Raw genomic sequence first — 54,342 nt, 5'->3', positions numbered from 1 at the left:
CGCGGCGGAGGACGCCGCGGCGGCTGACGGGGACGGTGCGGCCGTGCGGGAGGCGCACGTAGCGGGTGAGCAGGATGACGGACGGTCTCTCGTAGCTGCCGGAGATGCTCCACACGGGGTGGGCGCCGTCGCTGGCGAGCACGGTCGCCTTCTGATTCAGGACCAGGACGATGGCGCGCTTGTAGGAGACGACCGCGAGGGGTTCGTAGCCGGCGTTCAGGACGAGAGTCTTCATCTGCGACCTTCCGGGAAGACGAGAGGCGAAGGGGTGAGCGGAACCGCAGGGCAAACAAAAAGGGCACTGTCCGTGCGGACAGCGCCCAATGAAGGAACGGCATGGTGGTGGTGACGCACCACGTGATGGTGGAGGCAGTGCTCCACGTGGTGACGGCACAGCAGGAAATCGCGTTGACGCTCGGCCGCCAGAAGGCCGTGCTTCGCCCGTCGGGTCACTCGCGGCGACCTGACTCCGGGCACATCGTCCACCGGAAGAAGCGGCATCAGGGGATCAGAGTAACGCAGAAACGGCGCGCCTCCTATTCGAGGCGCGCCGTTTCACAGCCGGGCCGGGAGGAGTTCACCGGCCGGACACGAATCAGATACCGAGACGGACGATGTAGAAGTCGCTCGTCCAGATGGGACGCACCGAGATGGACCGGCCGACCTCGGGCGCATCCATGATGTTGCCGTTGCCGGCGTAGAAGCCGTCGTGGCCCGACATGATGACGATGTCACCGGGGCGGGCGTCCTCGATGGAGATGCGCTTGCCGGCCGCAGCCTGACCCGACACGGAGTGCGGGAGGGAGACGCCGAACTGGGCGTACACGAACTGCACGTACCCGGAGCAGTCGAAACCGGCGGGCGATGCGCCACCGAAGACGTACGGGGTGCCGATGTACTGCTGGGCCACCGAGAAGACGGAGTCGAGGCTGAAGTTCGGGTAGGGCGGGTTGGCCAGGAAGTCGGAGACGGAGGGGCCGGAGTAGCTGTTCGCGTAGTTCGTCAGCGTGACGGCGGCCCGCTGGCGAGCGGCCTCGGCGGCTGCAGCGGCCTTCTGCGTGGCGAGCTGCTCCTCGGTGGTGGCCGAGGCGGCATCGCGCGCGACGGCAGCGGAGGCGACCGTGGTGCCGACCTCGACGGTCTGCGACTGGGCCTTCTTCATGCTGTCGGCAGCGGACGGGCCGAAGGCCGAGCCCTCGGCGTTGTCCGGGTTGAAGGCGAAGGCGGGGAGCGACATGGTGGCGATGATGCCGGTCGCGACGGTCATGACGGCGACGTTGATGGCCCAGCCGCCCTTGCGCTTCTTAGCGGGGGTCTTCTTCACGACGGCGGAGGAGCCGGTGGAGGCGGAACCGCCGGACGACGCGGATGCGGCGGGCTTCGCCGGAGCGGCGGCACGGGCGGCGGTGCTCGTGCGCTGCGGGGCGGCAGCCTGCGCGGTCCGCTCAGCGCGGAGCGAGCGGCGGGAGACCAGTGCGGAGTCGGCGGGGGTGCCGGTCGCGGCGGTCGTCGGTGTGGCTTCGGTGCTCGTGCGGTCCTGGGCAGGGCCGGGCGTACTCGAGTTGGCCAAGTGCATCCTCCTGCGCTCCGGCAGCCCTAGGGTGGCTGCCCCCGCCCGATGCGAATTGGCTTCGGCTTCACGAACCGGGAGACGGGTTCAGGGGGTGTGGAGCGTCCCGGTTCGGGTCCTGGTGGGCCGGTTGTGGCCCGTTCGGACTCGTAAGAGACTACGGGACGGTTACCCGTTTGTCACATCTTTTCGGAGCTTTTTTAACGAACTGGTAACGGAACTCAGGCCTCGACGAAGATGTGGGCGGCGAGCTCGTTGGGCAGCTCCAGGCCGGTCTCGAAGCCCTCGATCTGCACGCCGACGTACGAACCGGCGGCAGAGAAAGTGCCGGTCGAGCCGGGGAACACGCCGGCCTGCTTGAGCTGCAGCAGCAACTCGGGGTCGACCTGCGCGGGCTCGCCGAGGCGACGGATCCTGGCAGTCACCCCGGAGTCGGAGCCGCGGACGACATCGACGAGGTTCACGAGGTTCTGCGTGGCGGCGTCGGTGGTGCCGAGGTCGCCCAGGTCGCCGAGGCCCGGGATGGGGTTGCCGTAGGGCGACTCCGTCGGGTGGCCGAGCATGGTCAGGAGCTTGCGCTCGACCTGCTCGCTCATGACGTGCTCCCAGCGGCAGGCCTCTTCGTGGACGTACTCCCACTCGAGCTCGATCACGTCGCTGAGCAGGCGCTCCGCGAGGCGGTGCTTGCGCATGACGTTGACGGCCTTGCGGCGGCCCTCCTCGGTGAGCTCGAGGTGGCGGTCGCCGGAGACGACGACGAGGCCGTCGCGCTCCATGCGTCCGACGGTCTGCGAGACCGTGGGCCCGGAGTGCCCGAGGCGCTCGGAGATGCGCGCGCGCAGGGGGACGATGTTGTCCTCCTCGAGCTCCAAGATGGTGCGAAGGTACATCTCGGTCGTGTCGATCAGATCGGTCATGAACCCCTCCACTTGCAGGCACGCGAATGTCGCACTAGAGCCTACTTGCTGCCGATGACAGAAACGTGCAGGCGCGTCGATGGGGCCCGTGCGGCCCTCCGCGCTATCCAACAGCCAATACACTCTCTTTATGCCGGATGTGACCATTCCCACTGACCTCCTGCCCGCCGACGGCCGCTTCGGTTGCGGCCCGTCCAAGGTCCGCCCCGAGCAGCTCGCCTACCTGGCCGGCCCGGGCGCGGCGCTGCTGGGCACCTCCCACCGCCAGGCACCGGTCAAGAACCTCGTCGGCAGCGTCCGCCAGGGCCTCTCCGACCTGTTCCGCCTGCCGGAGGGCTACGAGGTCGTCATCGGCAACGGCGGCTCCACCGCCTTCTGGGACGCCGCGGCGTTCTCCCTCATCGAGAAGCGCAGCCAGAACCTCGTCTTCGGCGAGTTCGGCGGCAAGTTCGCCAAGGCCGCGGCCGCGCCGTGGCTGGAGGCGCCGCACGTGATCGAGGCAGCCGCCGGATCCCGCAGCGCCGCCGAGGTCGTGGAGGGCGTCGACGTCTACGCCTGGCCGCACAACGAGACCTCGACCGGCGTGATGGCGCCCGTCACCCGCGTGAACGGCGACGCCGGCGCGCTCACGGTCATCGACGCGACGAGCGCTGCGGGAGGCGTCGACATCGACGCGTCGCAGGCCGACGTCTACTACTTCGCGCCGCAGAAGAACTTCGCGTCGGACGGCGGCCTCTGGCTCGCCCTCTTCTCCCCCGCCGCGATCGAGCGCGTCGAGCGCATCGCCGCGAGCGGCCGCTACATCCCCGAGTTCCTCAGCATCAAGAACGCGATCGACAACTCGCGCCTCAACCAGACGCTGAACACCCCGGCCGTCGCGACCCTCGCCCTCCTCGACAACCAGATCGAGTGGATGAACGGCAACGGCGGTCTCGCCTGGGCCGACGCCCGCACCCGCGAGTCGTCCGACGCCCTCTACACGTGGGCCGCCGGCGTGGACTACGCGACCCCGTTCGTCGCCGACCCCGAGCACCGCTCGCAGGTCGTCGTGACGATCGACTTCGACGACAGCATCGACGCCGCCGCGGTGGCAAAGACGCTCCGCGCCAACGGCGTGGTCGACACCGAGCCCTACCGCAAGCTCGGCCGCAACCAGCTGCGCATCGCGACGTTCACGGCCATCGAGCCGTCGGACGTCCGCGCGCTCATCGGCTGCGTCGAGTACGTGGTGGAGCGGCTGGGCTGAGCACCGCCATGCGGCTCTGGCTCCGAGACGACGAGAGACGGCCCGATCCGACACCCGCGAAGACGGATGATCGGCGGGCCGTCCTGGTCGGTCTCGCGCTGTGGGTCCTAGCGTTCGTCCCCGTGCTGCTCTTCGCCCCGGACGTCTGGATCTGGACCGTCGTCGTCGGCCTCGCCCTCGGCGTCGCCGGACTCGCCTACCTCACCGTCACCCGGCGCAAGCGCGGCTGACTCGGCCTCGGCCAGCGGCGTCGGCTCCTCGAGCGCGGCGGCCTCCTCGGCCGGGAGATCGAGATCGGCATCCACATCGGCGTCGTCGTCGGCGTCGGAATCGTCGGAGTCGTCGTCCGCGTCCTCGTCGTCCGCATCCGCGTCCTCGGCGTGGAGGCTGTCGATGTCCACGCCGTCGAGGTCGTCGTCGCCGTGCAGGTCGTGCACGTCGCGATCGTCGTCCTCGTCGTCGTCCTCATCGGACTCGTCGTCGAAGTCGTCGTCGTCATCCTCGTCGGAGGCGTCGTCATCCGACTCGGCGTCGTCGTCCTCGTCGGACTCGTCCTCGTCGGACTCGTCGTCCTCACCCTCACCCGCTGCGGCGGCCTCGGCCGCGAGAGCCTCCTGCGCCGCCTGGTAGTCGGCGAGACGCTCGGACCACGGCACCCAGTCGGGCGCGAGCAGCGCGCCGTCGGCCGGCATCAGCTCGGCCTCCAGCACTGTGGGCGCGGCGTCCTCGTCGGCACGGCCGACGGTGACGGTCCAGCGCCATCCCGGGTAGCCGGCTAGATTGCTCTCGAACAGCAGCGAGACGACGCCTTCGCCCTCGACGACGTGGCCGGCGACAGCGCCGACCGTCGACTCGGGGGTGATCTCCGCGAGCGCGCGGCGGGCGAGCGGCTCGGCCGCCAGCAGATCCTCGATGCCGGTGTCAGGCATCCAGGTCGTCCGCAACGCGCCGCAGCACAGCGGCGATCTTCGCGCCGTGCTGCTTGTCGGGGTACTTGCCGCGACGCAGGTTGGAGCCGATGCCGTCGAGGAGCTTCACCAGATCCTCCACGATGATCGCCATGTCGTCGGCCGACTTGCGCTTCATCTTCACGAGGCTCGGGGGCGTCTCGAGGACGCGGACCGACAGCGCCTGCGCACCGCGCTTGCCGTCGGCGATGCCGAACTCGAGGCGCGATCCCGCCTTGACGACGGCGCCGGCGGGCAGCGCGGAGGCGTGCAGGAAGACCTCCTGACCGTCGTCGGCGCTGATGAAGCCGAAGCCTTTCTCATCGTCGTAGAACTTGACCTTGCCGGTTGGCATGGGAACCTCACTTCACATGGGGGATCGAATGACCAACCTCAATTATCCTTGATTTCGTGACCCAGCAGACCCCAGCGCCCGCATCTCGTGTGCAGCGCGTCCTCTCGTACATCATCGCGGCACTCGTGATCGTCTCTCTGGTCTGCATCGCGGCCATCCTGATCGGCACCGCTGTGGGCGGTTTCGCGCAGCAGGGATCGGGAGAGGGGCTGTGGCCGGCGGTGTTCGTCTTCCCGCTGATCGCCCTCCCGATCGCCTTCGTGCTCATCATCGCGCTGATCATCGTGGTGGGCCGCCAGCGCAGCAAGGCGGCGAAGGCCGCCAAGGCCCTGGACCCCAAGGGCCGGCGCTAGCCGAGCGACCGCGGACCGCCGCGATGACGACGACGCTCGCTCTGGCGGCGCGTCTGCGAGCGCTCGGAGACGACGCGCTCATCTCCTCCCTGCACCGCCGCAGCATCCGGCGGGCGGGGGTCTCCGACTTCTTCGACCTGGCCGAGGCGCTGCTGGACGCCGAATCGGTGCAGCGGGCACTGGTCGGCCTCGACCGCACCCGGCTCGCCGTGCTGATCGCGCTGGGGCGCGCGGAGGCACCGCTCACGGCGGAGGCCATCGCCGCGCAACTCGCCGCAGAGCCGGCCACCGCGGGTCTGACCGTGCCGGCGGTGGAGTCGGCGTTGGAGGCGCTGGGCGGCCCGCTGCTCGCACAGCCCGCGGCCTCCGAGGGCGCAGAGGACGAAGTCCAGGAGGCGACGCCTCGCGGCTTCACCGGCTACGACGCCGTCTACGCGCGACTGACGGCGTGGACGGAGGCGGGCCTCCCGTCGCCCGATGACCTCCTGCACACCGCTCCCCCGCCCGCGCTCGCGCCCGTGCCGGACACCGAGCGCCGCTTCACCGACCGGCTCGCGGCCGACCGCGCGTTCGACGCGGTCGTCGCGGTCTCCGAGTTGCTGGCCGAGCTGTCACGGGAGGGTGCGCGCGAGCTGCAGCGCGGCGGGCTCGCCCTGCCTGCGGTCAAGCGGATCGCCGAGGCCCTGGCCGTCGACGCGTCCGTCGTCCCCACCGCCCTCTCGGTCGCCTCCCGCGCGGGCCTCGCAGCCGTGGAGGACAGCGTCTGGCTGCCCGCCGAACCCGCGGCCGAGTGGCTCCACGCCTCCACGCCCGAACGCTGGCGCGCCCTCGTCGCGGCCTGGCTCGACGCACTGCCGGACGACCTGCGCGCGCTCGTGGCCGCCCGCAGCCGCGCGTCCTGGGGCGACAGCCTGCGCGAGCACGTCGCCTGGCTGTATCCGGCCGCGCCCGAGCAGGCGCAGCAGCGGGTGGATGCGCACCTGCGTGACGCCGAGTGGCTGGGCGTCACGGCCTCCGGTGCCCCCTCCAGCGCCGGGACCGAGCTGGTGGAGAACGGGCCTGAGGCCGCGGCGACTCTGCTGACGCCCGCCTTCCCCGCCCAAGTGCGCGGGGTCTACCTGCAGCACGACCTCACCGTCATCTCCCCCGGCCCCCTCGCGCCGGATCTGGAGGCGCGGCTGCGCGGGATGGCCGATCTCGAGAGCCGCGCGCTGGCGTCGACGTTCCGCTTCTCGCCCGCCACCCTCGACCGGGCGATCACCGCAGGCGAGTCGGCCGCGAGCATCCGGGACTTCCTGGCCGGGATCTCGCTCACCGGCCTCCCGCAGCCGCTGGACTACCTGATCACCGACGTGACCGAACGGCACGGCCGCGTGCGGGTGCGGACGGTCGACGACGGGGATGCCCGGAGCGCCATCCACTCGGCCGACACCACGCTGCTGCGCACGATCCAGGTCGACCAGTCGCTGTCGTCGCTGCGACTGACGCCGGCGCACGCGGACGAGCTGCACAGCCGTTTCCCGCGGGATGTCGTGTTCTGGGCGCTCTCGGACGCGCGCTACCCGGTGGTCGCCGAGAACGACGACGGAGTACCGGTGGCCTTGCGGCGGCAGCGGTACGCGCATCCGCATCCCGTCGCCTCCCGCGACCAGGACCGCGAGATGGTCGAGCGGCTGCGGGCGGTCGACGAGGCGGCGACGGACGACACCGGCGAGCAGTGGCTCGCGCGCCAGCTGGAGCAGGCCGTGCGCGCCCGCCAGACGGTGATCGTGGAGGTCGCGATGCCCGACGGGCGCACGGTGGACTACCTGCTCGAGCCGACCGGGGTCGGCGGCGGGCGCCTGCGCGGGCGGGATCGGGCGGCCGACATCGAGCGGACGCTGCCGCTGTCGAGCGTGAAGGGCGTGCGCCCGGCGTGACGTGCGTGCGTCCGGCGTGACGGGCGGGCGTCCGGCGTGACGGGCGGGCGTCCAGCAAGATGGCCAGCCGCGCGGCGTAGACTCAGCGGTTATGTCCGATGGCCCCCTGATCGTCCAGAGCGACCGCACCGTCCTGCTGGAGGTCGCCCACCCCGATGCCGAGGACGCCCGCCACGATCTCGCCGTCTTCGCCGAGCTGGAGCGCGCCCCCGAGCACATCCACACCTACCGGATCACCCGGCTCGGGCTCTGGAACGCGCGCGCCGCGGGCCACACGGCCGAGGACATGCTGGGCACGCTCGAGCGGTACTCGAAGTTCCCCATCCCGCAGACCGTGTCGGTGGATGTGGCCGAGACCGTCGGCCGCTACGGCCGCCTCGCGATCGCGCGCGACGACGAGGGCGAGCTGGTGCTGCGGTCGGACGACCTGGCCGTGCTCACCGAGGTGGCGAGCGCCAAGCGCATCGCGCCGCTGCTGCTCGAGCGCCGCGGCGACACGACGTTCGCCGTGCAGGCGTGGGCGCGCGGGCAGCTCAAGCAGGAGCTGGTGAAGCTCGGCTGGCCCGCCGAGGACCTCGCCGGCTACACCCCCGGCACCCCGCACGACATCGGACTGATCGAGGACGGCTGGGCGCTGCGCGACTACCAGCGCAAGGCGGTCACGAACTTCTTCGACGGCGGCTCGGGCGTCGTCGTGCTGCCCTGCGGCGCGGGCAAGACGCTCGTCGGCGCGGGGGCGATGGCGACCTCCAAGACCACGACGCTCATCCTCGTCACCAACACCGTCTCTGCGCGACAGTGGCGCGACGAGCTGCTCAAGCGCACGACGCTCACCGCGGACGAGATCGGCGAGTACTCCGGGCAGGTGAAGGAGGTCAAGCCGGTCACGATCGCGACCTACCAGATCCTCACGGCCAAGCGGAAGGGCGAGTACGCCCACCTGGCGCTGCTCGACGCGCTCGACTGGGGGCTCGTGGTCTATGACGAGGTGCACCTCCTGCCCGCGCCGGTGTTCAAGCTGACCGCCGAACTGCAGGCCCGCCGCCGCCTCGGCCTCACCGCGACGCTCGTGCGCGAGGACGGTCGCGAGGGCGACGTCTTCAGCCTCATCGGACCCAAGCGGTTCGACGCGCCGTGGAAGGAGATCGAGGCGCAGGGCTTCATCTCCCCCGCCGCCTGCTACGAGGTGCGCATCGACCTCCCCGCCTCCGAGCGGCTCAGCTACGCGGCCGCCGCGGACGACGAGCGCTACCGCCTCGCGGCGACGGCCCCGGCCAAGCTGGACGTCGTGCGGCAGCTCGTCGACCGGCACGCGGGCGAGCGCATCCTCGTGATCGGCCAGTACCTCGACCAGATCGACGAGCTCGCCGAGGCGCTGGGCGCGCCGCAGCTCACGGGCGCGACGCCGGTGGACGAGCGCGAGCGGCTGTACCAGGAGTTCCGGGAGGGGCGCACGCAGGTGCTGGTCGTCAGCAAGGTCGCGAACTTCTCGGTCGACCTCCCGGAGGCGACGGTCGCCATCCAGGTCTCCGGCTCGTACGGCTCGCGGCAGGAGGAGGCGCAGCGTCTCGGCCGCCTCCTGCGCCCGAAGGAGTCGGGACTGTCGGCGAACTTCTACACACTGGTCTCGCGGGACACCGTCGACCAGGACTTCGCGCAGAACCGGCAGCGGTTCCTGGCCGAGCAGGGGTACTCGTACACGATCCTGGACGCACACACGCTGCAGGCGGCGTAGAGGCGTCGCCGGGCGCGCGCAGGGCGTGGCTGCCGGAGGAGATCGGGGCTCATGTTGGCCCGCTTCTCCTCCCTTCCCTGCCGACACGCCGTCGCTTCGCGCCGACTCCCTCCGTTAGCCACGGCCGTCGGTAACGGAGGGGATCCGCGGCCGCGGGTGGCGGAAACGCAGGTTCGGGAGGAGATTTCGGGGGCGAGGGGGTGAATCTCCTCCGGTAGCGACATCTTGCCGCGACCATCAGGTGGCCGGGTCGGGTCAGGACAGGTCAGGCCGGGTCGGCGAGGAGGCGGCGCAGGGTGGTGCGGGAGCCGGGGTCGGCGGGGCGGTCGCGGAGGGTGATGGCGGCCTTCCAGAGGGCCCAGCCGCGGGCGCGCGCCCAGGTGGCGTCGTCGAGCGCGACGGCGGCGCGGAACGCGGTGCGCGCGGGGTCGTCGAACATCGTCCAGGCGGGGACGAGGTCGCAGGCGGGGTCGCCGACGCCCGAGGTGCCGAAGTCGATGACGGCGCTCAGGCGACCGGAGTCGACGAGGAGGTTGCCCTCGGCGACGTCCCCGTGGAACCAGACCGGCGCGGCCTCCCAGTGCGACGCGGTCGCCCGTTCCCAGATGTCGCGCGCGGCCGGCTCGTCGTCGCCGAGCAGCGCGATCGCCGCGAGCGCCTCCTCGCCGTAGATGTCGGGCGGGGCACCCCGGAAGAAGTTGTGCGTGCCGGGCGCGGGGCCGTCGGTCGCATCCACTCCGCGGAGGGCGACGAGGAACGCGCCGATGTCCCGGGCGAGCGTCACGGCCTCCACCTCGTCCGCCTCCTCCCGGGCGAGCGCGAGCGGCCGGCCGGGGAGCCAGCGGTACACCGACCACGGGAACGGGTACCCCTCGCCGGGCGCGCCCGCGGCGACCGGCTGCGGGATGGGCAACGGCAGCCGGGAGGCGAGCCGCGGCAGCCACTCGTGCTCCTTCGCCACCTGGCCGGTGTACCCCGCGGCGCTCGGGAGGCGCACGCTCAGCTCGCTCCCGAGCCGGAAGGTGCGGTTGTCCCAGCCGTCGTGCTCGACGGGGGTGATCGGGAGGTCGCGCCACTGCGGGAACTGCGCGTCGACGAGCCGTCGCACGAGCGCCGTGTCGATCACGGGCGGCGCGTCCGGCGCTTCGAGGTCAGGGCCGGACATACCGCAGCAGCAGGGTGCTCTCGCTCCGGAGCACGTGCGCCAGCCGCAAGTCGGGCGGCACGTCGGGAGTCGCTCCCGTCGCGATCCGGGATGCGGTGCCCGCGACGAGGGTCGGGCTGACGGTCAGGCAGAGCTCGTCGACGGCGCCGGCGGCGATCACGTCGCCGAAGAGGTGCGGGCCTCCCTCGCAGTGGATGCGGCCCAGACCGCGTTCCGCGAGCGCCGCGACCATCGCGGCGGGGTCGACCCGGTCGACGCCGCAGACGAGCACGTCGGCCACCGCGGCGAGGGCGTCGCGCTTCTCGGAGGGCGCGGTCTCGGCGGTGATCACGATCGGCCGCACCGGGGCGTCGGTGAAGATCGGGCTGGCGGGGTCGAGGTCGAGTCCGGCTGAGACCAGGGCGAAGACGGGCTGCTCGGTCAGACCGGCCGCGACCCGGGCGTGCTGGGAGGCGCGGTCGACGCGCATCGGTCCGTAGCCTTCCGCGCGCACGGTGCCCGCGCCGACCACGACGACGTCGCAGAGCCGCCGCAGGAGGTCGAAGACGCGGTGGTCGGCGTCGCCGCCGAGCCCGGCGGACAGCCCCTGCACGGTGGCGGCGCCGTCCACGCTGCTCACGAAGTTGACGCGCACCCACGGCGAGCGCGTCGGGAGGTCGTAGAGAGCCGAGAGCTCGTCGTCACTCAGCGCGTCCTGCGCGGGTGCGGGGAACAGGCGTCCGATGGCGGCGTCACTCATTCACGTCTCCCATGTTGTGCTTCAGGTAGGCGGGGGCACGCAGGCCGAGGATGGCCTCCGTCATCCGCGTGGCGGCGACCGACGCGTGCACGTCGTGCATCCGGATGATCCGGGCCCCGTTGACGATCGAGACGACGGCCGCGGCGAGCGATCCCTCCAGGCGGGCGCTGCGCGGAGCATCCAGGGTCTCGCCGATGAAGTCCTTGTTCGAGACGGCGGCGAGCACCGGGTAGCCGAGGTCGGCCAGCTCGGAGAGCCGGCGGGTGAGCTCGAGCGAGTGGAGGGTGTTCTTGTTCAGGTCGTGGCCGGGGTCGATGATGATCCGCTCCTCCGGCACCCCGGCGGCCAGCGCACGGTCGACGCGGTCGAGCAGAAACGCGGAGACCTCGGCGACGACATCCCCGTACTGCGGCCTCGGGTAGACGGTGCGCGGCTCGGCGAGGCTGTGCGTGATGACGAGCGTCGCCGCGCTGTCGGCGACGACGCGAGCGAGATCGGGATCGCTCAGCCCGGTCGTGTCGTTGATCACGGTGGCGCCGGCGTCGATCGAGGCGCGCGCGACCCGCGCGTGGAAGGTGTCGACCGAGATGACGACGTCGGACCCCTCCCGCAGCCGGCTCACGACGGGGGTCACGCGCTCGATCTCGTCCTCGACGGGGACGGGGTCGCCGGGCGCGAACGGGGCGCCGCCGATGTCGACCCAGTCGGCGCCGAGCGCGACGGCCTCGAAGCACGCGTCGACGGCGGCATCCAGCGCGTACGTGCGCCCCTGGTCGTAGAAGGAGTCGGGCGTGCGGTTCACGACCGCCATGACGGCGACCTGCCGCGAGAAGTCGAAGGTGCGCGCGCCGATGGTGCGGACGGGCACGCGGAGCGGGGGCAGATAGGGCTCAGAGCGCGGCAAGGTCCACGCTCTCGTCCGTCAGGCGGGCGGGGTCGAGGCGGTCGCCGGAGCGGATGAGGCGCTGGATGTCGTCCTGCACGTCCCACACGTTGACGTTCATGCCGGCCACGACGCGGTCGTCGCGCAGCCAGAACGCGATGAACTCGCGCGCGTCGACGTCGCCGCGGAACACGACGCGGGCGTCCGCGGCGAGCGGTGCGTATCCCGAATACTCCATGCCCAGATCGTATTGGTCGGAGTAGAAGTACGGGATGTCGTCGTAGCTCGCGCGCTCGCCCAGGATGCTGCGCGCGGCGACGGTGCCACCCGCGATCGCGTTGGCCCAGTGCTCGTTGCGCAGGTGGCGGCCGATGGCGGGCAGGTAGGGGTTGGCCAGATCCCCGACGGCGAAGACGTCCTCGGCGGAGGTCCGCATCCCCTTGTCGGTGAGCACGCCGTTCTGGATGGTGAGGCCGGAGCGCTCGGCGACGAGCACGTCCGGCGTGGCGCCGACACCCGCGACCACCAGATCGGCGGGGATGCGCTCACCCGAGGCCAGCACGACGGCATGGCCGGAGCCTCCCTCGACCGCCGCGACGGCGCCGGTCACGAACCGCACGCCGTGGTCGCGGTGCAGCTGCTCGAAGACGCCGCCGAGCTCGGGGCCGATGGCGCCCGCCAGCGGGATGCTCTGGCGGCCGACGACGGTCACGTCGTTGTCGTAGCCGCGGGCGGCGGCCGCAACCTCCATCCCGATCCACCCGGAGCCGACGACGACGACGCGTCGCCCGCCGACTTCCAGCGCCGCGTAGAGCCGCTGGCTGTCCTCGATCGTCCGCAGCCGCAGCACGTCGCCGCCCCCGCTGCCGGGAACGTCGAGCGAGCGCGGCCGCGCGCCGGTCGCGAGCACCAGGCTGTCGTAGGTGAGCCGCGCGCCGCCGGTGAGGAACAGCTCGTGCGCGCCGGGGTCGAACGAGCCCGCCTCGGTACCCGGCATGAACTCGACGTCGTGCTCGGGATACCACTCCCCCGGCTTCACGTAGGTGTCCCCGACATCCCCCTCGCCCTTCAGGTACTCCTTCGAGAGCGGCGGCCGGATGTACGGATGGTGCTCCTCGGCGCCGAGCAGCAGGATGCGGCCGGCGAACCCGCGCTCACGCAGCTCGACCGCGGTGGTCGCGCCCGCGAGCCCGGCCCCGGCGATGACGACGGTGGGATTCGACATGTCCACAGCATCCACTGATCGCACGGTCGGCGCCAGACCCTTGCGTAGGTCGCACCCCACGCGCTCACAGCTAAGCCACAGCCGCCGCGCAGATACTAGGCACCATGAACGCAGGACCACGCATTCTCATCGTCGACGACGAGCCGAACATCCGCGATCTGCTGACCACGAGCCTCCGTTTCGCCGGCTTCGCCGTGCGCGCGGTCGGGAACGGCGCGCAGGCCATCTCCGCGGTCCTCGAAGAGGAGCCAGACCTCATCATCCTCGACGTCATGCTGCCGGACATGAACGGCTTCGGCGTCACCAAGCGACTCCGCGGCGCGGGTTACACGGCGCCCATCCTGTTCCTCACCGCGAAGGACGACACGGAGGACAAGATCACCGGCCTCACGGTCGGCGGCGACGACTACGTCACCAAGCCGTTCAGCCTCGACGAGATCGTCGCGCGCATCAAGGCCATCCTCCGCCGCACCATGCAGGCCGACGAGGACGCCGTCATCCGCGCCGGCGAGCTCACGATGGACCAGGACACCCACGAGGTGTTCGTGGGCGACACCCCCATCGAGCTGAGCCCGACCGAGTTCAAGCTTCTGCGCTACCTGATGCTGAACCCGAACCGCGTGCTCTCGAAGGCGCAGATCCTGGACCACGTCTGGGAGTACGACTTCAACGGCGACGCGGGCATCGTGGAGTCGTACATCTCGTACCTGCGCCGCAAGGTGGATGCGCACTCCAGCGAGCCGCTCATCCAGACCAAGCGCGGCTTCGGCTACATGCTCAAGGCCGCCAAGGCGTGACCTCCGCCTGCGCTCCGGCGCACCGGGGGCACACAGCATGCGCTGCGTAGACTGACGGCCTGATGCACTCACGCCTGCTCGACCGCTGGAACGCGATCTCCCTGCGCACGAAGATCACGGGTGTCACCGTGCTCATGCTGACGCTCGGGCTGCTCGTGACGGGCATCGGCACCATGTCGATGCTCAAGCCGGTGCTGCTCGACCAGCTGGATGCGCAGCTCTCGGCCGCGTCGGGCGCGTCGTACCTGAACACGTACCTCTACGGCACGTCATCGGACAGCGAGAAGATCGCCTCCGACGCGAGCCCGTCTGACTACTTCGCGGCGCTGTACGACGCGGACGGGAACCTGGTCAAGACCAACTGGACCAACATCCCGTACTCGCACCGCCCCGCCGTGCCCGACACGCTCAGCGTCGCCGACGGCAAGAAGCTGCCGGCCGGCGGGTATCCGCTGCAGAGCAACGACGGGCGCACCACCTACCGCGCCCTGGCGCAGACGGTGACGTTGACGAATCCGCCGGGCGCCCTCGGCACGGCCATCGTGGCGACGACCACGTCGCAGATCGACACCGTGATGGCGAGCTTCCTCGCGATCTTCCTGGGCTTCGGGGTGATCGTGATCATCGTCGGCGCCGGCCTCACTCGCATGCTCGTGACGACGACGTTCCAGCCGCTGCGGGAGGTGGAGCAGACCGCCGCACGGATCGCCGACGGCGACTTCAGCCAGCGCCTCGGCGGCGCGACCCCGAATACCGAGGTCGGCCGGCTCAACCGCTCCCTCAACACCATGCTGAACCGGATCGACCGCGCCTTCAGCGACCGCGCGCGCACCATCGACCAGATGCGGCGCTTCGTCGGCGACGCCTCCCACGAGCTGCGCACGCCGCTCGTGTCGGTGCGCGGCTACGCCGAGTTGTACCGGATGGGTGCGCTGCAGACCCCCGAGGACGTCGGGCAGGCGATGGAGCGCATCGAGAAGGAGGCGATCCGGATGGGGATCCTCGTGGAGGACCTCCTGGAGCTCGCCCGCCTCGACGAGGCCAAGCCGCTCGACCTGCACGCCGTCGACCTCGTCCGCATCGCTCAGGATGCGGCGATGGATGCCATGGCCGGCTCGCCGGGTCGCATCGTCACCGTGCTCACACCGGACCCGGTGCCGGCGGCTTCACCCTCCACCGACCCGGACGAGCCGACGCTGGACACCGTCCCGATGCCGCTCTCGGAGCTGCCGTCGTCCGCCGCGGCGGGCAAGGTGTCGAACGCGACCGGGCCGATCGCGTTCGCCGGCTCCGCCCTCGCGCGCCTGCGCCGCAGCCGTCCGCGCCGCGGGACCGAGCCGATCCCGGTCACCACGACCGAGAAGGTCGTGCTCGCGAATCCCGCGCCCGCCGAGCCCGCCATCGTGCTCGCGGAGGAGAACAAGCTGCGCCAGGTCGTCACGAACCTGATGGGCAACGCCCTGCGGTACACGCCGGTGGACAGCCCGATCGAGATCGCCGTGCAGATCGACCACCGCACCGAGCGCGCGTCGCTGGAGGTGCGCGACCACGGCGAGGGCATCCCGCCGCAGATCCGCGAGAAGATCTTCCAGCGCTTCTGGCGCGCCGACACCTCCCGTGCCCGCGAGACCGGCGGCAGCGGCCTCGGGCTCGCGATCGTGTCGTCGATCGTGGCGGCGCACAACGGGACGGTCGACGTCTCGGAGACCGATGGCGGCGGCGCGACGTTCCGCGTCACGCTCCCACTGGCGGGCTCCCCGGCCGCACCGAAGCCGCTGCAGGCGTAAGGGCGCCGCGCGCGCTCCGCGGCGGCGACGGCGGTCGCCCGGGACGTGTGCGGCGTGGCGACGCGTCGCAGTCGTCCCGAGACGCAGCAATTGCCTGCGGCCGCCGCCGCGGACGGTCTCGGCGCGTGTCGAACGCGACCCGGCGCCGACGCGGTGGCGACTGCGGTCGCACGGGACGTGTGCGGCGTGGCGACGCGCCGCACACGTACCGAGACGCAGCAGTCGCGCGCGGTCAGAGCTTCGCGGCGATCCATTGGACGATGGCGAGCGAGCGCGTGTCGTCGGGATCGCTCGAATGGAACTCGATCCAGCGCGATCCGACCATCGCGTCGACGGACGCGAACGACGTTCTCTCCACGGTTCCACTCCAGACGAGGGCGGGGACCTGGTCGCCCTTCACGGTCATCAGCTCGCTGCGCGCACTCGGATCCTGAGCGAGCACGGCGGCACGAAGCTGCTCGTACGCGGCCGCGGTGCCCGGGAGGACCGACAGGGCACCGAGGTACGTGCCGGTCCCGGTCCCGCTGTCGTCGGTCGGCTGGAACTGGCAGAGCGTCACCCCAGGCCCGAGAATGACGCCGTCGGCGATGCGGAAGGTCGGCTCGACCGCCAACGTCGTCACGCCGGGGAGGGCGAAGGCGGTTTGCAGCTCCGCGCGCAGGTCGGCGGCAGCGCAGTCGAGGGGTGCTCCGGCCTGCGGCGTCGGCGCCTTCGCGAGCGCCGCCGTGACCGGCGGCAGCATCCGCTGCACCGCGTCGTGGAAGCCGGCCTCGGTGAGCCCGGGCGCCGACGTGTCGAGGACGACGGACAGCCAGGCATCCGCCACGAGGACGTTGGTCAGGCAGGAGACCGTGGGAGCCAGCGCACAGTTTCCGCCGAGCGAGACCCCGCCGTCGTAGTCCGCTCCCGGCGTGGCGACGGTCGGATTCGCCTCGGAGAGCGTCTTCCAGGCGGCGGCCGCATGCGGGAGGACCTGCACGGTCAGCGTGCCCGTGCCGTGCTTCCAGCGGCAGGAGGAGCCGCCGACCGCCGGGAGCGCCAGCGGCCCGGCAGCAGCGACCGTCTGCGTGATCCCGGGAGGCGTCGCCACGGCGGAGGCGTCAGCGCCGAGGAGCACGCTGAGATCGGCGCTGCTGACGGTAGCCGGGCAGTCCAGTGCGAACGCGGCCGGGGTCGCGGTCGGCGTCGGCGTGACGGTCGACGCTCCCGGCACCGGGATGCCGAGCGCGGCGCAGCCGCTCAAAGCGACGCCGATCGCGGCCGCGAGGGCGAGGCTCAGGATCCGGTTCGAACGGAGCATGGGACGGCCTGTTCTACTTCACCCAGCTGCTCGCGAGGAGCGCCTGGGCCAGGGCCACCGTCGTGGCGGTGTCATCGGTGTTGTAGGTCACGATGTCGAGCCAGCGGCCGCCGTCCGCGACGTCGACGATCGTGCGCTCGGAGTCCTCACTGGGCTCGAAGAGGCCTGAGGCGTCGCCGCCGAGCGCGGAGACGTCGACGGGCCGGCTCTGCGGATGTTCGACCCCTGCACGATAGGCCGCGACAAGGCTCGACGGCGCGTCGTCGAGGATGGTGACCCAGGTCTCCCACCCCCTGTCACCGTCCGCCGCGTCGAAACGACAGGTGGTGAGGTAGCCGGCGCGGAAGAGCCCGGCGTCGAGCGTGAATTGCGCGTGGGCGGGGGCGAGCACACCCTCCTCGCCGAAGACGCTCTTCACGGCCGCCCGAAGCTCAGGAGCGTCGCACGAGCGCGGATGCGGCTGACGCACCGTCGGAGCGGGGAGTGCGCGATAGCGTGTGACGACGCCTTGGACGAAGTCGTGGAACGCCGACTCGGCGAGCTCCCCGTCCCCCTCCGCCTGCACGTGGAGCCACGCGCCGTCTACGAGCACATCGGTCATGCAGAGGCCCCCACTGACGCAGCGACCGCCCAGGGACACTCCACCGTCGTACGGGCTGCCCACGCTCGGCTGCTGCTCCTGCGCAAGCGAGTTCCACGCGCTCTCGAGACCCGGCGCGATCTGCAGCACGACGGTGCTCGCGATCGGCGCGTCGAACACCATGTCGGCCTGCCGTTCGCCCCAGCCGCAGACGGCACCATTCGCCGTCCGAGTGCTCCACGACGCGTCCCAGCCGATCCCCCCGGACTGCAGGTGCTCGATCTTCTGAGGCGCGCCCGAGCCTCCCACGAGCGCGATGATCTGTTCGGGATCGGCGAGGTCGGCGCACGCGGGAGCCGGCGTCGTCACCGCTACCGGCGTCGACGATGCGGTCGGCCGCGGTCCGCCCGTCGATGTCGGGCCGCCCTCAGCCGCGGGCGTGCACCCGGTCAGCGCGAGCAGCGCAGCGGCGGTGGCGATGATCGCCCAACGTGACGAACGCATGATTCCTCCCCGATCGTGCGCTCGCTGCGACCCCCGATGCGAGCGCATTCCCGATGCGGCATACGCCGCAACCCCCGTCGAGAAGACTATCCATCGGCAGGGGCCGTGCAGCCACGGCGCGCATAACGGTGCCGTATCGAAACGACGAGAGGGCGCCTCCCCGAAGGGAGACGCCCTCTGCGTCAGTGCGTGAGAAAACTCGACGCGGTGGGACTCAGAAGTCCATGCCGCCGGTCGGGTCGCCGACCGGAGCCGGGTTCTTCTCGGGCTTGTCGGCGACGACGGCCTCGGTGGTGAGGAAGAGGCCGGCGATCGACGCGGCGTTCTGCAGCGCCGAGCGGGTCACCTTCACCGGGTCGTTGATGCCCGAAGCGAGCATGTCGACGTACTCGCCGGTCGCGGCGTTCAGGCCGTGGCCGACCGGGAGGTTGCGGACCTTCTCGACGACGACGCCGGCCTCGAGGCCCGCGTTGATCGCGATCTGCTTCAGGGGCGCCTCGATGGCGACCTTGACGATGTTCGCACCGGTGGCCTCGTCACCGACGAGCTCCAGCTTCTCGAACGCGAGCTTGCCGGCCTGGATGAGGGCCACGCCACCACCGGCGACGATGCCCTCCTCGACGGCGGCCTTCGCGTTGCGGACGGCGTCCTCGATGCGGTGCTTGCGCTCCTTGAGCTCGACCTCGGTGGCCGCGCCCGCCTTGATGACGGCCACGCCGCCGGCGAGCTTCGCGAGGCGCTCCTGGAGCTTCTCGCGGTCGTAGTCGCTGTCGGTGGCGTCGATCTCGTTGCGGATCTGGGCCACACGGCCGGCGATCTGCTCCGGGTCGCCCGCACCCTCGACGATGGTGGTCTCGTCCTTGGTGATGACTACCTTGCGGGCCTGACCGAGCAGGTCGAGGGTGACGTTCTCGAGCTTGAGGCCGACCTCCTCGGAGATGACCTGGCCGCCGGTGAGGATCGCGATGTCCTGCAGCATGGCCTTGCGGCGGTCGCCGAAGCCCGGAGCCTTGACGGCGACGGACTTGAAGATGCCGCGGATCTTGTTGACGATCAGGGTCGCGAGAGCCTCGCCGTCGACGTCCTCAGCGATGATGAGGAGCTGCTTGTTGGCCTGGATGACCTTGTCGACGATCGGGAGCAGGTCCTTGATCGAGGAGATCTTCTGGTTGGCGATGAGGATGTACGGGTCCTCGAAGACCGCCTCCTGGCGGTCCTGGTCGGTGACGAAGTACTGCGACAGGTAGCCCTTGTCGAAGCGCATGCCCTCGGTCAGCTCGAGCTCGGTGCCGAAGGTGTTCGACTCCTCGACGGTGACGACGCCCTCCTTGCCGACCTTGTCGATCGCCTCGGCGATGATGTCGCCGATTGTGCTGTCACCGGCGGAGATGGACGCGGTGGCGGCGATCTCCTCCTTGGTCTCGACCTCCTTGGCGCTGGCGATGAGCTCCTCGGTGACGGCCTTGACGGCCTTCTCGATGCCGCGCTTCAGCGTGATGGGGTCGGCGCCGGCGGCCACGTTGCGGAGGCCCTCCTTGACGAGCGCCTGGGCGAGGACGGTCGCGGTGGTGGTTCCGTCACCGGCGACGTCGTCGGTCTTCTTGGCGACCTCCTTGACGAGCTCCGCACCGATCTTCTCGTACGGGTCGTCGAGCTCGATCTCCTTCGCGATGGAGACGCCGTCGTTCGTGATGGTGGGGGCGCCCCACTTCTTCTCGAGGACGACGTTGCGACCACGCGGGCCGAGGGTCACCTTGACCGTGTCGGCCAGGATGTTCAGGCCGCGCTCGAGGCCGCGACGCGCGTCCTCGTTGAAAGCAATGATCTTTGCCATGTGTTTCTCGTCCCTCCCGGACGTCTGCGAAAGATTCGGTCTATTAGCACTCGATCAGATGGAGTGCTAAAGCGATTCTGGCACTCGCTGCGGTCGAGTGCAAGACGAGGGAGGGAGGGGTCACCACGCTGTGACGGCGGGACGAGCGTGCGCGGGGCGTCGATGCCCCGCGCACAGGAGAGCGCCGCCCCGTCGGGGCGGCGCTCCTCTCGTCGAATCGCTGGGTTCTAGGCCAGGCGCACCGACTCGGCCTGGGGACCCTTGTTCCCCGAACCGACCTCGAACACGACCTGCTGGCCCTCCTCGAGGACCTTGTACCCGGACATGTCAATTGCGGAGTAATGAACGAAAACGTCCTGCCCCCCACCATCGACGGTGATGAATCCGTAGCCCTTTTCAGCGTTGAACCACTTCACGGTTCCGTTCGCCATGCATTACTCCCATTGCTGTGTCGCAAGCGCGGTCCAGCGCCGCGCGTTGGACCGATAATAATGCGTGCTATACGGGTGATTGCCAGCTTTTTTGTGAATCCGTTACCAAATCCGCCGAAAGTTAAACACGCCGGAAACAAAGGGATCCGGGGTCGTCCCCGAGCGCGGGGAGTCCCGCGGGACGTCAGCCGGTGTAGTCGGAGCCGACGACGACCGTGATGTCGGCGCCCGTGTCTGCGAAGTCCTGAGTGTTCTGGATGGTCGCCCCGGGCAGCGACTGCGCGACGCCGAGGGCGGCCGCCTCCTTCGCGGGGTCGGAGTAGTACACGACGGTCGTGGTCAGGTCCGTCATGTCGGCGTTGGCCACGGCGCCGACCTTCCAGCCCGCCGCCGTGAGCACATCGCCGACCTTGCCGCCGAGCCCGGCGGTCGCGGTGCCGTTGAGCACGTTGACGGAGAGGCTGGGGTCGACGGTGGGGACGATGGTGGGCGTGGGAGTCGGCGTCGGGGTGGGCGTGGCCGAGCCCGACGGGGTGGACCCGTTGAAGGAGATGGCGCCGTTGACGAGCGAGAGCCCGAAGATCCCGGCGCCCACGAGCACGACGGTCGCCAGGGCCGCCCAGCCGAACGCGATCCAGCCGCGGCCTCGGGGGCGAGGGGCACGGTGCGCGCCGACGCGCTGGATGTCGCCCGGGATCTCGTCGAACCGGTCGCGGGGGAACTTCTCTGCCATCTTGGGGTGGTTTCCTCGGGGGTCAGTCGTCGGACGGGAGCGCCCTGGTCCGGCGGGCGGCCTGCCGCGTCTCGCGGAGCCGGAGCAGCCGCTTGACGAGCATCGGGTCGTGCTTCAGAGCAGCCGGGCGGTCGATCAGGGCTCCGAGGAGCTGATAGTACCGTGCGGCGGACAGACCGAACTCCTCGCGGATGGCCTGCTCCTTGGCGCCGGCGTGCCGCCACCATTGGCGCTCGAAGGCGAGGATCGCGGCGTCCCGCTCGCTCAGACCGGACCGCTGGGGCTCGGCCCCGTGGTGCTCTGCAGCCTCGGCCACGCGCGTGCCGCCTTCCCTCGAACCGCCGCCTTCCGTTGAACGCTCGCCGCTCATCCTAGGCGGGAGGTCCTGTGTGTTGGCCGTTTGGCCCCGGCACGTCGCCGTCTGAAACAGGGAACAGGACGCCCCTCCTGCCCGTTTAGGGTGTAGTCAGACCACCCAACCGCATGGAGGCACCCCCGATGGATTACCAGGTCGAGAAGACCGACGACCAGTGGCGCGAGGAGCTCAGCGATGAGCAGTACGCGGTGCTGCGCGAAGCCGGCACCGAGCGGCCGTGGACCGGAGAGCTGCTCGACGAGGGACGCGCCGGCCTCTACACCTGTGCGGCGTGCAACGCGGAGCTGTTCAAGTCGGGCACCAAGTTCGACAGCGGCTGCGGCTGGCCGAGCTTCTACGAGTCGGTGCGCCCGGAGGCCGTGCAGCTGCTCGAGGACGACAGCCTCGGGGTCGTCCGCACCGAGGTCCGCTGCGCCAACTGCGGCTCGCACCTCGGCCACGTGTTCCCCGACGGCTTCGGCACCCCCACCGGCGACCGCTACTGCATGAACTCGATCTCGCTCAACTTCACCCCGGACGCCGGATGAGCGACCTCGCCGCCCGCGTCGGCGCGCGGCGGTCGTACTCCCGGGTGACGGAGGCCGCTCCGACGCATGAGGAGCTGCTGACGCTCGTCGCCGCGGCGGGCCGCGTCGCCGACCACAGCGCACTGCACCCCTGGCGCGTGATCGAGCTGCGCGGTGACGCCCGCCTGCGTCTGGGCCGGGCGTTCGCGAAGGATGCGAAGGCCCGCGGCTCCGAGGCCGAGAAGATCTCGACGAAGCCGCTGCGCGCTCCGCTCCTGCTGGCGATCGTCGCCGACCGCAAGAAGAGCAGCAAGGTTCCCGGCTGGGAGCAGGACGCGGTCGCGTCCGGCGTCGCGCACATCCTGAGCCTGCTGCTGCACGATGCGGGCTGGGGTGTCATCTGGCGCACCGGTCACCAGACGCGTGCGAAGGCCGTCCATCAGATGCACGGCCTGAAGAAGAACGAGCGGCTGCTCGGCTGGCTCTACGTGGGTGGCATCCCCGCGGGGAGCAAGGAGGGGCACCGCAAGCCGCTGGCCGCGGAGCGCTTCCTCAGCGTGCTCGACTGAGCGCGCCCCAGCGCACGCTGGCGACGCCGACCGCCACGATGGCGAGCAGTGTTCCGCCGATCGTCGAGAACGCGACGGGCGCGCTGGAGGTCGGCGCGAGCAGATCGAGCAGCAGCGCCGTCAGGAGCTGGCCGGCCACGGTCGCGAGGCCGAGCAGCAGCACGCCGGTCACCCGCACGAGCAGCGCGGCACCCGCGATGAAGACGCAGCCGATCGCGCCGCCGAGGTAGAGCCACGGCTCCGTCGGCAGCGGCTTCGGGAGGCCGGCGAGCGCCCAGTGGACCAGCATCAGGACGACGAGCACCGTGGTGCCGACGAGGAAGTTGATGAAGGTAGCGGTGAGCGCGCTCTCGGCGACGACGCGCACCTGACCGTTGACGGCCTGCTGCCAGCCCATCCCGAGGCCCGCGATGAGCGGGAGGAGCATCATCCACACCGGGACGCTGCCGCCGAACTGCGCCGAGACCGCCCAGGTGACCGCGAGGAGCGCGATGACCGCGCCGGCGACGCGGGCGGGGGTGAGCGGGCGGCGGCCGCCGGGGCCGAGCCCGATGCGGTCGAGCACGAGGCCGCTCACGGTCTGACCGGCGACGACCGAGACCGTGAAGAGCGCGACGCCGAGGACGGCCGCGGTGAGGCCCTGCGAGAGCACGAGGAAGGCACCCGCCGCGCCGCCGCACACGTACCACCAGCGCAGCTCACCGCCGCGGAGCGCGTCACGGACGCGACGCAGCCCCCGGCGGCCGGCCGGTGCGATGGCCAGGGCGACGAGCAGGATGACGAGACCCGAGCCGAACGAGATCGCGGCGGCCGTGAAGCCGTCGTCGAGCTTCCGGCCGAGCTCCCCGTTGATGCGGGACTGGAGGGCGACGCCCGCACCGCAGACCATCGCGATGAGGAGCGCCAGCCAGAGGGGGAAGGTACGTGGGGTCACTCCCCCAACACTATCCGCGCGGGCGTCTGCGCTCGCCTCCGCTCTCGCGGATCAGGGGGCGGGGGCTTCGCCGTCGGTGGGCTCCGGGTGAGGGAGCCAGTCGATGTTCTCCTCGGGGGCGACCAGCTTCTCGTCGGAGAGGTCGTAGTCGTCGCCCGTGTCGGTCTTCTTCTCGTCGGTCATGCGTTCACCCTATGCCCGGGGCCGGAGCGCCCGGCGGCGGCGCGTCGGCCAGCACGCCGAGGGGCGACTCGATCGCGTCCGCGATGTCGCGCAGGAATCCTGCGGCGACCCCGCCGTCGGTCACCCGGTGGTCGAACACCAGCGAGAGCTGCGCGATGCGGCGCGGCACGATCGCGCCGTCGACGACCCACGGGCGCTCGATCATCCGCCCGACGCCGAGGATGGCGACCTCGGGATGGTTGATGATGGCCGCGCTGCCGTCGACACCGAGGCTGCCGTAGTTGTTGATCGTGAAGGTGGAGCCGGTGAGCTCGGCCGGGCCGAGGGAGCCGTCACGTGCGGCGCGGGCGATGCGATCGAGCTCGCCGTCGAGCTGCCGCACCGAGAGGAGGTCGGCACGGCGCACGGCGGGCACGACCAGGCCGCGCGGGGTGTCGACCGCGACGCCCAGGTTGACGCCGTCGAAGAACTCTAGGCCGCCGCCGTCGGCGGTGACGCGGGAGGCCAGCTCGGGCCGGCGGGCGAGGGCGGCCAGGGCGAAGCGGGCGATGAACGAGAGCAGCGAGGGGGTGCGCCCGTCGAACCGGAGACGGCGGCGGCCGTTCCAGAGGTCGGTGGCGTCGACATCCACCCACACGGTCGCCTCGGGGATCTCGGCCCGGCTGCGCGACATCGTCTCGGCGACCGTGCGGCGGAAGCGCGAGAACGGCTCGATCGCGCGCACGGTGAGCCCCGTGCGGGAGTCTGTGCGCGGGTCGGTGCCGGGGTCGGCACCCGGGTCGGCGCTTGTCCGCGGAAGGGACGGCGCGGCGAAGGCGGCCTCCACGTCGGCGCGGGTGACGACTCCGCCGTCTCCGGAGGCGCGGAGCGTCGTGAGGTCGACTCCGTGGCTGCGCGCGAGCGCACGGACGACCGGCGAGACCACCGGGACGATGCGCGGCGACGCGGGGGCGCCAGGGGCCGTGGGTGCGGGTGGCGCGAGGGTCGCGGTCGCGGCGACGGAGACGCGGGCCCGGCGGCCTCCCGTCACGACGGTGGTGCCGTAGCCGACGAGCACCTGGCCGGAGCCGCCGGACGGCACAGCGGCCTCCGGGGCGGGTGTCGGGTCTCCGGCCTCCTCCACTTCCAGCAGCGGCGCCCCCACCGCGATCGTCTCGCCCTCCTCGCCGTGCAGGGCCGCCACGACGCCCGCAAAGGGCGACGGGACCTCCACCACCGACTTGGCCGTCTCGACCTCGGCGATCGGCTGGTCGACGACGACCGTGTCGCCGCGAGCGACCAGCCAGCGGACCAGCTCGGCGTCGGTGAGGCCCTCGCCGAGATCGGGGAGGGCGAAGACGCGGGCGGTCATGCGTCCTCCCACTGCAGGGTGTCGATCGCGTCGAGCACGCGGTCGACGTTCGGCAGATAGAAGGACTCGAGCTTGGGCGGGGCGAACGGGGTGTCGAAGCCGGTGACACGGCGCACCGGCGCGAGGAGGTGGTGGAAGCAGCGCTCGGAGACGCGCGCGGCGATCTCGCTCGCCATGCTGGCGAATCCCGGCGCCTCGGCGATGACGACGGCGCGACCGGTGGCGCGCACCGCGGCGCACACCGTCTCGTCGTCGAACGGCACCAGGCTGCGCAGGTCGATCACCCCGACGCTGCGCCCCTGCTCGGCGGCGGCCTCGGCCGCGGCGAGCGCGACCGGGACGGAGGGGCCGTACGCGATGAGCGTCGCGTCGGTTCCCTCGCGGGCGATGCGCGCCCGCCCGATCTCGGGCAGGGGTGCGGCGGTGTCGACCTCGCCGGTCGCCCAGTACAGCTTCTTGGGCTCGAGGAACACGACCGGATCGGGATGGCGGATGGCCGCGCGCAGCAGCCCGTACGCATCGGCGGGGGTCGCCGGCGAGACGACCGTGAGGCCGGGGGTGTGCGCGTAGTACGCCTCGGAGGAGTCGGAGTGATGCTCAACGCCGCCGATCCCTCCGGCGTACGGGACGCGGATGACCAGCGGCAGGCGGACCGCCCCGCGGGTGCGGTTGCCCATTTTGGCCACGTGGTCGACGATCTGCTCGAAGGCGGGGTAGGCGAAGGCGTCGAACTGCATCTCGACGACGGGGCGCATCCCGTTCATGGCCATGCCGACCGCGGTGCCGACGATGCCGGCCTCGGCGAGCGGGGTGTCGAAGCAGCGGTTCTCACCGAAGCGGGCCGTGAGACCGTCGGTGATGCGGAAGACGCCGCCGAGCGGCCCGACGTCCTCGCCGAAGACGAGCACGCTCGGGTCGGCGGCGAGCGCGTCGGCGAGGGCGCGGTTGAGGGCCTGCGCCATGCTCAGTGTCTGGCGGCCGGTCTGGTCGGCGGAACCGGCCGTGTCGGCGGAACGGTCGGCGGGCGCGTCGTGCATGAGCGTCATCGGGCGGCCTCCTCGGCGGCGAGCTGCTGCGCCTGTTCGCGCAGCTGCGGGGTGGGGGTGGCGTAGACGTGGGCGAAGAGGTCCTCGGGATGCGGCTGCGCCTCCTCGACGAGCTGGGCGCGGACGCGCGCGGCGACGCTCTCGGCGTGGGCGTGCGCCTCCGCATCGTCGCCGTCGGTGAGCGCGCCCTGCGCCTGGAGCCAGGTGCGCAGCCGCAGCAGCGGGTCGCGGGCGAGCCACGGCTCCACCTCCTCGGCCGTGCGGTACCGCGTGGCGTCGTCGGCATTGGTGTGCGGCTTGACCCGGTAGGTGACGGCCTCGACCAGCGTCGGGCCGCCTCCCTCGCGCGCCTCGTCCACGGCCTCACCCAGCAGGGCGAGCAGCGCGGCGAGGTCGTTGCCGTCGACGCGGCGGCCGCGCATCCCGTAGCCGATGCCCTTGTGCGCGATGCTCGGCGCCGCGGTCTGGCGGCTGAGCGGCACCGAGATCGCGTAGCCGTTGTTCTGCACGAGGAAGACGACCGGGAGGTGGAACACAGCCGCGAAGTTGAGCGCCTCGTGGAAGTCGCCCTCGCTGGTGGCGCCGTCTCCGCACATGGCCAGCACGACCGTGTCCTCCCCGCGCAGGCGGGCGGCGTGCGCGAAGCCGACGGCGTGAAGCAGCTGGGTGGCGAGCGGCGTCGCCTGCGGGGCGACATTGTGCTCGCGGGGGTCATAGCCGGAGTGCCAGTCGCCGCGCAGCATCAGCAGCGCCTCGAACGGATCGACCCCGCGGGTGATCACGGCGACGGTGTCGCGATAGGTCGGGAACAGCCAGTCCTGCTCGCCGAGCACGAGCGCGGCCGCGACCTCGGCGGCCTCCTGCCCGTACGACGACGGGTAGACCGCGAGCTTGCCCTGACGCACCAGGGCGTCGGCCTGCTCGTTGAGCCGCCGGCCCAGCACGAGGCGCCGGTAGCCGTCGACCAGCCGGTCGGCGGTCGGGAACGGGTGGTGCTCGTGCGGGTGGCCCGAGCCCTCCTCGTCGATGAGCCTCAGCGGGGTGTCGCCGGGCAGCAGATCGTCCGAGTGCATCGTTTCTCCTTCGAAAGACGTCGCTCACTCTCAGGATGACTTCACTGGACCGCTCGCGCCACCGATCCCCCGGCTTCGAGACGAACAGTGCGGTCGCAACGATGTTCGTGGCAGGATGTCTCCCACCATGGACGACATCGACGTACGCATCCTGGACGCTTTGCGCAGCGACGGCCGCGCCTCCATCACGGCGGTGGCGGAGTCCGCCCACGTCTCCCGAGCCAACGCGTACGCGCGCGTCGCCCGGCTGGTCGACGAGGGCGTGATCACCGGCTTCACGGCGAAGGTCGACCCCCGCAAGTCGGGCCGGGCCTCCTCCGCCTACGTGACGCTGCGGGTCGACCAGGCGGAGTGGCACGCGCTGCGCGACACGCTCGGCAGCATCCCGGAGGTCGAGCACTTCGCGCTCGTCGGCGGCGACTTCGACGTGATCCTGCTGGTGCGGGCGCGCGATAACGAGGACCTGCGGCGCGTGATCCTGGAGGAGCTCACGAGCATCCCCTCGGTGCGCGACACGAAGACCTCCCTCGTCTTCGAGGACCACGACCTGCGCTGAGTGCGCTGCCCCCTCTGCCTCCACCTCCACCTCCGCCGAAGTTCACGTTGTTGCGCTCATCCCGGGCCGAATGAGCGCAACAACGTGAACCTCGGCGGGGCGGCGCGGCGCGGGTTGCCAGGGGCGCGGGGCTCTGCGACTATTTACTCACTGAACGTTCGTTCGGTAATTCGCGATTCGAGGGAGAGACGCGATGGAGACGCTGCGGGTCGCCGAGGCCGCCGACCGCGTGGTCGTGACGCTCGACCGGCCCGAGCGGCGCAATGCGATCGACCAGCGGATGGTGGATGAGCTGCACGAGGTCTGCGAGACCCTCGAGCGCGATCCGCGCATCCTGGTGCTGACCGGCTCGGACGGCGTCTTCGCGTCGGGAGCCGACATCGCAGAGCTGCGCGAGCGCACCGCCGTCGACGCCCGCCACGCGATCAACGCCACGATCTTCACCCGCATCGCCGAACTGCCGATGCCGGTCATCGCCGCCCTCGACGGGTACGCGCTCGGCGGCGGAGCCGAGCTCGCGTACGCGGCGGACTTCCGCCTCGGCACGCCGCGGCTGCGGATCGGCAACCCCGAGACGGGGCTCGGGATCATCGCCGCGGCCGGCGCGCTCTGGCGCCTCCCCCGGCTCGTCGGCGAGCCGCTCGCGAAGGAGATGGTGCTCGCCGGGCGGGTGCTCACCGGCGAGGAGGCGCTCGCCGCCCACCTGGTCTCCGACCTGTTCGAGCCCGCCGAGCTGCTCACGGGCGCCCACGCGCTCGCCGGCCGCATCGCCGCGAACGATCCGCTCGCGACGCGGTACACCAAGGAGGTGCTGGCGGCTCCGGAAGCAGACCATCCTCGCGCCGAGCGGGAGGCCCAGGCCGTGCTGTTCGATTCGCCCGAGAAGCATCGGCGGATGACGGCGTTCCTCGAGCGGAGACGGGGATGAGCGCGGCAGGCGCGCCCGAGCGGGTCGGCGTCGTCGGCGGCGGACGGATGGGTGCCGGGATCGCGCACGCCTTCCTGATGGCGGGCTCTCGGGTGGCGGTGGTCGAGCGCGACCAGGCGTCCGCCGACGCGGCGCGCGAGCGCATCCTCCACTCGATCGCGGTGAGCGTCGAGCGGGGCGAGACGGCTCCCGACGGCGACGCCCTCGTCGTCGGCACCGCGTGGGAGGCGCTGGTCGGCTCGCCGCTCGTCGTCGAGGCGGTGCCCGAGCTTCCGGAGCTGAAGGCGGAGGCGTTGCGGCGCGCCGAGGAGCTGCTCGACCCGACCGCCGTGCTCGCGACCAACACCTCTTCCCTCTCGATCGACGCGCTGGCGGCATCGCTGCGCCGGCCGGGCGGGTTCGCCGGGATGCACTTCTTCAACCCGGTCCCCGCCTCCGCCCTCGTGGAGGTCGTGGCCGGATCGGCGACGGCACCCTCGGCCCTCACGGCGGTCACCGGATGGGTGGAGGCGATCGGCAAGACCGCGATCGTCGTGCGCGACTCCCCCGGCTTCGCCTCTTCGCGCCTCGGCGTGCTGCTCGGCCTGGAGGCGGTCCGGATGATCGAGGAGGGCGTCGGCTCCCCCGAGGACATCGACCGCGCGATGGAGCTGGGCTACCGGCATCCCGTCGGCCCGCTGCGGCTGACCGACATCGTCGGGCTCGACGTGCGGCTCGACATCGCCGAGTATCTGGCGCGCGAGCTCGGCCCGCGGTTCGAGCCGCCGGAGCTGCTGCGGCGCATGGTCGCCGAGGGGATGCTGGGCCGCAAGTCGGGCCGCGGCTTCTACGCGTGGCCGGACGCCGGCGGCACTGCGGCTAGCGGCCCGGGGCGTCCACGATGAGGTTGGTGATGCGCGCCGTGCAGAGCCGGTCGCCGTTCTCGTCGGTCACCACGATCTCGTGCGACGCGATGGTGCGGCCGAGCCGGATGGCCGTCGCGACTCCGGTGACGAGCCCCGAGCTCGCCGATTTGTGGTGCGTGGCGTTGATGTCGACGCCGACCGCGCTCCGTCCGGGACCGGCGTGGATCACCGCCGCCCACGAGCCGAGCGCCTCGGCGAAGGCGACCGACGCGCCCCCGTGCAGCAGCCCGAACGACTGGCGGTTGCCCTCCACGGGCATCGTCGCGACGACGCGCTGCGCCGACTGCTCCAGGATGCGCACACCCATCTTCTCGTCGAGCTCGCCGAGCTCGATCGTCCATTCACTGCCCGTGTCTCCGTCGACCATTCGGCCAGCATACGTGCCGGCCGGGTCCGCTCTCCGAGGAGGAATCCGATGACGCCATCCAGCGACGCATCCCCCAGCAGCGTGCTGCCCAGCACCGTGCTGCCCAGCTTCGTGCAGGGTGAGTGGTGGACGCCCGCCGACGGCACCGCCGCGACCGACGTGCTCGACGCCTCCACCGGCGAGCTCGTGACCCGGGTCGGAGCGGTCGGCCCCGATCTCGCCGCCGCGCTCGATCACGCCCGCACGGTCGGTCAGGCCTCCCTCGGCGCCCTGACCTTCCACCAGCGCGCGCTGCTGCTCAAGGCGTTCGCGCAGGCACTCACCGAGCGCAAGCAGGAGCTGTACGACGCGTCGGCGCGCGCGGGCGCGACCCGGGCCGACGCGTGGATCGACGTGGACGGCGGCATCGGCGCCCTCTTCACCTACGGGTCGAAGGGGCGGCGCGAACTGCCGAACGCGCAGGTCGTGGTGGACGGGCCTCCCGAACCCCTGTCCAAAGACGGCTCGTTCTCGGGCCAGCACATCTACACCCGGCTGCCCGGGGTGGCCGTGCAGATCAACGCCTTCAACTTCCCGGTCTGGGGGCTGCTCGAGAAGCTCGCGCCGTCGTTCCTGGCCGGGATGCCGACACTGGCCAAGCCCGCGACGCCGACGGCGTACGTCGCCGAGGCGATGGTGCGCATCCTCGTCGAGAGCGGGCTCCTGCCGCAGGGGTCGCTGCAGCTGGTCTGCGGAGCCGTGCCCGGCCTCTTCGACGCGCTGCGGCTCGGCGACCTGGTCGCGTTCACCGGGTCGGCCTCCACGGCGCAGGCGCTGCGCGACCATCCTGCCGTCCACACCGGCGGAGTCCGGTTCACCAGCGAGACGGACTCGCTCAACGCCTCGGTGCTCGGCCCGGACGCCGTGCCGGGCACGCCCGAGTTCGACGCGTACGTGAAGCAGCTGGTCGTCGAGCTGACCGCCAAGACCGGTCAGAAGTGCACGGCCATCCGCCGGGCGATCGTGCCGGCCGGAGTCGAGGACGCGCTCGCGGATGCGGTGCGCGCCCGGATCGCGGAGCGCGTCGTCATCGGCGACCCCCGCGCCGAGGGCGTGACGATGGGGCCGCTGGCCTCCCGCGCGCAGCGCGACGAGGTGCTGCGACAGGTCGGCCGGCTGCTGGAGGCGGGCGGGGAGGTCGTGGTCGGCGAGCTCGGGGATCCCACGGTGCGACTCGCGGACGGCAGCACCGGCGTCGTCGCGGACGGGGCGTTCGTCTCGCCGCTGCTCCTGCGGTTCGCCGACGCGCGCACGCCCGCGGTGCACACGGTCGAGGCGTTCGGTCCGGTCGCGAGCATCCTGTCGTACGGCTCGCCCACCGAGGCGGCCGAACTGGTCGCGCTCGGCGGCGGATCGCTCGTGACGAGCGCCGCCACTCACGACGCCGGTTTCGCGCGGGACCTCGTGCTCGCTTCCGCCGCGTACAACGGCCGCATCCTGCTGCTCGACCGCGACGACGCCCGCACCTCCACCGGCCACGGCTCACCCATGCCGCACCTCGTGCACGGCGGCCCGGGCCGTGCGGGAGGCGGCGAGGAGCTGGGCGGGATCCGCGCCGTGCTGCACCACATGCAGCGCACCGCCATCCAGGGCTCGCCCGACATGCTCACCGCCGTCACCGGGGTGTGGCACGAGGGCGCCGTCTCGTCGGCGGAGGGGCCGCATCCCTTCCGCAAGTCACTCGCAACGTTGCGAATCGGCGACCAGGTCGCCTCCCCCTCCCGCCGCGTCGGCCTCGACGACATCGAGGCGTTCGCGACCTTCACCGGCGACACGTTCTACGCGCACATGGACGAGGAGGCCGCCGCGGCCAACCCGTTCTTCCCGGGCCGGGTGGCGCACGGCTACCTGCTGGTGTCGTGGGCGGCGGGCCTGTTCGTCGACCCGGCGCCGGGGCCGGTGCTGGCCAACTACGGCCTGGAGGAGCTGCGGTTCCTCACGCCGGTGGTGCCGGGCGACAGCATCCGCGTCACCCTCACCGCCAAGCAGATCACGCCGCGCGAGACCGACGACTACGGCGAGGTGCGCTGGGATGCGCGCATCCGCAACCAGCGCGACGAGCTGGTCGCGAGCTACGACGTGCTGACGCTCGTGGCGAAGGAGGGGTGAGCCTCCCGCCGAGGTTCACGTTGTGGCGCTCATTCCGCCCCGATTAAACGCCAAGACGTGAACTTCGGCGGTGTCGGAGGGCGGGAGCAGAAGGATCAGAGCGCGAAGGCGAGGATGACGTCGGCGAGGGTGTCGGGCGCGACGGGGCCGGCGGGGTCGTACCACTCGGTCAGCGAGTTGATCGTGCCGAAGAGCAGGCGCGCGACGACGACCGGGTCGGCGTCGGTTCGGAGCGCACCCTCGGCCTGGGCCTCGGCGACGAGATCGGCGACGGCGCGGTCGAAGGCGCGGCGGCGCGCGAGTGCGGCCCGCTCGACCTCGGTGTTGCCGCGCACCCGCAGCAGCAGGGTGACGTAGGGTTTCCGCTCGGCGAGCACGTGCACCGCGCCGCGGAGCACCGCCGCGAGCCGGGCGGCGGCGGGTCCGTCGGTGGCCTCCGGCGAGCGCAGCACGCCCTCCAACCCGTCGAGCGCTTCGTCGAGGGCGAGCGCGAGCAACTCGTCCTTCGAGGAGACATGGTGGTAGATCGCGGACTTGGAGAGGCCGAGCCGCGTGGCGAGCATCCCGATCGAGGTGGCGTCGTAGCCGTGCTCGTTGAACGCGGCGACCGCGACCTCCAGGATGCCGCGCTGGTCGTAGCCCGGGCGGCCGCGCCGTAGCCCGTCGGAGCGCGGCTCCTCGGCGCGCAGTCCGTCGGTCGCCAGCGTCTCGGTCATGCGCCCCAGTGTGGCACGACTCGCGGCGACGAGGATATACTGAACGAACGATCAGTCAGTTAATGAGCGTCGATGGAGACGGAGGGACTGATGACCACGATCGACACCCCGGTGGAGCACGGCGAGAGCGAGGCGCAGGCCCGCTTCGACGAGCTCATCGCGTCGGACGCGCGCATCGAGCCGCGCGACTGGATGCCCGACGCCTATCGGCGCACCCTCGTGCGGCAGATGTCGCAGCACGCGCACTCCGAGATCATCGGCATGCAGCCGGAGGCCAACTGGATCACGCGCGCGCCGAGCCTGAAGCGCAAGGCCATCCTGATGGCGAAGGTGCAGGACGAGGCGGGGCACGGCCTCTACCTCTATTCCGCGGCGCAGACGCTCGGCGTCACCCGCGACGAGATGACCGAGCAGCTCATCGCGGGCACGGCCAAGTACTCGTCGATCTTCAACTACCCGACCCTCAGCTGGGCCGACATGGGCGCGATCGGCTGGCTGGTCGACGGCGCCGCCATCTGCAACCAGGTGCCGCTGTGCCGCTGCTCGTACGCTCCGTACGGCCGTGCGATGGTGCGCATCTGCAAGGAGGAGTCGTTCCACCAGCGACAGGGGTTCGAGATCCTGCTGACGCTGACGCGCGGCACCCCCGAGCAGCGACAGATGGCGCAGGATGCGGTCGACCGCTGGTACTGGCCGTCGCTGATGATGTTCGGGCCTCCCGATGAGGAGTCGCCGAACTCGGCGCGCTCGATGGGCTGGAAGATCAAGCGGTTCTCGAACGACGAGCTGCGCCAGCGGTTCGTCGGGATGCTCGTGCCGCAGGCCGAGGCGCTCGGCGTCAGCCTCCCCGATCCGCAGCTGCGCTGGGACGAGGAGCGACAGGCGTACGACATCGGGCCGATCGACTGGAGCGAGCTGCACGAGGTGATCGCCGGCCGCGGGCCGTGCAACGCCCAGCGGATGCAGCGCCGGCGCGAGGCGCACGAGGACGGCGCCTGGGTGCGGGAGGCCGCCGCCGCGTACGCCGCCAAGCGCGCAGAGGCCGCCGCGTGACCGCCGAGACCTGGCCGCTGTGGGAGGTGTTCGTCCGCGCCTCCCGCGGGCTGAGCCACGTGCACGTCGGCTCCCTGCACGCGCCCGACGAGGAGATGGCGGTGCGCAACGCCCGCGACCTCTACACGCGCCGCGGGGAGGGCGTCTCGATCTGGGTGGTGCGCTCCGACGCGATCACCACGAGCGACCCGGACGCCAAGGATGCGTTCTTCACGTCGCCCGAGGGCAAGAACTACCGCCACGCGACCTATTACACGGAGAGCGAAGGGGTGAAGCACCTGTGAGCACCGCCCCGGGCACCGACGCCGACCCGCACGGCCACGTCGAGTTGAGCACTGTCACCCTCTCTGCCGAGTTCGTCGTGTCCGACGCCCCGGCCTCCCCCGACCTCGCCGAGTACGCGCTCTGGCTCGGCGACGACGCGCTCGTGCTCGCGCAGCGGCTCGGCATGTGGATCTCGCGGGCACCCGAGCTGGAGGAGGATGTGGCCCTCGCCAACATCGCCCTCGACCTGCTGGGCCACGCCCGCTCGCTGCTGCGCTACGCGGGCACGGCCTCCGACCGCACCGAGGACGAACTCGCGTACTGGCGCGACGAGCACGCCTTCCGCTCGGCGCATCTGTTCGAGCTGCCCAACGGCGACTTCGCGCACACGATCGTGCGGCAGTTCGCCGCCTCCCACTACTTCGCCGAGCTGTACGACCGGCTGCGCGCCTCCACCGACCCGGTCCTCGCCGGGGTCGCAGCAAAGGCGGTCAAGGAGGTCGACTACCACCGCGACCACGCCGACCAGTGGATGCGCCGCCTCGCGCTCGGCACGGACGAGTCCCGCGGCCGCACCGTCACCGCCCTGGCCGACGTGTGGCCGAGCGTGGCGGAGCTGTTCCAGGACGAGCCGCTCATCGACCGGCTGGAGGGCGTCGCCGTGCGCCCCTCCACCCTTCGGCCGGACTTCGACGAGAGCCTGCGGCCCGTGCTCGACGAGACCGGGTTGGAGCTGCCGGGCACGTTCGCCTCGGCGGGCGGCGGACGGCGTGGCCGGCACTCCGAGTACCTGGGGCCGCTGCTGGCCGAACTGCAGGTACTCGCACGACAGCATCCGGGGGCGTCATGGTGAACCACTTCGCGGAGGCAGACCGCGCCTGGGAGGCGGCCGCCGCCGTGCTCGACCCGGAGGTCCCGGTGCTCACGATCGACGACCTGGGCATCCTGCGCGCGGTCACCGTCACCGACGACGGCGTGGAGGTCGTGATGACGCCCACCTACTCCGGCTGCCCGGCGATGGAGACGATCCGGGAGGACGTCGTGCGCGCGCTCGCCCGCGAGGGGTTCGAGCAGGTGCGCGTGCGTCTGGAGCTGGCCCCCGCGTGGACCACCGACTGGATCAGCGCGAGCGGCAAGGCCGCGCTGGAGGAGTTCGGGATCGCCCCGCCCACCGGCGTCGCCGCCGCGACCGGGCCGGTGCGCCTCACCCTCGCCGTGAAGTGCCCGCAGTGCGGGTCGCTGAACACCCGGCAGCTGTCGCGGTTCGGCTCGACCTCCTGCAAGGCGCTCTACGTGTGCGAGGGATGCGGCGAGCCCTTCGACCACTTCAAGGCGCTGTGAGGGCCGGCTGATGGCCCGGGCGCGCTTCCACACGCTCGCGGTCGCCGAGGTGCGGCCGCTGACCGCGGCCAGCGTCGAGGTGACGTTCGCCGTGCCTCCCGAACTGCGCGACGCGTACGACTACCTGCCCGGCCAGCACGTGGCCCTGCGCGCCGAGGTCGGCGGGCGCGAGCTGCGCCGCAGCTACTCGATCTGCCGGCCGCCGCTGCCGCCGTCGGTCGACCGCGACGGCCGGATCAGCGTCGCGATCAAGCGCGACCTCGGCGGCGCGTTCTCCACCTGGGCGACGAGCGAACTCAAGCCCGGGGACCGGATCGACGTGATGAGCCCGCAGGGCACCTTCACCCTCGACCTCGGCGCACTCGACGAGCGGCACGTCGCGGGGATCGCCGCCGGATCGGGGATCACCCCGCTGATGGCGCTGGCGACGAGCGTGCTCACCGCCTCCCCCACCTCCCGCTTCACGCTCGTGTACACGAACCGCACGGCGATCGACGTGATGTTCCTGGAGGAGCTGGCCGACCTCAAGGACCGCTTCCCCGCCCGGCTCGCCCTGCACCATGTGCTCTCGCGCGAGCAGCGTTCGGCGCCGCTGCTCTCGGGCCGGATCGACGAGGAGCGGCTGCGGCGGATGCTCGACACCCTCCTCCCGCCGAGCACCGTCGACGAGTGGTTCCTCTGCGGGCCGTTCGAGCTGGTGCAGCTCTGCCGGGATGTGCTCGAGAGCGACGGCGTGCCCCGCGCCTCCGTGCACTTCGAGCTGTTCACCACGGGCGAGCCGGGCGAGGTGCGCGGCGACGTCGGGCACCCAGTGGTCGTCCACGACGGCGAGCGCACGGCCGAGATCGAGTTCACCCTCGACGGCACCACCTCCACCGTGACGACGCCGGTGGATGCGAACGAGTCCGTGCTGAACGCCGCGCTGCGCGTGCGCGCCGACGTCCCCTTCGCCTGCACGGGCGGGGTCTGCGGCACCTGCCGGGCCCGCCTGCTCGACGGGGAGGTGCGGATGACCGAGAACTACGCCCTCGAGCCCGAGGAGCTGGAGCGCGGCTACGTGCTGACCTGCCAGTCCCATCCCCTGACCGACCGGGTCGTCGTCGACTACGACGTGTGAGGAGCGAGCGCAATGATCGAGCTGAACATCGACGACGAGGTCGCCCGGGTCACCCTGAACGCCCCCGAGCGGCTCAACGCGCTCGGGCCCGACGACCTCCGCGCCCTCGACGCGGCCTATGCGGAGGCGGAGGCCGTCGGCGTTCGCGCGCTCGTGCTGCGCGGCGAGGGCCGCTCGTTCTGCGCCGGCCGCGACATCGCCGGCGTCGACACCGCAACCGACGATGTCAGCGGCTACCTGGACGGTCTCGTCACCCCGCTGCTGCGCCGCATGAGCGCCTTCCCCGCCCCGACGTTCGCCGCTGCCCAGGGCGCGTCGCTCGGAGTCGGCCTCGGCCTCCTGCTCGCCACCGACGTCGTCTACGTCGCCGAGGACGCCAAGATCGGCTCCCCCTTCGCCGCCCTCGGCGCCGCCCTCGACTCGGGAGGCCACTGGCTGCTCGTCTCCCGCCTCGGCCCCCACCGCGCCCTCGACCTGATCTACTCCGGCCGGCTGCTCTCCGGCACCGAGGCCGTCGTGGGCGGACTGTTCAGCCGCGCACTGCCCGCCGACGCGCTGCGGGAGGCAGTGGAGGCCGCAGCCACGGCCGCCGCGACCGGCGCCACCCAGGCGTTCCTCGCGAGCAAGCGCATCGTCGCCGGCCTCCGCGACGGCACCCTCGGCCTGTGGGACTCGATGGCCGCCGAGAATGCCGCGCAAGCAGCCCTCCGCGACACCGCCGACTACCGCGAGGGCTTCACCGCCTTCCAGGAGAAGCGGCGCCCGCGGTTCATCGGGCGATAGCATGTATTTCACGCTTTATGTGCTGTTGTCATATGTTTGAGTTCCTTCTAAGATTTCCGCACGCGGTCGACGTCGACCGCAGGGATGAGGGAACATCATGGGAATTCTGTCCACTCGCAATAGGAACGCCGCAGCAGTCGCGATCGCCGGTCTCGTCGCTGTGATGACGAGCGGAGCCGCCGCGGCGGGTACATCGAAGGCGGATCCGACGTCGGAGTTCGTTGCATTCGTCAGTGAACTCCACGTCGACGCACCAACTGCAGCCGCACTCACATCTCGATTCGACGCCCTCAGCCCTCACGAGCAGCGAGCGTTTCTCGAGACGGCAGGGACGAATCCGCTCTCCGTCGTGGAATTCGCGGACCACGTTGAACCGACCGTAAAGCCAGTGGCTCCCCCGACCTATGCCGGCATTCAGACGTGGACCGCGAACTACCCGGTGACGGTGAGCGTTCTGGGAATCGATACGGGCACGTTCACCTTGAGCTACACATTCCAGGGGACGTCCATCTCGACGACGAAGAATCTCGAATGCCGCGGGTGGTTCTCGGGCTTCGCTGGCTTCTGGTCTATTTCGAGCACGAGTTCGAACTACATCTCGGGCTCGAGAGGCACCTGCAAGGTCGTCCATCGAATGAGTGCGGTGTACAAGGGTTCATTTGTCACGGCCAACAAGGAGCAGTCGATCACGTTCGCGGGTCCGACGTTGATCGAGAAGTACACCCGGAACGTGTGACCTTGTGAGCGGAGGCGCCTGGAATAGGTCCGTGCAACGTATCGAATGGTGGCTCTGCGCATCCGCAGCCGTCTCGGCCCTGGCAATGCTCCTGCATCCTGTTGCGTGGTTGTTCGGGCTCGGGACGGCTGTGGTCGCGCTGGTGCTCCTCTTCCGGAGGGGCGAGAGGCGACGAGGGCCCCTCGTCGCTGCCGTGGGTCTCGTCGCCGCCTCGACCTCGATCATCGTGATCGTCGGCATCGCGACGCACAAGCTCGTTTCGACGACAGACGAGGAGGTCACGGTCGTGCGGATCGAATGAACCCCGCCGTGCGACGTTGATTACGCACGATGACGCCGGGGGTGCGCCCGCCTCCCGCGTCCCGCATCCTGGACCGCATGACCCGTCAGATCCGCTTCAATGCCTTCGACATGAACTGCGTCGCCCACCAGGCCTCCGGGATGTGGCGCCACCCCGACGACCAGGCGTGGCGGTACAAAGACCTCACGTACTGGACCGAGCTGGCGAAGCTGCTGGAGCGCGGGCGGTTCGACGGGATCTTCATCGCCGACGTGCTCGGCACCTACGACGTGTACGGCGGCGACAACGAGGCGGCGATCCGGCACGGCGCGCAGGTGCCGGTCAACGACCCCATCCTGCTCGTGTCGGCGATGGCGCTGGTGACCGAGAACCTGGGCTTCGGGATCACGGCGGGCACCGCCTACGAGCACCCGTACCCGTTCGCGCGCCGCATGTCGACGCTCGACCACCTGACCAAGGGACGCGTCGGCTGGAACGTCGTCACCGGGTACCTGCCGTCGGCCGCGCGCAACATGGGGCACGACGACCAGCTGGAGCACGACGACCGCTACGACCACGCCGACGAGTACCTCGAGGTGCTCTACAAGCTGTGGGAGGGGTCGTGGGAAGACGACGCCGTGGTCCGCGACCGCGAGGCGGGCGTGTTCACCGACCCGGCCAAGGTGCACGAGATCGGGCACAGCGGCAAGCACTTCACGGTGCCGGGCATCCACCTCTCCGAGCCGAGCCCGCAGCGCACCCCGGTCATCTACCAGGCGGGTGCGTCCAAGCGCGGCATCGGGTTCGCGGCCGAGAACGCGGAGGCCATCTTCGTCGCCGCCTCCACGAAGGAGGGACTGAAGGAGACGGTGGCCAAGCTGCGCGACGCGCTGGAGGCCGCCGGCCGCGACCGCTACGCCGCCCGCATCTACACGCTGCTCACAGTGATCACCGACGAGACGCCCGAGAAGGCGCAGGCGAAGTTCGAGGACTTCCTCCAGTACACCAGCGACGAGGGCGCGCTCGTGTTCATGTCGGGATGGATGGGCGTCGACCTGTCGCAGTACGACCTCGACGAACCGATCGGACACGTGCAGAGCAACGCCATCCAGTCGGCGGTCGCGAACTTCCAGCGCCCCAACGAGGAGGGCGGCGAGTGGACGGTGCGCGACATCGGCCGCAACGGCGCGATCGGCGGCCTGGGGCCGTTCATCGTGGGCTCGGGCGCGGAGATCGCCGACCAGCTGCAGGAGTGGGTGGAGGAGACCGACGTGGACGGGTTCAACCTCGCTTACGCGATCACCCCCGGCACGTTCGAGGACATCGTGGAGTTCGTCATCCCGGAGCTGCAGAAGCGCGGCGCCTACCCCACCGACTACGCGCCCGGGTCGCTGCGCAACAAACTGCACGGCGCCGGCGACCGCGTGGCCGAGACGCACCGGGCGGCGAAGTACCGGGTCGGAGCACCGGCACAAGGGTGAGCCGACCTCCTTGCACGCAAGCTTGCATGCAAGGCGTACACTAAAGGCATGATCCCCGCCGCCGAGCACGCATACAGCCACGCCAAACGCCTCATCCTCTCGGGCGAGGCGCCCGGCGGCACGCTGCTCAGCGAGGCCCAGCTCGGCGCGGAGATCGGCGTCAGCCGCACCCCGGTGCACGAGGCGTTCCTGCGACTCGCGGCCGAGGGCCTGCTCACGCTCGAGCCGCGGCGGGGCGCGATCGTCGTGCCGATGTCGCCCCGGGAGGCGCAGAACGTCCTCGACCTCCGCGAGGCGATCGAGGCCACGGCCGCAGCCCGCGTGCGTGACGGCGGAGGCGCCGACGAGGTGCTCCGGTCCGCACTGGAGGAGGCCCTGGCCGAGCAGCGCACGGCCATCGCCACCGGCGACGTCGAGCGGTTCGTGGAGGCCGACCAGTGGTTCCACGCGGCCGTCGTCGACGCGTCCGGCAACGACCTGGCCGGCCACTTCTACGGGCTGCTGCGCGACCGGCAGCAGCGCATCCGGCACCAGCTGTTCCGCGTGCGTCCCGAGACGCTCGGCGACTCGCTCGCCGACCACGAGGCCCTGCTCGACGCACTGCGTAGCGGCGGTGACTACCCGGAGTTGCTGCGCACGCACATCGCGCGCAACCAGGGCGCACTGTGAGCCGCCGGATCGCGGGTTCCCCCTGGCGCGGCGTCTTCGCCGTCATGTTCGTCTGCTCGTGGTGCGGCAACCAGTTCAGCCCGCTGCTGCTGATGTACAAGGACGTGCAGCACTACTCCGAGCTCACCGTCAACATGTTCCTCGGCGTCTACGTGCTGGGGCTCGCGCCGGCCCTCCTCGTCGCCGGAGCCCTCTCCGACCGGCACGGCCGTCGCCCGCTGATGCTGGCGGGCGTGATCACGGCGATGCTCGCGAGCGCCGTGCTGGCCCTCGGCGCGCTCGGGCCGGTGCCGATCTACGTCGGCCGGCTACTGTCGGGCATCACGGTCGGCATCGCGATGGCCGTCGGCACCAGCTGGATGAAGGAGGTGTCGTCCTCCCGGTTCGAGCCGGGTGTGGACGGCGCCGCCGGAGCGCGCCGCGCCTCCCTCGCCTTCACCCTCGGCTCGGCCGCGGGCGCGTTGGTCGCGGGAGGGATCGCGCAGTTCACCGCCTTCGGCGAGGAGCTGCCGTTCGTCGTCCACATCGCGCTCACCCTCCCGCTCGCGTGGATCGTCCTGCGCATCCCCGAGACCGCGACCACCGGCGGCGAGCGCGGGCCCCTGCTCGCCCAACTGCGCATCCCGGCCGCCGGGCACAAGCGGTTCCGGCGCGTGGTCCTCGTCGCGGCGCCGTGGATCTTCGCCGCCGCCGCCCTCGCCTACGGCTATCTGCCGGTGCTGCTCGGCGCGGAGACCGGGGAATGGGGCCTCGGCTACGCCACGCTGCTCACCGTGATCGCGCTCGGTGTCGCCTCGCTGGTCCAACCGATCGCGAAGCGGCTGCACTCCGGGTCGAGCGCGCGCGGGCTGGTCGCCGCGCTGGCGACGATCGGCGGCGGCCTCATCGTGCTCACCGGCGCGGTCGTCTCCCGCTCTCTCGTGCTCGGCGTGGTCGCGGCCGTGATCCTCGGCGCCGGGATGGGCATCGCCCTGGTCTCGGGTCTGCTGGAGGTGCAGCGCATCGCGACACCGCGCGATCTGGCCGGGCTGACCGGCGTGTTCTACGCGGTCGCCTACGCGGGCTTCCTGGTCCCGACCATCATGGCCGCGCTCACCCCGCCGCTGTCGACGGTCGGCCTGTTCCTGGCCCTGATCGTGCTGGCCGCGCTCTCGGCGGCGGCGCTGCTCGCCTCGTACACGAAGCACCTGCCGCGCGCGGCCGAGGCCTGACCGCCGGGGCGGCCGCGACCGGATCCGCCGCTCAGACCCGGGTCGCCAGCAGCCGCTCGACCGCCCGCAGCGGGATGGGGATCCACGCCGGCCGGTGCCGCGCCTCGTACGCGATCTCGTAGACGGCCTTGTCGAGCTCGAACGCGGCGAGCAGGGCGTGGTGCTCCTCCAGCTCGGCGCCCCCCACCGACGCGTACCCCTCCAGGTAGGCGTCGCGCGCCCGGGACGACCACGCTTCGGCGTCGACGGGTGGATGGCGCTGCGCGAGCGACCCTGCGACGTAGTCGAACGAGCGGAGCATGCCCGCCACATCCCGCATCGTCGAGTCCGGGAGGCTGCGCTCGGCCAGCGGGCGCAGCGGCTCGCCCTCGAAGTCGATGAACTGCCAGCCCCGCTCGGGCGAGTGCAGCACCTGCCCGAGGTGCAGGTCGCCGTGGATGCGCTGCAGCACGGGCAGCGGCGCCGCGGCGGCCGCCTCGTAGACGGCCGCGATACCGGGGCGCAGGCGCTCGACCTCCGGCACCTCCGTCGTGGTGACGGTCAGCCGGCGGAGCATCCCGTCGAGCGCGCGCCGCACGTCGTCCGTATCCGCGGGCCGGGTGGGCAGCGCCTGCGCGAGCTGGCGATGCAGCTCGGCCGTGCCATGCCCCAGATCGAAGGCGCGGTCGGCGAAGTCCTCCGCGTGCTCGGCGGCCGAGACCGCGAGCTCCCAGCCGTCCTCGGCTCCGACCAGGAAGTCCTGGATGAGTGCGAGCTCTCCGCCCGCGCGGCCTCCGCCGGCCGACGGCCATTCGCCGGTCAGCCAGCCGAGCAGCGCCGGGGTGCGGAGCGAACCGCCGGACGTCAGCGCGGCGAGCGTCGAGACGTCGGGGTTCTCGCCGTCCTGCACCACGCGGAACACCTTGACGAGCGCGAGCCGGTCGCCGGCCAGCTCGGCGACGATCGACGTGTTGGACTGCTCGCCGGTCAGGCGCCGGGAGGAGCGCACCTCGATCGGCTCGCCGAGGGAGTGGCCCTGTGCGTGGGCGTCGCGACCCTCGGAGCGCTGCGCGCCGGTCATCAGGCCGATGAGGGCGGCGACGTAGGCCTCCTCGGTCGGTCCGTCGTAGAGGAAGCGGCCGCCGGCTTCGCCGATCAACGCTGCGGCGTCGCCGTCGCGGTCGGGGCGCGCGACGACGGGCACCTGGTAGACGCGCGGCGTGCGCGGGGCGTCGTCACAGAAGAAGTGGGTGACGATGCGCAGTCCGGGTTCGGCGGGTTCGAGCTCGAATGAGGCGAGGAGGCGCAGTCGCGGCTCGACGCTCTTGGTCGAATACCACCGTTGGCGCCGCATCCATGACCCGACGAGCTCTGTGAGTTCGGTCATGGTCTGCACGGTACGCCCACCCGGCGACCTCGCCGAGAACAACCGGCGAACGCGCAGGATCGACGCAGGTTGCGGCCGCTCAGCGGGTGCCGACCGCGACTCCCCGGGCGGCCAGGAACGGCATCGGGTCGATCTGCAGGCCGTTCACCCGCACCTCCAGGTGCAGGTGGCAGCCGGTGGAGGCGCCCGTCGAACCGACCTGGGCGATGGCCTGGCCCGCGGCCACGACCTGTCCGACCGCGACGCCGATCCCGCCGTCGCGGATGTGCCCGTAGGCGGTCTGCACGCCGCCGCCGTGGTCGATCAGGATGAAGTTGCCGTACGAGCCGTTCGGCCCGGCGTCCACGACCGTTCCGGCCGCGGCGGCCACGATCGTGGTGCCGCAGGATGCGCCGATGTCGTCGCCGGGGTGGAAGAGCGCCGTCCCCGCCGGCCGCGAGGGCCGCGGGCCGAAGCCGTCCGTCAGCGGTCCGTGGACGGGGAGGGTCCACCCGTCCGGGATGAGGGACGGGTCGACCGTCAGGGTCTGCCATCCGGAGTCCGCCGAGAGCACGGTCGGCACGGCGGCGAGGGCGGCGACCGCGAGGTCGACGCGGGACTGCGCGTCGGCGACGGCCTGCTCGCTGCCGGAGACGTCCACCGCGGTGACGGCCTGTCCCGCGCGGTCGGCCTTCGTGCGGGCGGTCTCGGCGGCGCGCGCGTCGGCGCTGGCGGCGCGGATCGTGCGCGAACCATCCGCTGAGAGGGAGCGCAGCCGGTCCACGGCGCCGAGCTTGCCGAGCAGATCGCCCCGTCCGTTCAGCACGGCCGCGAGCGGATCCTCCAGCGGCGCGCGCGAGACCGCGGCGCGCACCAGTGCTGCGGCGGCCGCAGCGGACGACGCGGCACGCTTCTCCGCCGCCTTCGCCTGGGCCGCCAGGGCGTCGGCGACCGTCTTGGCCTGCTCCTGCTCGCTCTGCGCCTCCCTGGACTGCTCGGAGGCCGTCGCGAGGTCCTCCTGGGCGGCCGCGAGGTCGCTCGCCAGCTGGGACGCCTGGGCAACCTCGGCCGCGTCGATCACCGGGCCGGAGCCGAGGTCGAGGGCGGCGAGGGGTACGTCATCGGTCGGGGCGGGAGCGGCCGGGGGCGCGGGAGCCGGAGTGCCGGTCGGCGTCGGGGTGGGGGTCGGAGTGGGTGTGACGGTGGGGGTGGGGGTGGGCGTCGGTGTCGGAGTGGGCGTCCCGGTCGGATCCGGCGTCGGAGTCGGAGTGGGGGTCGGCGTCGGCGACGGCGTCTCCGTCTCACCCGGGGCCGGCGTGGGTGCCGGCGTCACGCATCCCGTGGCCGGACAGTCCTCGGCGGAGGCGGCGGACGCGGCCGACACGGGCCCCGCCAGCACGCCGAGTCCGCCGAACGCGAGCGCCGAGACGATGGCCAGCACGTTCGCGGCCCGCAGGGGACCAGCGCGGCGCGGACTCCCGCGTCGTGACCCCACCCGCCGACTTCGCTGCGCGCTCTGCATGATCACGCGGGCCCACGCCGATCGCGGCGGCGGCTCGCCCTCTGATGCTCTCACCGCGCCGGGGTCCGGGACAAGACTCGGCGGCCAGGTCGGATGCGGCTCACAGCCTCCGCACGGTACGGTGAGGCATTGTGACCGACAGCACCGCCACGACCCGCCCTCGCCGCGCCACTCGCAAGTCCGGGTGGAAGTCGCTGCTGCGGGATGTCGTCGTCATCTTCTTCGTCGCGGTCCTCGTCTCGTTCCTGATCAAGACGTTCGTCGCGCGCTCGTTCTACATCCCCTCCGGGTCGATGGAGAACACCCTCCAGATCAACGACCGGATCATCGTCAACGAGCTCCAGCCGCGGGTCTTTCCGCTGCAGCGCGGCGACGTGGTCGTGTTCAAGGATCCGGGCGGCTGGCTGCCCGCTCCCGCCCCGGACAACAGCAACGCGCTCCAGAAAGGCGTCGGCGCGGTGCTCGACTTCGTCGGCCTCGGCGCCTCCGACAGCGACCAGCACCTCGTGAAGCGCCTCATCGGCCTCCCCGGTGACAAGATCAGCTGCTGCAACGCGCTCGGCCAGATGACCGTCAACGGCGTGCCGCTGAAGGAGCCGTACGTGCTCCTCCCCGCCGGCGTGCAGCAGGTCTCCGGCAAGCCGTTCGAGGTGACCGTGCCCGCCGGCAAGGTGTGGGTGATGGGCGACAACCGCTACAACTCGGCCGACTCCCGCTACCACATGGACGACCCGGGCGGCGGGTTCGTTCCCCTCGACGACGTCGTCGGCAAGGCCTTCGTCGTCAGCTGGCCGCTCAGCCACTGGTCGTGGCTCAGCGACTACCCCGAGACCTTCGCGGGCGTCGAGGACGCCGAGAAGAAATAGCTCAGTTCTCGGCGCGGCCCATCCGCCAGTAGCCCATGAACGCCACGCGGTGCCGGTCGATGCCGTGCCCGCGCACCAGGAGGCGGCGCAGCGTCTTGACGGCGGCCGACTCCCCCGCGATCCACGCGTAGAAGCCGGTCTCGGTGTTCTCCCCGAGCTCCCAGAGCACGTCGCGGTCGATGTCCACCTTGGCCAGGCGCTGCCGCCCGTCGGCCGCGGCCCGGGCGACGACCTCGGGATGCTCGCCGAGCCACCGCTCGACCGCGGGCACCAGCGCGCTCCCGCTCTCGTCGTCGCCGCGGGCGAGCCAGGTGATGGTCACGCCGGCGGGCGCCTGCAGCGTCAGGGCGTCGTCGCGGGAGGGGACCTCCAGGAAGACGTGCGCGGTGCAGTCGTCGGGCCGGGAGGCGAGGATGGCCGCGATGGCCGGCACCGCGGTCTCGTCGCCGACGATCAGGAGGTCGGTGCAGCCGCCGGGGTGCCAGTCGATCCCGACGCCGCTGGTCGTGCTGCGGGCGTCGGGCCCGACGATGACGAGCTCGTCGCCGGGTGCGGCCGCGAGCAGCCAGCGGGCGGCGGGGCCGCCGTCCCCGTGCGAGACGAAGTCGATGTCGACGCGGCGGTCGGCCGGATCGGAGACGCGCACGGTGTAGGTGCGGAACGGGTTGCGCAGGTGCTCGGGCAGGGCGCGCCAGCGCTCGTACCAGTCGCCGGCCGCGATCGACTCCTCGTCGTCGAACCCGAGATCCGAGAACGTGCCGTCCGCGAGGGGGAAGAGCAGCTTGATCCGTTGGTCGAGGCCCTCCGTCCCGAAGTGCTCGAAGTCCTCGCTGCGGAAGCTGACCCGGGTGAAGTGCGGGCTGAGCGGCTGGACGGCGGAGACGCGGGCGCGGTACGGACGGTAGGCGGGGCGGTCCGTCCGGGTCGGGGCGGTGGTGGACACTCGGGTACGGGTCCTCTCGAACTTTCAGCAGAATTGAAAATTAAACTAAGGTAAGGCTACACTAACCAATCGTTTCGCCTCGCGCGACCGAAAGGACCCCATGCCCCGCCGCTCCCGCCGTCTCCGCACTGCCCTCGCAGTCGCCGGAATCGCCGCCTCCACGCTCCTCCTCAGCGCCTGCTCGAGCGGAGCCACCGGCTCCGCCTCCGCCGACGCCGACTTCGAGCCCGTGACCATCACCCACGCGCTCGGAAAGGCCGTGATCGACCACAAACCGACGAGGATCGTCACGCTCGGGATGGGCTCGGCCGAGACCGCCATCGCGCTCGGCACCGTCCCGGTGGGGGTCGAGGAGTACGCGTGGGGCAGCGACGAATCCGGCTACCTGCCGTGGATCCACGACGCCGTCGAGAAGTCCGGCGAGAAGCTCCCCGAGCAGTTCACCGGCGGCACCGAGCTCGACGTGGAGGCGATCGTCGACCTCGAGCCCGACCTCATCCTCGCCCCGTGGTCCGGCGTCACCCAGGAGCAGTACGACGTGCTGAAGGACATCGCCCCGACCGTGGCGTATCCCGAGCTCCCCTGGACCATCACGTGGAAGGACCAGATCACCACGATCGCGACGGCGATGGGTGAGCCCGACAAGGCCGCCGGTCTCATCGACGGCATCGAGAAGCAGTTCGCGGAGGCGACCGCCGATCATCCCGAGTACGCGGGTGTGACGTTCTCGTACGTCTACAACACCGGTCCGGGCACCCTGGGCGTCTTCTTCCCCGACGAGCAGCGCGTGGCGATGGTCCGGGCTCTCGGCCTCACCGTCGACCCGGTCGTGACGACGTTCGACGAGACCGAGGGCACCGACTCCGCGGTGATCGGGCTCGAGAACGCCGACAAGCTGAAGGACTCGGACCTGATCTTCACCTTCTACTCCGACGAGGCCAACCGTGCCGAGGTGGAGGCCCAGCCGCTCTATCAGGCGATCCCGGCGGTCTCGCGCGGCGCGGTCGTCGCGCCGACGGACCAGCCGTTCGTCACGGGCTCCTCGATCATCAACCCGCTGACGGTGCCGTGGGCGCTGGAGCGCTACGTGCCGATGATCGACGAGGCGCTCGCCCGCGCGGGCCGGTGACCGTCACCGCCGACGCGCGTCGTACGCGGCCGGCGTCGCTGCGGGGGATCGTCCTCGTGGCGGCGGCGGCCGCGCTCGTCGTGGTCGCCGTCGTCAGCCTGTTCGCGGGCAGCAAGGCGACCGGTGTCGGCGACGTCCTCACGGCGCTCGGTGGCGGCGGCGACGCGTTCACCCGGGAGGTCGTGGCCGCGCGCATTCCCCGCACCGTGCTCGGGATGCTGGTGGGCGGCGCGCTGGCCGTCGCCGGGGTCATCGTGCAGGGTGTCACCCGCAATCCGCTGGGCGATCCCGGTCTGCTCGGTGTGACCGTCGGCGCTTCCGCGGCCGTCGTCACCGCGGTCGCAGTCTTCGACGCGACCGGCGGCGCGCTGGTGCTCGCCGCCCTGCCCGGTGCTCTGCTCGCCGCCCTGCTCGTCGTCGCGATCGGCGCCCGTTCGCGGGGAATGGTCACGCTCATCCTGGCCGGCGCCGCGCTGAGCGCCGTGCTCGGGGCGTACATCCAGGCGATGACGCTGCTGCAGCCGAAGGTGTTCGACTCGTTCCGGCACTGGGTGGTCGGCTCGCTCGCCGGCCGCGGCCTCGACACCGCAGCGCAGGTCGCGCCGCTGCTGGTGCTGGGCTTCGTCCTGGCGATCGTGCTGGCGCCCGGGCTCAACTCGCTCGCGCTCGGCGACGACGTGGCGGCGGCGCAGGGCGTGCACGTGCAGCGGGTGCGCTGGGGCGGCATCGGAGCGGCCGCGCTGCTCTGCGCCGCCGCGACGGCGGCCGTCGGGCCGATCGCGTTCGTGGGCCTCGCCGTGCCGCATGTGGCGCGCGCCCTGGTCGGCCCCGACCACCGCTGGCAGCTGCCCGCCGCCCTCCTCCTCGGCGCCGGGATGCTGCTGGCAGCCGACATCGTCGCCCGCGTGATCGCCCGGCCCGGCGAGCTGATGGTCGGCATCGTGACCGCCTTCGTCGGCGCGCCGTTCCTCCTGGTCGCCGTCCGGCGCGGGAAGGCGCTCTCGTGACCGGGACGACCGCGACCCGCCCGGTCCGCAGCCCGGTCCAGCGCGGCCACCGGGTCCGGCGAACGCGGCGCGTGGTCATCGCCCTGCTCGCGCTGCTGGTCGTCGCGGCCGTCGCGACCCTCACACTCGGCCGCCTCGGCATCCCGCTCTCCGAGCTCCCCGCCGCGCTGCTGACCGGCTCGACCGGCAAGACCGCGTTCGTGCTGGAGCGGCTGCGCGGTCCCCGACTGCTGGCCGCGGCCGGGGTGGGCGCGGCGCTCGGGCTCGCGGGGGCGCTGTTCCAGACCGTCACCCGCAACCCGCTGGGCAGCCCGGACATGGTGGGACTCGCCGCCGGGGCCGGCGCAGGCGTCGCACTGTGCACCCTGTTCGCCCCGGCCGTCCCGGCGCCCATCGGAGCCGTGGCCGGCGGGGCGATCGCGCTGGCCGTCGTGTGGATCGCGACCGGCCGCGGCTTCTCCTCCCCCGGCCGCGTGTTGGTCGCAGGCATCGCCGTGACCGCGATGGCCGCCGCCGTCACGCAGTACGCGGTGAGCGTCGTCCTCCGAGATCAGGGATCGCAGCTCGCGGCCTACCTGGTCGGCTCGCTCAACAGCACGGGCGTCACCGACGTCATCGTGATCGCGCTCACCCTCGCGCTCGTGGTGCCCGCGGCCGCGCTGCTCCGCCACCGCATCGCCGTGCTCGAACTCGGGGACGACGTCGCTGACGGCCTCGGCGCCGCCTCCGGACGCACCCGCACCGCGGCGATCGTCGTCTCGCTCGTCGCCGCCTCTGGCGCGGTGGCGGTCGCCGGTCCGATCTCCTTCGTCGCGCTCACCGCGCCGCCCATCGCCCGGATGCTGGTCGGACGCGGCGGCGCGAACCTGGCGGTCTCCGCCATCGCCGGAGCGCTCATCGTGGTGCTCGCCGACCTGGCGGTCCAGCAGGTGGGCGTGCTCAGCGGCCTCCCGGTCGGTGTGCTCACCGCGGCCGTCGGCGGCGGCTATCTGGGCGTGCTGCTCGTCAGCCGGCTGCGTCGCGGGCGGCTTTGAAGGCCTCCCACCGCTCGGGCAGCACACCCTCCTCGACGATCCAGCCCATGTAGTCCCGCATGTTGCGCAGCCGCTCGTGCGCGCGGCCCTGCTCCGGCACCACCGCGAGCGCGCGCTCGGCCAGCGTGCGCTGATCGCGCAGGTAGTCCTGCTCGGCGCGGAGGAACCCGCCCCACACGTCGAGGTCCATCACGAAGTAGTGCGTCCGCTCCCCCTCGCGGCGCACGCGCTGCACGAAGCCGGCGTCGACGAGCCGGCGCGTGTAGGTCGAGACCGAGCCGCGGCTGGCGCCGAGCACGGCCGAGAGCTCCTCCGCCGAGACGCCGCCCGAGTCGTCCAGGAGCAGGTACCCCGCGATCCGGCCCTCGATGTGCGGGGCCCCTCGCGACCCCCAGTAGGCGGCGAACCGTTCCACGAACCAGGTGCGGAACTCGTCCGGGATCCCGTTGTCGATGGCCGTCTCCTCTCGTGCTCCTGGAATCGTAACGGCAGAATGTCGACGGAGCCGACGCCCGTTCGACCTCCGGGTGTGAACGTCCCCGATCGAAAGGACAGGACGATGAAGTACATGATGTTCGTGGTGACCTCGGCCACCCCCGACAGCCCGCAGGACGACTCCGACGTGGAGCTGTGGGTCGACCAGTACGACGCCTCCGGAACGCGCGTCATCGGCGATGCTCTCGAGCCGCCGGCGGAGTCGAAGGTCGTGCGGGTGCGTGGCGGCAAGCGCTACGTGACCGACGGCCCGTTCGCCGAGTCGAAGGAGTGGATCTGCGGCTTCGACGTGCTCGAGTGCGACTCCATGGAGGAGGCCGTCGAGGTCGCCGCCCGGCACCCCATGGCGCGCAACGGACAGCTGGAGCTGCGCCCGTTCATGACCTGGGAGTGATGACCGCCGAGTGATCCGGCCCCGCAGACGACGGAGGGCCGGGCGTCACGATGACGCCCGGCCCTCCTGATCGGCCGGCGGGCTCAGCCGCAGTACGAGCCGAGCGTGTCGAACTGGTCGCTGATCGTGCTGACGTCGGACTCGAGCAGCGACGAGTCGCGGTCGGCCTCCGGCGTCGCGATGTAGGTGTTCAGGTCGGCCTTGAGCGTCTCGACGTCCGCGTTGAACGCGTCCACCTCGCTCGCCAGGTCGGGGTCGCTCAGGTCGGAGGTCGAGGCCGTGAAGGCGTCGAACGCGGCGACGATCTGCGCCTGCGCCGTCGTCGGGTCGGTGGCGAGGTTCGGGATCTGGTCGTTGAGCACCGGGATGAGGCTGCTGGCTGCGGCGTCGAGGCGCGCGCAGTCGACGGTGAGCGCGGCGTCGCTGGACGAGTCGCTCGGCAGGTCGGTCGGCAGGTTGCGCACCGCGTTCGCGACGGCAAGGCCGCTGGCCACCGAGGCGATGATCACGAAGACGATGCTGACGATGGTGATCGCGACGCTGACGTAGCCGATGATGAGGCCGGCCAGCGCGAAGCCGCGGCCCTTCTCGCCCGTGCGCTTGATCTGGCTGAGGGCGATGTGGCCGCAGACGATGCCCACGATGTTCACGAAGAACGACGCGACGAAGGCGACGATCGCGAGCACGTTGGTCGTGCCGCTCGACGGCGCCGGGGCCTGGTACGGCTGGTAGGGCGGCACGCCCGGTCCGCCTGCCGCCGGCGGGACGGGCGGGGCGGCGGCGTAGCCGGGAGCGGGCGCCGCGGCGTACGCGGGAGCCGGCTGCTCGACCGGCTGCTGCGGGGCGTCGGGGGCCGGGTTCGGCTGGGCGTCGTTCGGTTCGGGAGGGGTCGTCGTCAAGGGAGTCTCGCTTCTGGTGAATGGGACGCACGGACCGCCGGGGATGACGTGACCCCCGGCACGGCCCTCCGAGTCTACGGAGGAGGGGCCCCTCCCCGAAACCCCGGGCGGCGCGCCGCCGAAGGCCGCGGCCGTTTTCTGCGAGACTCCCGCAGGCGGCCGGGCACGGCCGCCCGTCGTCGGGGAGGGACAGATGAGCGGTCACGAGACCACCGGCACCGGCACGGCCGCGGAGGCGGTCGTCCGCATCCGCACGGGCGCGGTCCGCGGTGTCACCGGCGAGCGCGCGAGCGTGTGGAAGGGCATCCGGTACGCCCAGCCCCCGATCGGCTCCCGGCGCTGGCGCGCTCCCGTGGCGGCCGAGTCGTGGGAGGGCGTCGCCGATGCCACGGCCTTCGGTGCGGCCGCACCGCAGCAGCTGAACCCCGGAATCTCGCTGGGCCACGACGCCGAGCTCGACGAGGACTGCCTCTTCCTGAACGTGTGGCGGCCGAACGGCGGCGACGCGAGCAAGCCCGTCATGGTCTGGATCCACGGCGGCGCATACACCTACGGCGCCGCCAGCCAGCCGCTCTTCGACGCCGTCGAGCTCGCCACGACCGGCGATGCGGTCGTCGTCACGATCAACTACCGGATCGGCGCGCTCGGCTTCCTCGACCTCTCGTCGTTCTCGACCGCGGAGCAGCCCTTCGACTCCAACCTCGCGCTGCGGGATGTGCTCCTCGCGCTCGAATGGGTGCGCGACAACGTGGCCGCGTTCGGGGGCGACCCCTCCCGCGTCACCGTCTTCGGCGAGTCCGCCGGCGCCGGCCTGGTGACGACGCTGCTGGCGACCCCGGCCGCCTCCGGTCTGTTCCAGGCCGCCATCGCAGAGAGCTCGCCCGCCAGCTCGATGTACGGGCCGGCGCGAGCGCGAGCGGTCGCCGACCGCTTCCTCGCCGCGGCCGGCGTCGACCCCGCCGACGCGGCGGCCGTGCTCCGTCGCCTGCCGGTCGCCCGGATCGTCGACGCGGCCGCCGCGGTCTACAACGACGTGCCGAGCAGCATCCCCGGCACCCTCGCCTTCGCGCCGATCGTCGACGGCGACCTGGTGCCCGAGCACCCGATCACGGTGCTCAGCGAGGGCCGCGGCCTCCCGGTCCCCCTGATCATCGGCACGAACCACGACGAGGCCACGCTCTTCAAGTACATGAAGTCGCCGCTCATCCCGATCACCCGCGACGCGATCGAGCGGATGTTCGCCCTGATGCTCGAGGACAACCCGGGACTGGAGGCGCCGAGCCGCGACCAGGTGCTCTCCGCCTACCGCCGGGTGCGGGCGAAGGCCCGCGGCCTCGACATCGCCACCGACATCGGCTTCCGGATGCCCGCGATCTGGGCCGCCTCCGGGCACGCGCGCGTCGCCCCCACCTACCTCTACCGCTTCGACTTCACGACGCTCGCCCTGCGGCTGGTCGGGCTCGGAGCCGCGCACGGCACCGAGCTGCCGTACGTCTGGGGCGTGCTGGGCCTGGGCCCGAAGGATCCGACGTTCAAGCTCGGCGGCCGCCGCGCAGGCGAGGCCCTCTCTGCGCGGATGATCCACCGCTGGACGTCGTTCGCACGCACGGGGGTCCCGGGCGACGGGTGGCCGGCGTACTCCGACACCGAGCGAGCCACGCTGGTGATCGACGCGCAGGACCGCGTGGTCCCGGATCTCGACGCGCCGCTCCGGACGGCGTGGGGCGACGTCGTGCTGTCGTTCCGCTGACCGTCGCATCCGCCGGGCCGCCCGGCGCCCACCCCTAGACTCGGGGAATGGTGCTGGTGTTCCTGACCGTGCTCGTCATCACGGCGATGTCGCTCTACGACATCCTGTCGCGCGACCCGGAGCTCGTGCGCTTCGCGCCGAAGGCCGTGTGGCTGATCCTGGTGCTCCTGCTGCCGCTGATCGGCCCCGGCCTCTGGTTCCTCATCGGGCGCCGGCCCGATCCCGAGGAGCAGCGGACCGTCGTGGTGCGGGAGGCCCCGGCGCGCCCGCCTGCCGCTCCCGCCACCCCTGCGGCCCCGCCCGCTCCGCCCGCACCGCACCGTACCGGCGGACGGCTCAGCACGGAGGAGCAGCTCGCCGCTCTGGAGCGCGAGATCGAGGAGGACCGCATCGCCCGGCGCATCGCCGAGCTGGAGGTCGAGCTGCGCCGTCGTCGCGGCGACGACGGCGAGCCCGCCTGATCAGAAGTCGGTGTGGCCCAGCCGGGGCTCGGCCACGAACTCCGCTGTGGCGTCGGCGGCCGACTCGAGCTCCAGGATGATCAGCTCATTGCGCCCGGCGCGGACCACCGGTCCGGGCACGTGCAGGGTCTCCTGCGGTCCGCGGGTCCAGTAGCGGCCGAGGTTGAAGCCGTTGATCCAGGCGACGCCCTTGCCGAAGCCTGTGGTGTCGAGGAACAGGGTGCCCGGCTCCTCCACCTCGAAGAAGGCGCGGGCGAAGACCGGCCCGGCCAGGCGCTCGGGAGCGGGGTCACCGACGGCCACGGAGGCGTCCAGCGCATCGCGCACGGCGGCCAGCGACGGCAGGCGCAGCGGCAGCACGCTCCAGCGCTGCAGCTCCTCGCCGTTCAGCTGCACCGGACCGATGAGTCCCTTGGACTCGCCGATGCGGGGGCCGTAGTCGACGCGCCCCTGGTCCTCCACCAGCACCGTCAGGGTGCCGCGGCTCGGCGAGAGCGTGATCGCGCGGTCGTGGTGGTCGCGGGCGAGCACGCCGACGCGGGTGGACCCGACGAAGACGTACGCACGGTCGCGCACCTCCCCGAACTCCAGGACGGCCGGCTCGTGGGTGTCGATCTCGGTGCGGTAAAGGCCGAACCCGGAGTAGTGGCCAAGCTCGTCGAACGTCGGGACGTCGTCGGTGTGCTGCCACTCCCCCAGGCGCCCGGCGACCGCGAAGAGCGGCGCGGCCGACTCGAAGGTCTGCGAGAAGGCGGGAGCGGAGGCGGCAACGACGGGCTCCTCCACCGGCACCGACGCGTGCTTGGCGATGACGTCCCGGAACGCCCAGAACTTCTCGGTCGGCTCGCCGGCCTCGTCGAGCGGGGCGTCGTAGTCGTAGCTCG

General features: G+C 71.7%; 58 protein-coding genes and 1 pseudogene (2 of these 59 only partly in view). 31 read left to right on the top strand and 28 right to left on the bottom strand.

Going from position 1 to position 54,342, the window contains the following annotated elements:
• The 3 genes from HNR14_RS14435 to HNR14_RS14425 form a co-directional block, all read right to left on the bottom strand.
• Positions 1-235: the 5' end (the start) of an HNH endonuclease gene (locus HNR14_RS14435; protein ID WP_179701583.1), read on the bottom strand. The gene continues 263 nt to the left of window position 1, outside the view; 235 of the gene's 498 nt are visible here — the first part of the coding sequence; the start codon lies at positions 233-235; its stop codon lies off the left edge, out of view.
• 360 nt (positions 236-595) lie between these two features.
• Entirely contained in the window at positions 596-1,570 is a 975-nt protein-coding gene (locus HNR14_RS14430; RefSeq protein WP_218875051.1) for a C40 family peptidase, read from the bottom strand.
• 221 nt (positions 1,571-1,791) lie between these two features.
• Positions 1,792-2,487: an iron-dependent transcriptional repressor DtxR gene (locus HNR14_RS14425; protein ID WP_179701582.1), complete on the bottom strand. Its 696-nt coding sequence runs from the start codon at positions 2,485-2,487 to the stop codon at positions 1,792-1,794.
• Positions 2,488-2,617: 130 nt separating this feature from the next.
• Here HNR14_RS14425 and serC point away from each other — a divergent pair, with 130 nt between their 5' ends.
• Together serC and HNR14_RS20935 are read left to right on the top strand one after the other, a co-directional pair.
• The gene (serC, locus tag HNR14_RS14420) at positions 2,618-3,733 is read left to right on the top strand and encodes a phosphoserine transaminase (RefSeq protein ID WP_179701581.1); all 1,116 of its coding nucleotides are present in this window, start codon (positions 2,618-2,620) and stop codon (positions 3,731-3,733) included.
• A gap of 8 nt (positions 3,734-3,741) precedes the next feature.
• Positions 3,742-3,891: pseudogene (locus HNR14_RS20935) on the top strand (DUF2530 domain-containing protein); the annotation flags it as partial.
• Here the strand turns inward: HNR14_RS20935 and HNR14_RS14415 are convergent.
• Together HNR14_RS14415 and HNR14_RS14410 are read right to left on the bottom strand one after the other, a co-directional pair.
• Positions 3,841-4,662 carry a DUF3027 domain-containing protein gene (locus HNR14_RS14415; RefSeq protein WP_179701580.1) on the bottom strand — a complete coding sequence of 274 codons (822 nt, stop codon included), beginning with the start codon at positions 4,660-4,662 and terminating at the stop codon, positions 3,841-3,843. The pseudogene HNR14_RS20935 and the gene HNR14_RS14415 overlap by 51 nt on opposite strands.
• Entirely contained in the window at positions 4,655-5,035 is a 381-nt protein-coding gene (locus HNR14_RS14410; RefSeq protein WP_021754477.1) for a cold-shock protein, read from the bottom strand. The genes HNR14_RS14415 and HNR14_RS14410 overlap by 8 nt, the downstream gene beginning before the upstream one ends.
• A gap of 56 nt (positions 5,036-5,091) precedes the next feature.
• Between HNR14_RS14410 and HNR14_RS14405 the strand changes: the two genes are divergently transcribed.
• From HNR14_RS14405 to HNR14_RS14395, 3 genes are all read left to right on the top strand, one after another.
• Positions 5,092-5,388: a hypothetical protein gene (locus tag HNR14_RS14405; protein WP_039920646.1), complete on the top strand. Its 297-nt coding sequence runs from the start codon at positions 5,092-5,094 to the stop codon at positions 5,386-5,388.
• Positions 5,389-5,411: 23 nt separating this feature from the next.
• Positions 5,412-7,307: a helicase-associated domain-containing protein gene (locus HNR14_RS14400; RefSeq protein ID WP_179701579.1), complete on the top strand. Its 1,896-nt coding sequence runs from the start codon at positions 5,412-5,414 to the stop codon at positions 7,305-7,307.
• A 91-nt stretch (positions 7,308-7,398) separates the two neighbouring features.
• Complete coding sequence (locus tag HNR14_RS14395; RefSeq protein ID WP_021764118.1) at positions 7,399-9,042, top strand: DNA repair helicase XPB; 1,644 nt, start codon at positions 7,399-7,401, stop codon at positions 9,040-9,042.
• 265 nt (positions 9,043-9,307) lie between these two features.
• On the opposite strand, the gene HNR14_RS14390 is transcribed toward HNR14_RS14395, so the two are convergent.
• The 4 genes from HNR14_RS14390 to HNR14_RS14375 are packed head-to-tail and all read right to left on the bottom strand — an operon-like array spanning position 9,308 to position 13,054.
• Positions 9,308-10,207, bottom strand: a complete 900-nt coding sequence (locus HNR14_RS14390; RefSeq protein ID WP_179701578.1) for an aminoglycoside phosphotransferase family protein — start codon at positions 10,205-10,207, stop codon at positions 9,308-9,310.
• The gene (locus HNR14_RS14385) at positions 10,194-10,946 is read right to left on the bottom strand and encodes a pyrimidine reductase family protein (protein WP_179701577.1); all 753 of its coding nucleotides are present in this window, start codon (positions 10,944-10,946) and stop codon (positions 10,194-10,196) included. The genes HNR14_RS14390 and HNR14_RS14385 overlap by 14 nt, the downstream gene beginning before the upstream one ends.
• On the bottom strand, positions 10,939-11,850 hold the full coding sequence (gene folP, locus HNR14_RS14380) for a dihydropteroate synthase (protein ID WP_218875050.1): 912 nt from the start codon (positions 11,848-11,850) through the stop codon (positions 10,939-10,941). The genes HNR14_RS14385 and folP overlap by 8 nt, the downstream gene beginning before the upstream one ends.
• Complete coding sequence (locus tag HNR14_RS14375) at positions 11,837-13,054, bottom strand: NAD(P)/FAD-dependent oxidoreductase (RefSeq protein WP_179701576.1); 1,218 nt, start codon at positions 13,052-13,054, stop codon at positions 11,837-11,839. Before HNR14_RS14375 ends, folP begins: the two co-directional genes overlap by 14 nt.
• A 104-nt stretch (positions 13,055-13,158) precedes the next feature.
• Here HNR14_RS14375 and HNR14_RS14370 point away from each other — a divergent pair, with 104 nt between their 5' ends.
• Both HNR14_RS14370 and HNR14_RS14365 read left to right on the top strand, forming a co-directional pair.
• Entirely contained in the window at positions 13,159-13,851 is a 693-nt protein-coding gene (locus HNR14_RS14370) for a response regulator transcription factor (protein WP_018191755.1), read from the top strand.
• 62 nt (positions 13,852-13,913) lie between these two features.
• Complete coding sequence (locus HNR14_RS14365; protein ID WP_179701575.1) at positions 13,914-15,638, top strand: sensor histidine kinase; 1,725 nt, start codon at positions 13,914-13,916, stop codon at positions 15,636-15,638.
• A gap of 232 nt (positions 15,639-15,870) precedes the next feature.
• Here HNR14_RS14365 and HNR14_RS14360 read toward each other — a convergent pair whose 3' ends face one another.
• From HNR14_RS14360 to HNR14_RS14335, 6 genes are all read right to left on the bottom strand, one after another.
• Entirely contained in the window at positions 15,871-16,938 is a 1,068-nt protein-coding gene (locus tag HNR14_RS14360) for a hypothetical protein (protein ID WP_179701574.1), read from the bottom strand.
• A gap of 13 nt (positions 16,939-16,951) precedes the next feature.
• Positions 16,952-18,022, bottom strand: a complete 1,071-nt coding sequence (locus HNR14_RS14355; RefSeq protein WP_179701573.1) for a hypothetical protein — start codon at positions 18,020-18,022, stop codon at positions 16,952-16,954.
• Positions 18,023-18,236: 214 nt separating this feature from the next.
• Positions 18,237-19,856, bottom strand: coding sequence for a chaperonin GroEL (gene groL / locus HNR14_RS14350; RefSeq protein WP_179701572.1), 1,620 nt, complete (start codon positions 19,854-19,856; stop codon positions 18,237-18,239).
• Positions 19,857-20,083: 227 nt separating this feature from the next.
• Positions 20,084-20,287: a cold-shock protein gene (locus HNR14_RS14345; protein ID WP_021761178.1), complete on the bottom strand. Its 204-nt coding sequence runs from the start codon at positions 20,285-20,287 to the stop codon at positions 20,084-20,086.
• Positions 20,288-20,471: 184 nt separating this feature from the next.
• Entirely contained in the window at positions 20,472-21,020 is a 549-nt protein-coding gene (locus HNR14_RS14340; RefSeq protein ID WP_021761180.1) for a LytR C-terminal domain-containing protein, read from the bottom strand.
• A 22-nt stretch (positions 21,021-21,042) separates the two neighbouring features.
• Positions 21,043-21,390: a DUF3263 domain-containing protein gene (locus HNR14_RS14335; RefSeq protein ID WP_021761182.1), complete on the bottom strand. Its 348-nt coding sequence runs from the start codon at positions 21,388-21,390 to the stop codon at positions 21,043-21,045.
• A gap of 128 nt (positions 21,391-21,518) precedes the next feature.
• Here HNR14_RS14335 and msrB point away from each other — a divergent pair, with 128 nt between their 5' ends.
• Both msrB and HNR14_RS14325 read left to right on the top strand, forming a co-directional pair.
• Positions 21,519-21,923 carry a peptide-methionine (R)-S-oxide reductase MsrB gene (gene msrB / locus HNR14_RS14330; protein ID WP_039921598.1) on the top strand — a complete coding sequence of 135 codons (405 nt, stop codon included), beginning with the start codon at positions 21,519-21,521 and terminating at the stop codon, positions 21,921-21,923.
• Complete coding sequence (locus HNR14_RS14325) at positions 21,920-22,471, top strand: nitroreductase family protein (protein WP_179701571.1); 552 nt, start codon at positions 21,920-21,922, stop codon at positions 22,469-22,471. Before msrB ends, HNR14_RS14325 begins: the two co-directional genes overlap by 4 nt.
• On the opposite strand, the gene HNR14_RS14320 is transcribed toward HNR14_RS14325, so the two are convergent.
• From HNR14_RS14320 to pdhA, 5 genes are read right to left on the bottom strand one after another with little or no spacing between them, the layout of a single operon-like run.
• Positions 22,455-23,405, bottom strand: a complete 951-nt coding sequence (locus tag HNR14_RS14320; protein ID WP_179701570.1) for a DMT family transporter — start codon at positions 23,403-23,405, stop codon at positions 22,455-22,457. The genes HNR14_RS14325 and HNR14_RS14320 overlap by 17 nt on opposite strands.
• 51 nt (positions 23,406-23,456) lie before the next feature.
• Positions 23,457-23,588, bottom strand: a complete 132-nt coding sequence (locus HNR14_RS21200; protein ID WP_281371294.1) for a hypothetical protein — start codon at positions 23,586-23,588, stop codon at positions 23,457-23,459.
• A gap of 4 nt (positions 23,589-23,592) precedes the next feature.
• Positions 23,593-24,939, bottom strand: coding sequence for a dihydrolipoamide acetyltransferase family protein (locus tag HNR14_RS14315; protein ID WP_179701569.1), 1,347 nt, complete (start codon positions 24,937-24,939; stop codon positions 23,593-23,595).
• On the bottom strand, positions 24,936-25,985 hold the full coding sequence (locus HNR14_RS14310; protein ID WP_179701568.1) for an alpha-ketoacid dehydrogenase subunit beta: 1,050 nt from the start codon (positions 25,983-25,985) through the stop codon (positions 24,936-24,938). Before HNR14_RS14310 ends, HNR14_RS14315 begins: the two co-directional genes overlap by 4 nt.
• Positions 25,982-27,058 carry a pyruvate dehydrogenase (acetyl-transferring) E1 component subunit alpha gene (pdhA, locus tag HNR14_RS14305; protein ID WP_179701567.1) on the bottom strand — a complete coding sequence of 359 codons (1,077 nt, stop codon included), beginning with the start codon at positions 27,056-27,058 and terminating at the stop codon, positions 25,982-25,984. The genes HNR14_RS14310 and pdhA overlap by 4 nt, the downstream gene beginning before the upstream one ends.
• 127 nt (positions 27,059-27,185) lie before the next feature.
• On the opposite strand from pdhA, the gene HNR14_RS14300 reads away from it, so the two are divergent.
• From HNR14_RS14300 to HNR14_RS14290, 3 genes are all read left to right on the top strand, one after another.
• Positions 27,186-27,614, top strand: a complete 429-nt coding sequence (locus HNR14_RS14300) for an Lrp/AsnC family transcriptional regulator (protein ID WP_039922931.1) — start codon at positions 27,186-27,188, stop codon at positions 27,612-27,614.
• Positions 27,615-27,807: 193 nt separating this feature from the next.
• The gene (locus HNR14_RS14295) at positions 27,808-28,542 is read left to right on the top strand and encodes an enoyl-CoA hydratase/isomerase family protein (RefSeq protein WP_179701566.1); all 735 of its coding nucleotides are present in this window, start codon (positions 27,808-27,810) and stop codon (positions 28,540-28,542) included.
• Positions 28,539-29,426 carry a 3-hydroxyacyl-CoA dehydrogenase family protein gene (locus tag HNR14_RS14290; protein ID WP_179701565.1) on the top strand — a complete coding sequence of 296 codons (888 nt, stop codon included), beginning with the start codon at positions 28,539-28,541 and terminating at the stop codon, positions 29,424-29,426. The genes HNR14_RS14295 and HNR14_RS14290 overlap by 4 nt, the downstream gene beginning before the upstream one ends.
• Here the strand turns inward: HNR14_RS14290 and HNR14_RS14285 are convergent.
• Positions 29,401-29,814 (bottom strand): PaaI family thioesterase, encoded by a 414-nt coding sequence (locus HNR14_RS14285; protein WP_179701564.1) that lies wholly within the window; start codon positions 29,812-29,814, stop codon positions 29,401-29,403. The two genes, HNR14_RS14290 and HNR14_RS14285, sit on opposite strands and share 26 nt — an antisense overlap.
• A 48-nt stretch (positions 29,815-29,862) precedes the next feature.
• Here HNR14_RS14285 and paaZ point away from each other — a divergent pair, with 48 nt between their 5' ends.
• On the top strand, positions 29,863-31,962 hold the full coding sequence (paaZ, locus tag HNR14_RS14280; protein ID WP_179701563.1) for a phenylacetic acid degradation bifunctional protein PaaZ: 2,100 nt from the start codon (positions 29,863-29,865) through the stop codon (positions 31,960-31,962).
• A gap of 95 nt (positions 31,963-32,057) precedes the next feature.
• On the opposite strand, the gene HNR14_RS14275 is transcribed toward paaZ, so the two are convergent.
• Complete coding sequence (locus HNR14_RS14275) at positions 32,058-32,678, bottom strand: TetR/AcrR family transcriptional regulator (protein WP_179701562.1); 621 nt, start codon at positions 32,676-32,678, stop codon at positions 32,058-32,060.
• A 90-nt stretch (positions 32,679-32,768) separates the two neighbouring features.
• On the opposite strand from HNR14_RS14275, the gene paaA reads away from it, so the two are divergent.
• From paaA to HNR14_RS14220, 11 genes are all read left to right on the top strand, one after another.
• Entirely contained in the window at positions 32,769-33,731 is a 963-nt protein-coding gene (gene paaA, locus HNR14_RS14270) for a 1,2-phenylacetyl-CoA epoxidase subunit PaaA (protein ID WP_179701561.1), read from the top strand.
• Positions 33,728-34,015: a 1,2-phenylacetyl-CoA epoxidase subunit PaaB gene (paaB, locus tag HNR14_RS14265; protein WP_179701560.1), complete on the top strand. Its 288-nt coding sequence runs from the start codon at positions 33,728-33,730 to the stop codon at positions 34,013-34,015. The genes paaA and paaB overlap by 4 nt, the downstream gene beginning before the upstream one ends.
• Positions 34,012-34,848 (top strand): 1,2-phenylacetyl-CoA epoxidase subunit PaaC, encoded by an 837-nt coding sequence (gene paaC / locus HNR14_RS14260; protein WP_179701559.1) that lies wholly within the window; start codon positions 34,012-34,014, stop codon positions 34,846-34,848. Before paaB ends, paaC begins: the two co-directional genes overlap by 4 nt.
• On the top strand, positions 34,842-35,336 hold the full coding sequence (gene paaD, locus HNR14_RS14255) for a 1,2-phenylacetyl-CoA epoxidase subunit PaaD (protein ID WP_179701558.1): 495 nt from the start codon (positions 34,842-34,844) through the stop codon (positions 35,334-35,336). The genes paaC and paaD overlap by 7 nt, the downstream gene beginning before the upstream one ends.
• Positions 35,337-35,346: 10 nt before the next feature.
• A complete protein-coding gene (gene paaE, locus HNR14_RS14250; RefSeq protein ID WP_179701557.1) occupies positions 35,347-36,453 on the top strand; it encodes a 1,2-phenylacetyl-CoA epoxidase subunit PaaE in 1,107 nt (368 codons plus the stop codon).
• 12 nt (positions 36,454-36,465) lie between these two features.
• The gene (locus tag HNR14_RS14245; RefSeq protein WP_179701556.1) at positions 36,466-37,236 is read left to right on the top strand and encodes an enoyl-CoA hydratase/isomerase family protein; all 771 of its coding nucleotides are present in this window, start codon (positions 36,466-36,468) and stop codon (positions 37,234-37,236) included.
• A gap of 97 nt (positions 37,237-37,333) precedes the next feature.
• A complete protein-coding gene (locus tag HNR14_RS14240) occupies positions 37,334-37,972 on the top strand; it encodes a hypothetical protein (protein WP_179701555.1) in 639 nt (212 codons plus the stop codon).
• A 31-nt stretch (positions 37,973-38,003) separates the two neighbouring features.
• Complete coding sequence (locus HNR14_RS14235) at positions 38,004-38,273, top strand: hypothetical protein (protein WP_179701554.1); 270 nt, start codon at positions 38,004-38,006, stop codon at positions 38,271-38,273.
• Between the two features lie 77 nt (positions 38,274-38,350).
• On the top strand, positions 38,351-39,733 hold the full coding sequence (locus tag HNR14_RS14230; protein ID WP_179701553.1) for an LLM class flavin-dependent oxidoreductase: 1,383 nt from the start codon (positions 38,351-38,353) through the stop codon (positions 39,731-39,733).
• A gap of 48 nt (positions 39,734-39,781) precedes the next feature.
• A complete protein-coding gene (locus tag HNR14_RS14225; RefSeq protein WP_179701552.1) occupies positions 39,782-40,402 on the top strand; it encodes a GntR family transcriptional regulator in 621 nt (206 codons plus the stop codon).
• Positions 40,399-41,613, top strand: coding sequence for an MFS transporter (locus HNR14_RS14220; RefSeq protein ID WP_218875049.1), 1,215 nt, complete (start codon positions 40,399-40,401; stop codon positions 41,611-41,613). Before HNR14_RS14225 ends, HNR14_RS14220 begins: the two co-directional genes overlap by 4 nt.
• A gap of 31 nt (positions 41,614-41,644) precedes the next feature.
• On the opposite strand, the gene HNR14_RS14215 is transcribed toward HNR14_RS14220, so the two are convergent.
• Both HNR14_RS14215 and HNR14_RS14210 read right to left on the bottom strand, forming a co-directional pair.
• The gene (locus tag HNR14_RS14215; protein ID WP_179701551.1) at positions 41,645-42,979 is read right to left on the bottom strand and encodes a maltokinase N-terminal cap-like domain-containing protein; all 1,335 of its coding nucleotides are present in this window, start codon (positions 42,977-42,979) and stop codon (positions 41,645-41,647) included.
• 79 nt (positions 42,980-43,058) lie between these two features.
• The gene (locus tag HNR14_RS14210) at positions 43,059-44,399 is read right to left on the bottom strand and encodes a M23 family metallopeptidase (protein ID WP_343064493.1); all 1,341 of its coding nucleotides are present in this window, start codon (positions 44,397-44,399) and stop codon (positions 43,059-43,061) included.
• Between the two features lie 212 nt (positions 44,400-44,611).
• On the opposite strand from HNR14_RS14210, the gene lepB reads away from it, so the two are divergent.
• Positions 44,612-45,346 carry a signal peptidase I gene (lepB, locus tag HNR14_RS14205; RefSeq protein WP_179701550.1) on the top strand — a complete coding sequence of 245 codons (735 nt, stop codon included), beginning with the start codon at positions 44,612-44,614 and terminating at the stop codon, positions 45,344-45,346.
• 1 nt (position 45,347) lies between these two features.
• Here the strand turns inward: lepB and HNR14_RS14200 are convergent, their stop codons facing one another.
• Entirely contained in the window at positions 45,348-46,289 is a 942-nt protein-coding gene (locus HNR14_RS14200; RefSeq protein ID WP_179701549.1) for an SIP domain-containing protein, read from the bottom strand.
• Between the two features lie 100 nt (positions 46,290-46,389).
• On the opposite strand from HNR14_RS14200, the gene HNR14_RS14195 reads away from it, so the two are divergent.
• From HNR14_RS14195 to HNR14_RS14185, 3 genes are read left to right on the top strand one after another with little or no spacing between them, the layout of a single operon-like run.
• Entirely contained in the window at positions 46,390-47,418 is a 1,029-nt protein-coding gene (locus tag HNR14_RS14195; RefSeq protein ID WP_179701548.1) for an iron-siderophore ABC transporter substrate-binding protein, read from the top strand.
• Positions 47,415-48,425, top strand: a complete 1,011-nt coding sequence (locus tag HNR14_RS14190; protein WP_179701547.1) for an iron chelate uptake ABC transporter family permease subunit — start codon at positions 47,415-47,417, stop codon at positions 48,423-48,425. The genes HNR14_RS14195 and HNR14_RS14190 overlap by 4 nt, the downstream gene beginning before the upstream one ends.
• Positions 48,422-49,459 (top strand): FecCD family ABC transporter permease, encoded by a 1,038-nt coding sequence (locus HNR14_RS14185; protein WP_343064492.1) that lies wholly within the window; start codon positions 48,422-48,424, stop codon positions 49,457-49,459. The genes HNR14_RS14190 and HNR14_RS14185 overlap by 4 nt, the downstream gene beginning before the upstream one ends.
• On the opposite strand, the gene HNR14_RS14180 is transcribed toward HNR14_RS14185, so the two are convergent.
• A complete protein-coding gene (locus HNR14_RS14180; protein WP_021764041.1) occupies positions 49,431-49,874 on the bottom strand; it encodes a GbsR/MarR family transcriptional regulator in 444 nt (147 codons plus the stop codon). The two genes, HNR14_RS14185 and HNR14_RS14180, sit on opposite strands and share 29 nt — an antisense overlap.
• 144 nt (positions 49,875-50,018) lie before the next feature.
• Here HNR14_RS14180 and HNR14_RS14175 point away from each other — a divergent pair, with 144 nt between their 5' ends.
• A complete protein-coding gene (locus tag HNR14_RS14175; RefSeq protein ID WP_179701546.1) occupies positions 50,019-50,348 on the top strand; it encodes a YciI family protein in 330 nt (109 codons plus the stop codon).
• Between the two features lie 83 nt (positions 50,349-50,431).
• Here HNR14_RS14175 and HNR14_RS14170 read toward each other — a convergent pair whose 3' ends face one another.
• A complete protein-coding gene (locus HNR14_RS14170; RefSeq protein WP_179701545.1) occupies positions 50,432-51,247 on the bottom strand; it encodes a DUF4190 domain-containing protein in 816 nt (271 codons plus the stop codon).
• 193 nt (positions 51,248-51,440) lie between these two features.
• Here HNR14_RS14170 and HNR14_RS14165 point away from each other — a divergent pair, with 193 nt between their 5' ends.
• Together HNR14_RS14165 and HNR14_RS14160 are read left to right on the top strand one after the other, a co-directional pair.
• Entirely contained in the window at positions 51,441-52,997 is a 1,557-nt protein-coding gene (locus HNR14_RS14165) for a carboxylesterase/lipase family protein (RefSeq protein WP_179701544.1), read from the top strand.
• A 47-nt stretch (positions 52,998-53,044) separates the two neighbouring features.
• The gene (locus HNR14_RS14160; protein WP_179701543.1) at positions 53,045-53,458 is read left to right on the top strand and encodes a PLDc N-terminal domain-containing protein; all 414 of its coding nucleotides are present in this window, start codon (positions 53,045-53,047) and stop codon (positions 53,456-53,458) included.
• On the opposite strand, the gene HNR14_RS14155 is transcribed toward HNR14_RS14160, so the two are convergent.
• A protein-coding gene (locus HNR14_RS14155) for a glycoside hydrolase family 35 protein (RefSeq protein ID WP_179701542.1) crosses the window boundary here: on the bottom strand, positions 53,459-54,342 show its 3' portion. It continues 889 nt past the right edge of the window; only the last 884 of its 1,773 coding nucleotides appear in the window; its start codon lies off the right edge, out of view; its stop codon occupies positions 53,459-53,461.

The sequence above is a fragment of the Leifsonia naganoensis genome (assembly GCF_013410615.1).
Taxonomy (GTDB): Bacteria; Actinomycetota; Actinomycetes; order Actinomycetales; family Microbacteriaceae; genus Leifsonia; species Leifsonia aquatica.
This window is presented reverse-complemented; position numbering and strand designations above follow the sequence as displayed.

Bases quoted from the DNA above. Each gene is read 5' to 3' on its own strand.
- HNR14_RS14345 (WP_021761178.1), bottom strand. From the start codon at position 20,287: ATGGCGAACGGAACCGTGAAGTGGTTCAACGCTGAAAAGGGCTACGGA.
- HNR14_RS14385 (WP_179701577.1), bottom strand. From the start codon at position 10,946: ATGAGTGACGCCGCCATCGGACGCCTGTTCCCCGCACCCGCGCAGGAC.
- HNR14_RS14315 (WP_179701569.1), bottom strand. From the start codon at position 24,939: ATGACCGCCCGCGTCTTCGCCCTCCCCGATCTCGGCGAGGGCCTCACC.
- HNR14_RS14355 (WP_179701573.1), bottom strand. From the start codon at position 18,022: ATGCGTTCGTCACGTTGGGCGATCATCGCCACCGCCGCTGCGCTGCTC.
- HNR14_RS14325 (WP_179701571.1), top strand. From the start codon at position 21,920: ATGAGCGACCTCGCCGCCCGCGTCGGCGCGCGGCGGTCGTACTCCCGG.
- msrB (WP_039921598.1), top strand. From the start codon at position 21,519: ATGGATTACCAGGTCGAGAAGACCGACGACCAGTGGCGCGAGGAGCTC.
- HNR14_RS14295 (WP_179701566.1), top strand. From the start codon at position 27,808: ATGGAGACGCTGCGGGTCGCCGAGGCCGCCGACCGCGTGGTCGTGACG.
- HNR14_RS14390 (WP_179701578.1), bottom strand. From the start codon at position 10,207: ATGTCCGGCCCTGACCTCGAAGCGCCGGACGCGCCGCCCGTGATCGAC.
- HNR14_RS14215 (WP_179701551.1), bottom strand. From the start codon at position 42,979: ATGACCGAACTCACAGAGCTCGTCGGGTCATGGATGCGGCGCCAACGG.
- HNR14_RS14365 (WP_179701575.1), top strand. From the start codon at position 13,914: ATGCACTCACGCCTGCTCGACCGCTGGAACGCGATCTCCCTGCGCACG.
- HNR14_RS14400 (WP_179701579.1), top strand. From the start codon at position 5,412: ATGACGACGACGCTCGCTCTGGCGGCGCGTCTGCGAGCGCTCGGAGAC.
- serC (WP_179701581.1), top strand. From the start codon at position 2,618: ATGCCGGATGTGACCATTCCCACTGACCTCCTGCCCGCCGACGGCCGC.
- HNR14_RS14285 (WP_179701564.1), bottom strand. From the start codon at position 29,814: ATGGTCGACGGAGACACGGGCAGTGAATGGACGATCGAGCTCGGCGAG.
- groL (WP_179701572.1), bottom strand. From the start codon at position 19,856: ATGGCAAAGATCATTGCTTTCAACGAGGACGCGCGTCGCGGCCTCGAG.
- HNR14_RS14395 (WP_021764118.1), top strand. From the start codon at position 7,399: ATGTCCGATGGCCCCCTGATCGTCCAGAGCGACCGCACCGTCCTGCTG.
- HNR14_RS14425 (WP_179701582.1), bottom strand. From the start codon at position 2,487: ATGACCGATCTGATCGACACGACCGAGATGTACCTTCGCACCATCTTG.
- HNR14_RS14165 (WP_179701544.1), top strand. From the start codon at position 51,441: ATGAGCGGTCACGAGACCACCGGCACCGGCACGGCCGCGGAGGCGGTC.
- pdhA (WP_179701567.1), bottom strand. From the start codon at position 27,058: ATGCACTCGGACGATCTGCTGCCCGGCGACACCCCGCTGAGGCTCATC.
- HNR14_RS21200 (WP_281371294.1), bottom strand. From the start codon at position 23,588: ATGACCGACGAGAAGAAGACCGACACGGGCGACGACTACGACCTCTCC.
- HNR14_RS14175 (WP_179701546.1), top strand. From the start codon at position 50,019: ATGAAGTACATGATGTTCGTGGTGACCTCGGCCACCCCCGACAGCCCG.
- HNR14_RS14415 (WP_179701580.1), bottom strand. From the start codon at position 4,662: ATGCCTGACACCGGCATCGAGGATCTGCTGGCGGCCGAGCCGCTCGCC.
- HNR14_RS14300 (WP_039922931.1), top strand. From the start codon at position 27,186: ATGGACGACATCGACGTACGCATCCTGGACGCTTTGCGCAGCGACGGC.
- HNR14_RS14310 (WP_179701568.1), bottom strand. From the start codon at position 25,985: ATGACGCTCATGCACGACGCGCCCGCCGACCGTTCCGCCGACACGGCC.
- HNR14_RS14410 (WP_021754477.1), bottom strand. From the start codon at position 5,035: ATGCCAACCGGCAAGGTCAAGTTCTACGACGATGAGAAAGGCTTCGGC.
- HNR14_RS14375 (WP_179701576.1), bottom strand. From the start codon at position 13,054: ATGTCGAATCCCACCGTCGTCATCGCCGGGGCCGGGCTCGCGGGCGCG.
- HNR14_RS14225 (WP_179701552.1), top strand. From the start codon at position 39,782: ATGATCCCCGCCGCCGAGCACGCATACAGCCACGCCAAACGCCTCATC.
- HNR14_RS14240 (WP_179701555.1), top strand. From the start codon at position 37,334: ATGGGAATTCTGTCCACTCGCAATAGGAACGCCGCAGCAGTCGCGATC.
- paaE (WP_179701557.1), top strand. From the start codon at position 35,347: ATGGCCCGGGCGCGCTTCCACACGCTCGCGGTCGCCGAGGTGCGGCCG.
- HNR14_RS14360 (WP_179701574.1), bottom strand. From the start codon at position 16,938: ATGCTCCGTTCGAACCGGATCCTGAGCCTCGCCCTCGCGGCCGCGATC.
- HNR14_RS14230 (WP_179701553.1), top strand. From the start codon at position 38,351: ATGACCCGTCAGATCCGCTTCAATGCCTTCGACATGAACTGCGTCGCC.
- HNR14_RS14335 (WP_021761182.1), bottom strand. From the start codon at position 21,390: ATGAGCGGCGAGCGTTCAACGGAAGGCGGCGGTTCGAGGGAAGGCGGC.
- paaA (WP_179701561.1), top strand. From the start codon at position 32,769: ATGACCACGATCGACACCCCGGTGGAGCACGGCGAGAGCGAGGCGCAG.
- HNR14_RS14245 (WP_179701556.1), top strand. From the start codon at position 36,466: ATGATCGAGCTGAACATCGACGACGAGGTCGCCCGGGTCACCCTGAAC.
- HNR14_RS14160 (WP_179701543.1), top strand. From the start codon at position 53,045: ATGGTGCTGGTGTTCCTGACCGTGCTCGTCATCACGGCGATGTCGCTC.
- HNR14_RS14290 (WP_179701565.1), top strand. From the start codon at position 28,539: ATGAGCGCGGCAGGCGCGCCCGAGCGGGTCGGCGTCGTCGGCGGCGGA.
- HNR14_RS14195 (WP_179701548.1), top strand. From the start codon at position 46,390: ATGCCCCGCCGCTCCCGCCGTCTCCGCACTGCCCTCGCAGTCGCCGGA.
- paaZ (WP_179701563.1), top strand. From the start codon at position 29,863: ATGACGCCATCCAGCGACGCATCCCCCAGCAGCGTGCTGCCCAGCACC.
- paaD (WP_179701558.1), top strand. From the start codon at position 34,842: ATGGTGAACCACTTCGCGGAGGCAGACCGCGCCTGGGAGGCGGCCGCC.
- HNR14_RS14275 (WP_179701562.1), bottom strand. From the start codon at position 32,678: ATGACCGAGACGCTGGCGACCGACGGACTGCGCGCCGAGGAGCCGCGC.
- HNR14_RS14340 (WP_021761180.1), bottom strand. From the start codon at position 21,020: ATGGCAGAGAAGTTCCCCCGCGACCGGTTCGACGAGATCCCGGGCGAC.
- HNR14_RS14370 (WP_018191755.1), top strand. From the start codon at position 13,159: ATGAACGCAGGACCACGCATTCTCATCGTCGACGACGAGCCGAACATC.